This is a genomic window from Haladaptatus ordinarius (assembly GCF_054177595.1).
In genome coordinates this window covers 1-56,093 of the sequence record NZ_JBPEHH010000007.1, presented here as the reverse complement: position 1 = coordinate 56,093, position 56,093 = coordinate 1, and the positions used below count along the sequence as shown (strand labels likewise).

Below are 56,093 nucleotides of genomic sequence, written 5' to 3'. Positions count from 1 at the left end.
GACGGTCGTAGAGATGCTCGATTCGGTGCTGCCGGGCTACGAGGACGACCTCGCACGGCCGGTCAAGAACAAGGCCGACGAACTCGGCATCGACTTCCACTTCGGGCAGGCCGCAAAGGAGTGGGAGGAGGCAGGCAGGGGCATCACCGTCATGACCGAAGACGAGGACGGCGATGTCTCCGAGTTCGGTGCCGAGAAGGTGTTGGTGGCGGTCGGTCGCCAACCCGTCACCGACACGCTCGAACTCGAGAACGCAGGCATCGAGACGGACGGGAAGGGCTTCATCCCGACGGACGACCGCGCGCGCACCGAACAGGAACACATCTACGCCATCGGCGACGTGGCGGGTGAACCGATGCTCGCACACAAAGCGAGCACGGAAGGGCAGGTCGCCGCGGAAGTCATCGCCGGCGAACCGTCGGCCATCGACTATCAGGCCATGCCCGCCGCGGTCTTCACCGACCCCGAAATCGGCACCGTCGGGCTGACGGAGGAAGAAGCGAAAGAACAGGGCTTCGAACCCGGCGTCGGCAAGTTCCCGTTCCAGGCCAGCGGCCGCGCACTCACCACGGGTCACGCCGACGGCTTCGTCCGCATCGTCGCCGACGAGCCGAGCGGCTTCGTCCTCGGCGCGCAAATCGTCGGCCCCGAGGCCTCCGAACTCATCGCCGAACTCGGACTGGCCATCGAGATGGGCGCGACGCTGGAAGACTTGGCCGCCACGGTTCACACCCACCCGACGCTCTCGGAGGCTGTGATGGAGTGTGCCGAGAACGCGCTGGGACACGCGATTCACACGCTGAATCGGTGAGTTCTGACCGGTCGCGTCACTTCGTCTCGACCGCCGTCGAGTCGTCGGACCGAAGACGAGGACGCCGACGGACCGTCGTTCGAAAGTCGTAGCGTCCCGGGGGGCTCTTCTCCGACTTTCAGCGAAAACCGACCCCTTCGTTTCAACTGGAGAATCGGATGACGGAGACGTGTTACTTCGAAGAGAATCAGGTGAACTTCCGGACCGTCACGTCGAGCGTGTCCAGGTCCACGATAGGCGCGAACCCGGCGTCCGGGTCGATGTTCACGCTCTTCTGGAAGTCGGTCTGGGACTGCCAACAGCCCGAGTTGATGGCGAGCACGTTGTGGTACTTGCCGAACCCGAGTTTGTGGACGTGGCCGGTGTGGAAGACGTCCGGCACCTCGTCGATGACGAGGTAGTCTTTCTCCTCGGGCGCGACGCGGGTGTGCCCACCGTACTGTGGCGCGACGTGGCGCTTTTTGAGGAGTTGGTACATCGCCTTGTGAGGTTCGTCGTAGCTCGCCTTCTCGGCGGGGAGTTCGGCGATGACCTCGTCCAGCGAGACGCCGTGGTACATCAACACCGAGACACCTTCGATGGTGACCGTGGAGGGGTTGCCCGTGATGCGGGCGTCGTGAACGTCCATGATTTCGCGGAGTTCCTCGTCGAAGCCGGGTTGTGGTTCGGCGAGACGCACCGCGTCGTGGTTGCCAGGAATCATGACGATCTCCATGTCGCCCGGCACCTCTTTTAAGTACTCCGAGAACTCCTCGTACTGCTCGAAGATGTCGATGATGTCGAGTTCGTCGTCCTGATTCGGGTAGATACCCACGCCTTCGACCATGTCGCCCGCGATGAGCAGGTACTCGACGTGCTGGGCCTCCTCGGTGTGGAGCCAACTCGTGAACCGCGACCACGCGTCGGCCATGAACTCCTGACTGCCGACGTGAACGTCGCTGATGAGCGCCGCCTGCACGTGGCGGTCGGCAGTGGACGGCTGGTAGGTTCGGGGGACGTCCGGGAAGTGAAGCGAGTCCACGAACAGGATGCCCGCGTCGTCTGCGAGGGTTCCCTCGACCGCGACGGTCTCGTCCAACAGGAGTTCGTCAACGAGGGTAGCGAGTTCCTTGTCTTTCATCACGAGACAGGGGAAGGTCCCGTTCGTATCTTCGAGTTCGACAAGCCAGTGACCGTTCGCCGTCGAGCGGATGTCGCTTATCATGCCGACGATGGCGGCGTCGCTCCCGCCCGGCATCTCTGCGATGGCGTTCGTCGGACGAGCGTTCACCCGCCCCCGGAGTTTGCCCGAGAGCCGCTGGAAGCGGTCGCGGAAGACGGTTACGAAGTCATCGTACTCGCCCGTTCCGGTGCTCTGGCCCGTGATGTCGCCAGCGATATCCGGTTGACGTGGTTTCCGACTCCGCGAGGTCGACCCCTTCGTTTCAACTGGAGCGGTACCGCCGTTCGCTCGCGGTTCTGCGACCGGAGTTCCAGTCGAAACGGAGGGGTTTCCGTTGTCGGCGGCCGGGGCGTCGAGAACCCCCTCGACGTGCTCGACGGAGAGTTTGAGGGCGTCCTCGGGCGCGTGTTCGACTGCGCGTTCGAGCGCGTCCGTGGGGTCGGACGCGCGTGCGAGAAGCGTCACCGCCTCCCGGTCGGCGTTGTACCCTCGGCTCGTCAGTTCCCTTACAATTAGAACCGGGGTTTCTAATGGCACGTATCTTCCAACACACGGACAGGCAAAAAACGTAGCGAACTAACCCAGAAGCTTAACAACTGGAGGCAGTCTACGGATAGCGTAATGAGTCCCCCAGACGAGTCGTCGCCTGACGGCGTTCGGGATACTGGTCCCGATGGGTCGGGACCAGTCGCGTGGTTGCGTTGGTTCTGGCACACTGACAACGGAACGGTCGTGTTCGTCCGCGAGATGTTAGAGAGCGTCGCCGTCGTGGTCGCAATCGGTCTCGTTCTCTTCGCCGTCAGCGGCGTATGGCCGCCCATGGTCGCCGTCGAGAGTGGGAGCATGGAGCCACACATGGAACGAGGTGACCTCATCTTCATCATGGACCAGAGTCGCTTCGTCCCGAACGCCGCCCAGGACGGAACGGGCGTCGTCACGTATCAGCGGGGAGCAGAGTCGGGATACAAGAGCTTCAACGACTACGGCGACGTGATAATCTATCGGCCCGACGGGAGCACGTACGAGACGCCCATCATCCATCGGGCACACTTCTGGGTCGACGAGGGGGAAAACTGGTACGACAGGGCCAATCCGTCGTACATCGCTGGCGCGGACAGCTGTCAGGAACTGCCGAACTGCCCCGCGCCACACGCTGGTTTCATCACGAAAGGGGACAACAACGGGGACTACGACCAGGTCGTCCGCATCAGCGAACCGGTCAGACCTGGCTGGATTCGCGGCACCGCCGAGGTGAAGATTCCGTGGCTGGGACACATTCGCCTGTTCTTCTCCAGTACGGGTGTCCCGTCGGGTGTCCAGTATCAGCCACACCAGCCAGCACCGAACGGGACGCAGTACGCGCCGCCAGCGTAGCGTCGAAGCGACCGCCGCCCCCGGCGATTCTCCCTGACGAGATTTATATAGCCTGCGTCACATTGACCGCGCATGAGCGACGACAACGAACCAGACCCGTGTGACAACTGCGGAGAACCCCTGACCGACGCACTGGCCCGTACCATCCGCCTGACCGTCGACCGTTCTCAAATCGACATTCAACGACTCTGTCCCGAGTGTTTTGCGGAGTGGATAGACCGCTACGAGAACGAGATGCAACCCGGCTCTGACAACTCGCAGGACGAGAGCAGCGAAATCATCGTCGATTGAACCCCCCTCCTTCGAGTCGAAATCGCAGGAGAGCGACGGGGGTGTGCCGTGGTAGCCTGCTGGCGAAACCGACCTCCAAACTGCTATAGAGCGGTCAGTAGCTCGAATTTTCGTGCGTAGCCATGAACCCCTTCGTTTCCAGTGAAAAATCACTATCAAGCGGTGAGAATTCCCCGCTCAGTAGGCCGAACGAAACGAACCCCCCATGTGAACAGTTGTCGTTGTACGTCACTATCGAGATTCGTCGCCGTTCTCGCTTTCGGCGTCCCCGGCACCCTCGCTCTCCTCGTCCTCGTCGTCCTCGTCCGCCGCCGATAGCCCGTCGTCGCCGCGTTCTAGCGCCGCCGGCACGTCGTGGTACTCCGAGTAGCCGTCGAACCAGCGGACGATGCGCTCCAGTCGGTCGACGACGTGGGCCGGTTCACCGCTCCGGGAGAGTTCGTGCCCCTCGCGCGGATAGCGCACGAGACGGGTATCCACGTCGTTTTTATTGAGGAGCAGGTAGAGCATCTCGGCGTTGTTCACCGGAACGCGGAAGTCGTTGTCGCTGTGGACGACGAGCGTGGGTGTTGTCACCTCGTGTGCGTAGGCTATGGGCGAGCGGTCCCAAAGGAATTCGGGTTCTTCCCACGGCGTCGTCCCGAAGTCCCACTCGATCAGTTTGAAGGCGTCCGTCGAACCGTAGAAACTGTTGAGTTCGTAGACGCCGCGCTGGGTCACCGCGCCCGCGAACCGGTCGGTGTGGCCGACGATCCACGTAGTGAGATAGCCGCCGTAGCTTCCGCCCGTGACGAACATGTTGTCCTCGTCTACGTACTCCCGCGTCGCGACGACGTCGGTCCCGGCCATCACGTCCTCGTAGTCGACGGTTCCCCAGCCGCGTTCGATGGCAGCCATGTGTTCTTCCCCGTACCCGGTCGAACCGCGCGGGTTACACCAGAAAACGACGTAGCCCCGCGCGGCGAGCGTCTGGAACTCGTGCCACATCGTCCCGGTCGTCGTCCACATGGCGTGTGGGCCGCCGTGAATCTCGACCACGAGGGGATACGTCCCGTCGGGGTCGAAGTCGGGGGGCGTCAGCACCCAGCCCTGGACTTCGGTTCCGTCGTCCGATTCGAACCAGAACTCTTCTGGCTGGGAGACCGCCCGGTCGTTCAGGTAGTCTGCGTTGACACGCGTGAGTCGTCGGGTTTCGGCCCCGCCGGGCGTCGAGACGAACACGTCACCCCGGTGGTCCCACTCGGCTTTCGCGTAGGCGATGGCGTCGGCTCCGACCGAAAAGTCGAAGACGTGTCCCTCACCGACGACCGGTTCGGGGTCGTCGCTTCCGTCCCCGGGGACGCGCCAGACGACGTAGTCGCCCTCGTCCGGCGTGCCGAAGTACACTCGCTCCTCGTCGTCGTCCCACTGTGGCCCGATCGAGAGCATCCTGTCGAGCGATTCGGTGAGGGTGACCGTCTCCCCTGTCTCGCGGTCGAACACCTCGACCTCGGTCTGGCGGAGCGTCGCCCGCTCTTCCGGTGAGTAGGTGTACGCGATTCGTCCGTCCTCGGTCGCCGCGAGGGCCGCACTCCAGCCCGTCGTCTGGAAGAGCGTCTCCTCCTCGTCGGATTCTACGTCGTAGGCGACGACATCCACGACGATGTTGTCGTCCGGGTCACCCTCGCGCCGAGCGCCGTAGTAGAGCGTCGTCGCGTCGCCCCACTCCGGCCCCAGGAAATCGAAGTCGCCGTCGGTGATGCGTTCGACGGAGTCGTCTGTGAGGTCGACGACGTAGACGTGGCTTCGCCTGCCGTCGAAGTACTTTGTGCCCGCGCGGTAGATTTTCCGGTCGATGACCCGCGGGTCGGGCGTCTCGGGTTCATACTCCTCGTCGTCGAGTTCGACGTCCCGCTCTGCCTCCCGGTCGTCTTCGGTGCTCTGCTGGACGAACGCGAGTTTCGTTCCGTCGGGCGACCACGTGATCTGTGAGACGCCACCTGCGACGTCGGTGACCTGTCGCCCTTCCCCGCCCGCCGTCGGGAGCACCCATAACTGCGGGCGGTCGTCGTCCGCGCCACGCGTGCTTACGAACGCCAGACGGTCGCCGCTGGGGCTCCACCGGGGCGTGCTGTCTACGCCCTCGCTGATGGTGAACTGCGTCGGTTCGCCACCACCGAGCGGGACGACGTACACGCTCGCTTCGTACTGTTCGTCGTCGTCGGGAACGGAACGAACGAACGCCACTCGCTCGCCGTCCGGCGAGAGTCGTGAGTCGCTCACAGTAGCAATATCGTGATACTCGTTGGCACGAATCGTCTCCATATTCCCGTACTCGAAACGCGACCCAAATACACTTTCGATTCGAAACTCTGTCAAGAAACGATCCGTTGCTCGCACGTATTCGACGTTACCGGACGGAATCGAAGGGTTTCACGGTCGAAGCGTCGATTGGCTATATGAACTCTCAGGGAGAGATCAGAGGCATGGTGGGGGACATCAATAGACGCACGTTCGTAAAGACAGCAGGAGCAGTAGGCCTCCTCGGGCTCTCCGGGGACGTGCTGGCACAGCAACAACGATTGACGTGGTTCGCAGGCGGCACCGGGGGGACGTACTTTCCGCTGTCGAACCAGTTCAAGACCATCATCGAGAACAACTCCGATTTCACCGTGCAGGTACAGTCGACCGGCGCGAGCGTCGAGAACGTCGGTGGCCTCGCTCAGGGGAACGCTGACTTCGCGCTCATCCAGAACGACGTCGCCTTCTTCGCGTTCAACGGGTCCGGCATCGAGGAGTTCCAGGGCAACGCGATTCAGAGTCTTCGAGGGGTGGCGACGCTATATCCCGAGACGATTCACATCGTCACGCTCCAGGGAAGCAACATCGAGACGTTAGAAGACCTCGAAGGCGCGACCATCAACACAGGCGACCTGGGAAGCGGAACGCAGGTGAACGCCCTGCAGATTCTTGAATCGGTCGGCATCCAGCAAAACGACTTCACCGAACAGAACACCGGGTTCTCGCAGGCGGCAGACCAGCTCCGTAACGGCGACATCGACGCTGCGTTCGTCGTGGGTGGGTGGCCCGTCGGTGCGATAGAGGAACTGGCGACGACGAACAACATCGCTTTCGTGGAGGTCTCCGACCAGGCGCGAGAGAACATCAAACAGCAGGCGAGATGGTTCGCGGACGACAGGATTCCGTCGGGAACCTACAGCGGGCAGAACGAACCCGTCCAGACCATCGCGGTGCAGGCGATGATCGCGACGACACAGGACCAGTCGAACGAGTCCGTTCGAGCGGTGACCCAGTCCATCTTCGACAACGTCGGGCAGTTGACGCTGAAACAGCAGTTCATCGGCCGAGACAGCGCGCTGGACGGGATGTCCATCCCGCTTCACCCCGCGGCGAGGGAGATATTTGGCCCGGCGACGACGCAGGGCGGCGGGAACCAGACAGGAGGGAACCAAACCGGTGGGAACAACAGTTCGTAAGCGAGGGAGTTCCGAAGACGGGCGTCGGGGACCGGTGTCGTCCCGTGGGCGGTGTGGACTGACACTGGTCGCTGTCGTCCTGCTCACGATGTCGGTCGTCGCAGCCCCAGCGGTCGCACAGACGGGCGAACGGACGCAGGTCGGTGTAGACACTCGAAACGCAGAACGACACGCCCACTCGGGGGTAGACGAGCAGACGCGAGCGACCGAGCGCGTGCTCGTCGTCGCGGACGGTGACACGGGCGAACCGATTCTCGTCCTGCCGGTAGAGAATGGAACGCGAGTGACGCTCGCGTACACCCACAGCGTCGAGAAGACGCCCGTCCGAGACGTGTACGCCGTCGACGGCGACGAGTTGGAGATGGTCGAGATGCGCTTCCAGTCGTACGGCGCAGGACTCCCGGCCCGTGCGAACGTCAGCCGTGAGAACGGCTGGTTCGTCTTCGACCCCGAGGGAAGCTACACGACCATCTCGGTCACACCCGGCGACGTCGCGGGACACGAACTCGTTGTCGGTGACCGGCGGTACGACCTTGTAGCGCTCTCAGGTGGCGAGTCGGTCGAACTGTTCGTCACCCGGCGGTGTCCATCATGAGCGACACACTCAGCGAGGAAGAACAGGAAGAGCTCGTTCAGGAACTGGAGCATCGGCGCAGACTGCGAGGGACGGCGGCCATCGTCGTCTCGGCCATCGGTATCGCTTTCTCGGCGTACCAGATGTGGCTCGCCGCCCGTGGATTCATCTTCGCGGCGACGCTCCCCGTCGTCGGTGAGGTGCGACTCGCGGCCCTTCAGTTGTTGCAGGTGAACGCCATCCACGTCACGTTTGCCCTTCTGCTGACGTTTCTATTGTTCCCGACGACGACCGGACGAGGATTCTTCACACGACGGTTTGGACAAATCGTCCCGTACGTCAGCGAGCGGTTCGGGCCGGAAAATCCCCTCACGCGGGGGCTCGACGGCGTCCGCCGAGGCGTTCGCTGGGCGGTGCTCGACCCGGACAGGACGCGGATAACGCCCGTCGATTTCGTGATGATGGGGATAGCGATACTGTCTGCCGCCTACATGCTCACCGATTTCGACGAGATTCGTCGGATGCGGGCGCTCGGTCTGGGATTCGGACGCACAGTCGGGGAAGCGTACCCCGTCCTCTCGCCGGTCGTGGACGCCGTATCGGCCGTCGGCATTCCACTGAACGAGGTGTCGTACGCCTTCGTCCTCGGTGCACTCGGTGTCCTTCTCGTGCTGGATGCGACCCGGCGTGCGCTGGGCGTGTACCTGATGACCATCGTCGCGCTGTTCATCGTCTACGCGCGATGGGGGTATCTCATCCCCATCGACGCCCCTGTTGTCGGGGTGCTCTCGATTCCGCCGCTCGACTGGAGTTCTATCGTTCAGAACCTCTGGTACAACACCGAAAACGGCGTGTTCGGCATCCCCGTCACGGTGAGCGTTCGCTTTATCTACATCTTCATCCTCTTCGGCGCGTTCCTGGAGATGAGTGGCGCGGGCCAGTGGTTCATCGAACTGGCGTACGCCGCCACGGGTCGACGAAAGGGCGGTCCCGCCAAAGCGTCCATCCTCGCGTCGGGATTCATGGGTACCATCAGCGGGTCGTCCATCGCGAACACGGTGACGACGGGTGCGTTCACCATTCCGCTGATGAAGCGGTCGGGCTACCGGCCGGAGTTCGCTGGCGCGGTCGAAGCCTCCGCATCCTCCGGCGGGCAGATTCTCCCGCCGGTGATGGGTGCGGCGGCGTTCCTCATCGTGGAGTACACGTTGACGCCCTTCCGCGACGTCATCATGGCGGCGGCGATTCCGGCGGTTGTCTTCTTCTTCGGCGTCTGGGTGATGGTCCACCTCGAAGCGTCGAAAGAGAACATCGGCGGTCTGGCTGACACCGAAATCGTGACGCTCCGGCCGCACCTGCTGCGTGGCTGGTTCTATCTCGTTCCGCTGATACTGCTTCTTTACTACCTCATCGTCGAACGCCTCTCCATCGAGCGTGCGGCGTGGTTCACGCTGGTCGCTATCGGAGCGCTCATCGCACTCGTCGCCGCGTACGACCGGCGTTCGAGGGTTCCACTACTCGGGACGATAGTCGGGGTGGTCGTCGTCCAGTTCGCCGCGTTTACGACCGCGGGCGTCGGCATCGTCTCGTTGCTCACCGGCGGTGGTGGCGCGGGCATGACCCCTGGGTCCGCACTGAACGTGGTGGCCGGACAGTTGGGGTGGATAATCCTCGCCGTGAGTCTGGTCACGCTGGTCGCACGCCCACACTGGGACGCACCGCTCCTCGATTTCGACGGACAGGTCGACAACGCGGTGGCGAACGGAGCGAACGCACTGCGTCGACCGCGACTCGCCGACAACAAGGCGTTCCAGTACGGCGGGTTCGTCCTGAAATCGATGGACTCGGGCGCACGTACGGCGACGACCGTGGTCATCGCGGTCGCGGCGGCGGGCATCATCCCCGGCGTCATCAGCGTCAGCGGCCTCGGACCGAATCTGACCGCACTTATCCGCACGGTCAGTGGCGGTTCGATCGTCGCCCTGCTGGTGCTCACCGCCATCTCCTCTATCATCCTCGGTATGGGGATGCCGACGACGGTGACCTACATCATCCTCGTCTCGATGCTCGGCAACGCCATCGCCGGATTCGGCATTCCGATTCTATCCGCACACCTCTTCATCCTCTATTTCGGCGTCATCGCCGACATCACGCCGCCGGTCGCGGTCGCGGCCTACGCCGCCTCGGGAATCGCCAAATCCGACCAGTTCCAGACGGGGGTAGAGGCGTTCTCGCTCTCACTGAACAAGGCCATCGTCCCCTTCGCGTTCGTGCTCACGCCCGGTATCCTCCTCCTCCGTGGCGTCGGCACGGGACAGGAGGTTCATGTCATCGGTCTCAGCGACGTGACCGACCTCGCGTACTTCGTTCCCGACGTGCTGATACCGGTCGTGGGAGTGTTCGTCGGCGTCATCGCGCTCGGCGCGACCGTCATCGGCTATCTCTACACCGACGTGAACAGGACGGACCGGACGTTGTTCGCACTCTCGGCGCTCTTGCTCATGGCACCGCTCCTGTTGTTCAACGCCGTGACCGGACTGCTCGGACTGTTCGGGTTACCGACCGTCGAACCGGGGTCGTTCGACCTCGTGCTCCGGGCAATCGGTGCCGTCGCGTTCGGCGCGCTGGTGCTGAAAAACCGGCGACGGGCCGACCGACTGGCCGCCGAAGAGCGGGGGACGACGGAAGCCGTCTGAGCGGGTCGCGTCACTCTCCGCCCCGACCGAGGCCCGTGAGGACGAAGACGATGCCGAGCAGTACGGAGACGAGGATAGCGATGCCGAGACGCTGACGGGCGAACGCCGAATCGATGCCGGTCACACGAAGTGTGAGGTAGACCCCGACGACGAGAAATCCCACTCCGAACGACAGCAGAAGAGCCCGCTCGGTAACTAGTCGCCGAGCCATGGATAGAAGATGGACGGTCGGTGATAAATAGCTCGTCACTACCGGTGACCTCCTCCTCGCCGTAAACGGCGAGGCTTCCCACGGCACCGCACCGCTGGTTTGGGATATTTGCTGGTTGACGACCTGTCGGTATGATAGGCCGATGGCGGGACCACACCGCCGTTACTCCTATCCCGGCATGGGACTCGGAGTTATCTTGTTGACCGAGACACCACAGCGGTTCGAGAGGGTGTCTCGAACGTTCTGGGCCTCGGAGTCCCGATATTGTGCAATTGAGTGGACGGTGTGACCGCCTCGGTGTCCATCATATTATGAACCGATACTACTTAAATATCCGTAGTGTCGATGCGTGGTTTGTGAAAGAATTGTCGGATTCACTCCCGCCGTAAACGGCGGGATTCTCTCCTCGCAGAAAGATAGCCGGGGACGAGCGCGTCTCGATGGAACGTGCGTTCGTCACTCGTCGGTGACGCTCGCGGGTTTTCGAAAGAGCGCGCCCGCGCGACGTTCATGGCATGGCACGCGACAAACGGCACACGGGCGCACGTGAAAATACGCTTGCCTCGCTGTTAGGTCTATCGCTATGGTAGAACGGCGACCGTTCCGAAGCCAGCACGGTTCCGTCAAAAGGTTCTCGGACGGGGATGGGGTGTCAGTGAACCGTGATATCTGTCAGAACGGGAGCGATTCGAAGAGGCCGAATTTGAACGAGTAGATGTAGAACGCGGCGAGCCACGACTGGAAGACGAGCGTCCCGATAGCCGAGAGGACGACGAACTCCCAGTCACGCATCTCAGCGAACCCGGCGGGGACGGTGAGCATGCCGCGAGTGAACAAGAGAGCGTTGCTCACCGGGACGACGACGCGACCCCACCGCTGGAACCAGCCGTCGAATCGGTCGAGGGAGGATTCGCTGATACGGAACCAGGGTTTCTCCAGCAGGTACTCTCGTCCGCCGCGTTTCGCCAACGAGAACAGCGCGTACTGCCCGACAGTCGCGCCGACGACGGCGACGAGAATGATGATGCCGACGCTCTGATAGTCGTCCGGCGACGCCATGACGTGAACGGAGACGGGAACGAGGGTCTCGCTGGGGGCGAAGTACAGCAGCATCGCACCCTCCAGGATGAGGATGAGAAAGAGCGCCATGAGACCGTACTGGTCTAACCACTGCTTTGCGAGTTCTTCGTCGCCGACCACGAAGAGCGCGATGCCGACGAGGGCGGCGAGTGCGACACTGGCGACGAGTAAAATCACGCCGTAATCGGCGACGAACGTCCGAAGCGACCGCGACCCCGAGGCGAACGAGAGGAGTGCCAGCCCGAACACCGCACTGGCCAACAGGCCAATGGGCAGGGTCGTCTCGGCTGCGACGAGCGAGGCGATATTCATCTGATACGAGTATTGCTGTGATAGAGTAAATGCGTTGTGACCCGTGGCTGGAACGATGCGGTTTCGAACGTACGTAGACTACTGCGAGTTCGCGCGTTCGACGAGTAACACCTTTTTGAGCGTTCCGCGGGTAGCACCTGTATGAACCCAATCGAGCGTCCACGCCGTCTCCGTCGGGACGGTCTCCGAGAGATGGTCAGCGAGACGACCCTCGACGCGAGCGACCTCATCGCCCCCGTGTTCGTCGACGCGACGACGGACGAACGAGTCGCCATCGAATCGATGCCGGGACACGAACGAGTCCCGGTCGACGAGAGCGTCGCCCGCGTCGAAGAAGTGATCGAAACAGGCGTCGAGGCGGTGATGCTGTTTGGCATCCCCGAATCGAAAGACGACCGCGGCACTCGAGCGTGGGTGGAAGACGGCGTCGTGCAGGAAGCGACGCGCCACGTCACGAGCGAAACCGACGCCACGGTCATCACCGACGTCTGTCTCTGTGAGTACACCGACCACGGTCACTGCGGCGTACTGGAAGAACACGCGGCCGACGACCCGCGACTCACCGTGAAAAACGACGAGACGCTCGACCTCCTCCAGAAAATCGCCGTCTCACACGCCGAGGCCGGGGCCGAGATGGTCGCACCCAGCGGGATGATGGACGGGATGGTCGGTGCGATTCGCACCGCGCTCGACGACGCTCGCTACTCGGACGTTCCCATCATGAGCTACGCCGCGAAGTACGAATCGGCGTTCTACGGTCCCTTCCGCGACGCGGCGGACGGTGCCCCCGCTTTCGGGAACCGCCGTCACTACCAGATGGACCCGGCCAACGCGCGTGAAGCGATACGCGAGGTCGAACTCGACGTCGAACAGGGTGCGGACGTGCTGATGGTCAAGCCCGCGCTCCCGTACCTCGACATCGTGCGCTCGATTCGACGGGCGTTCGACCACCCCGTCGCCGCGTACAACGTCTCCGGAGAGTACGCGATGCTCCACGCCGCCGCCGAGAAGGGGTGGTTGGACTTAGAGGAGACGGCACTGGAGTCGCTGCTGTCGATAAAACGCGCCGGGGCAGATCTGATTCTGACCTACTTCGCGGAGGACGTCGCGAACAGGCTGTGATGGCTGTGTAGGGGTCTAGCCGGGGATACCAGTCGGGGTAGCTACCACGGATGCGTTCTTCCAATCGACGGGTGTCGAGCCGTGGTGTCCCGTCGCCGCCGACACGCTTCGACGGTGAATCGCCCCGAGAGCGCACCCGAATCAGCGGAGAGACGTCGTACGCTCCTGCGCACCCCGGTCGCCGATCCCCGTCTCTCGCTACCGACCGTCACTGGACGAACGTTCGAAACGCGTGCTGACGAGCGTCCAACTTCTGGACAATATACAACCTAATATCGATAATATCCCATTGTAAACCGGACGCGCGTCTAATAGGACACACGATTATCGTGATTTATAAACGATTACGCTTATGTAGTGTTTTGACGTCACGATATACCGTGACGAAGAGCACAAACCCAGAAGATTTTGCGATAATCATGAACAGTTGTCCAGACGACCTGGTCGAACTACCCGAACCGGAGCGCAGAGGGGAGGTCGAAGCGCCGTGACTCCGAACGACCTTCGGGTTCTGGCCGAGGGCATCAACCTCCTCTGGGTGCTCGTCGCCACGTTCCTCATCTTCTTCATGCACGCGGGGTTCGCCATGCTGGAGGCCGGACAGGTGCGTTCGAAGAACGTCGCCAACCAGTTGACGAAGAACCTGCTCACCTGGAGCGTCGGCGTCCTGGCGTTCTTCCTGGTGGGCGCGGCGATTTCGAACGTCGTCGGATATCTCACCGGCGCGACCGGCGCGTGGTCTGTCGGCGGCGAGTTCGCCGCCGTCCTCGACCCCGGCGGCGTAAACGCCTGGGTGGACTGGTTGTTCGGCGCGGTGTTCGCCATGACCGCCGCGACCATCGTCAGCGGGGCCGTCGCGGGGCGGTGTAAACTCCGTACCTACGTGACCTACACCGTTCTGCTGGCGAGTCTCGTCTATCCGGTCGTCGTCGGCTTCACGTGGGCGGGCGGCATCCTCGCGACCATCGGGTTCCACGACTTCGCGGGCGGGATGGTCGTCCACGGGATGGGGGGCGTCGCCGGACTGACCGCGGCCTGGGTCGTCGGACCGCGCCTCGGTCGGTTCGACGACGACAGCAGTGTGAACGTCATCCCCGGTCACTCCGTGACGTTCGCCGTCCTCGGGACGCTCGTCCTCGCCTTCGGCTGGTACGGCTTCAACGTCGGTACCGCCGCCACGGTGTTCAGCGTCGAGGACGGTGCGCTCTCTCTGGCCGCGTTCGAGACGGTCGGTCGGGTCGCGCTCGTCACGACGCTCGGGATGGCCGCCGGTGCCATCGGTGCGGGTGGCGTCTCGCTGGTCCGCACCGACAAGGTGGACACGCTCTACGTGGCCAACGGTCTCCTCGCCGGTCTCGTCGGCGTCACCGGTATCGCCGACGACGTCGTCTGGCCTGGCGCTATCGCCGTCGGCCTGCTGGCCGGTGCACAGCTCCCCTTCGTCTTCGAGTTCGTCGAGAAACGCCTCCGCATCGACGACGTGTGTGCGGTCTTCCCGGTCCACGGCTCTGCCGGAATCCTCGGGACGCTGGCCTATCCGTTCGTCGCCGTCGGTACGTGGGAGAGTTTCAGCGTGGGCGGGGTGCTCTCGGGACTCGCAGTACAGGGTGCAGGCGTCGTCCTCATCGGCCTCTGGACCGTGCTCGCGACCAGTGCCGTCTTCGGCGGTGCACGTGCGCTCGGGCAGGCCCGCGTCACGCCCGAGCACGAACGCGAGGGACTCGACATCGCCGAACACGGCGTCGAAACCTACCCCGAATTCGGCGTCGGCGGGCCGGGTGAGGTGTCCGCCGACCAGCTGCGGGCCGACGGCGGCGGGATTCCGAACGACGGTGGAATCAAGCTCGTCACCGCCATCGTTCGCCCCGACAGGCTCACGAAGGTAAAGCGGGCGCTCGCCGACGTCGGAGCGCCGAGTCTGACGGTGACGAACGTCAGCGGGCGCGGGAGCCAACCCGCCAAACTCGGCCAGTGGCGCGGTGAAGAGTACGTCGTCGACCTCCACCAGAAGGTGAAAGTGGAGTGTGTCGTCGCGGACGTCCCCACAGAGGACGTCATCGACGCGATTCGTGACGCCGCGAACACGGGCGAACCCGGCGACGGGAAGATATTCGTCGTCCCCATCGAGGACGCCTGCCAGGTTCGGACCGGAAAGCGGGGGACCGAAGCAGTCTGAGGTGGCCACCGTCGGTGGTCCTGCAGACTGGAGCGGCCAGCACTAACCGATCGTCTTTTCCGTCCACTTGATCGCGTACTCGACGCCGTGGTCGCGGTACGCCTGCGTGTCGAGCGCGGCGAAGGGCGCGGGCGGTTCGATACCGTGTTTGATGGCGCTGCACGCGAACTCGGCGGCGTTCGGAAAATCCGTCCGACCGGTGGCGACCTCGCGAGCAATGTCGTCGAGTCGCGGTTCGATTCGTTCGCCGGCGTTCCGCCACGCGTCGAACAGGCGGGAGTGGATTCCCTCCCAGTCGGCGAACACCTCGCGGGTGTGCAGGCCCTTGTAGGCGTCGTACAACGCAGTCGCGAGCTGGTACGTTCCTCCCGTATCGAGTTGGGTGGCGTCGGCGAACTCCGGATAGTGTTCCTCGAAGAACCCCAGGAAGTGCTCTGGGAGGTCCAGACCGACCTCGACCAGCGCCTCCGCGAGCAGGAAGTCGACGAAATCCTCGGGCGACCCCTCGACGCGCGCTTTCACGAAGAGAACGGGCGGGTCGGTCTGGCGCGTCCACGCCACGCTTCCATCCCCAGGCATCCCGACGACGAGGTCGGTTCCGGCGAATCGCCGGAGGAGTTCGGGAGCGTCCGCTGGAAGCCACTCCTCGGGTGCGGTAAACGGCCGGATGTCGTCAGTCAGGAAAGCGAGGTCGTCCCGCACCGGGACCGGGAGCGTCTCGAAATCGCGGTTACAGTCGAGGACGAGCGCACCGGGTACACGTTCGTCTCGAACCGCCGCCACGTCCTCGGGGAGCGTTCGTTCGCTGAACATCAGGCGATGAGCCAGGCGTTGATGATGACAGCGATTACGGCCAGCGCTGTCAGTCCGACGGTCGTAACGACGACTTTCGTGGATGTGCTCATACCCCGTAGTTTCCACTCGAACGCTTAAAACCTGCCTACTCCGGGCGGAACCCCTTCATTTCCACTCGAAATCCCCTTCGACGTCGAAGATTCGCGTACGAATCGGTTCGTGGTTGTATCGACACCGAGTCGCGCGGTTGTATCGTCGTATCCACCGTGATTCGTGCAGTCGTCCACCTCAATCGGCGCGTGTACCCGCACCTGCGTCGGACTCGCGGGCGATTCGTTTCCACTCGCCCGTCCAGAACCGGAACGTGTTGACGCCCGCTCTGAAGTACATATCGCCGAGGATTGCGGCGTAGACACCGAGCAGACCGAGACCGATTCCTGGCGTGAACGACCAGCGACCGAGCGAGAAGAGGACGACACCCGGCGGAACTGAGAGAAACGCCACGGGCAGTTTGTAGAAGTAGGTTCCCACGAACGTTCCGTACAGCGGCCACCTCGTGTCGCCTGCACCGCGCAAGCTACCCCGCATCGTTCGGGAGATGCTAAACGCCGCGACGCCGAGTCCGAACACGCGAACGAACTCGACGGTCAAATCGAGGTTGGTCGTCCCGAAAGCGCGGGCGATGGGGCGTGCAGCGACGATGAGCGTGACCGCGAGGAGCAACTGGGTCGCCAGCGCGATGCGAAGGGTTTGCCAGCCGTACTCGGTCGCTTCCTCGTCGTTTCCTGCGCCGATGCTCTGGCCGACGAGCGTACTGGAGGCCGTCGAGTAGCCCCACGCGGGCATCAGTGCGAGGAGCATCACCCGCCGACCGATAGCGTAGGAGGCGACGACGCCAGTTCCGAGGGTGCCGAGCACGAAGAGAAACGGAAATCGACCGAGCGTCCGCGAGAGGCGAGTTCCGGCGAGTGGGAGTCCAACACGGACGATTTCGTGGGCGATGGCGGTGTCCCACTGCTTGCCGCCGAGACGGAGTTGAACCGAGTACCGCCCAGAGAGCAAGACGGCGGTGAACAACACCGCCGCGAGCGTGTTGGCGATGGCAGTACCCCACGCTGCCCCCCTGACGCCCATCGGGTCGAACGGACCGAGGCCGAAGATGAGAACCGCGTTCAGGACGATATTGGTCGGGAGCGTGAGCAGGCGGATGTACATCGGGGTTCGCGTGTCGCCGCTCCCTGCGAGCGCACGGGCGGCTATCATGCTCCAGAATCGAAACGAGACGGAGAGCATGATGATTTTTAGATAGAGTGCGCCGAGTTCGATGACGCGCGGGTCGTCGGTGAGCACAGCTATCATCGGTTCCGCGTAGAACCACGTGGCTGCCGTCATCGGAACCGAGACGACGAGCGAGAGCCACAGCGATTGTTTGATGGCGAGGTCCGCTTTCGCGTGCTCTCCAGCCCCTTTGAATCGGGAGACGATGCTTATCGTGCCGCTCGTGAGTGCCAGCGAGAGACCGAACGGAATGAAAAAGTACTGAAAGCCGAACTCGAGTGCCGCGACTGCGCTTTCGTCGAGGGCGACGCTGACCATGAAAAAGTCCGCGACGCGAAGCAGGGTTCGCATCCCGCCAGTGACCATCACCGGGACGGCGAGGTCGAACGCCTTCTCGCCTTTCTCTCGGTCGAGCAATCCGAGGCGAGCGAGGGCGGCGGGAAAGAGAAAGAGCACTCGCTGTACTCGTTGTCTCACGTCACCGAACATTCATTCGTGATTCGGAAGCCGTACTGAAGGCTCTTGGCAATGCGGCTATCGGTTCGACGTACCGGAACGTCGGTCCACGAGACGAAAGGCCATCGTTTCGGGTGGAACGTCACGTTTCGACGCGTACCGCATCGAACGCCGACGTGAGAAAGCGAGCGATCCAGATAGTCAGCGTATATTCGTCCACCTTCGTCCGCGAGTAAGTTTCGAGTTGCTCGGTCGGATTCGTACGGCGATATCCGTCCCCGGAAGGGAAAGATCATCCCTGCTATCGCGTCCGTTACGACGATGACAGGTGAGAGCTCGAAACGGTTAGCTATCGGCCGAACCCGCCCACGAATCAGAGACCTGAATCACGTACCGACCGTTCTCTTTGAGCGCGATGATGTACTCGTCGCGTTCGTACAGTTCCATCAGGTTGAGTTCGTACTGTCCCGGTTCGACGATTTTGATGCTCTCGAACTGGCTGTTGAGTTCCTCGCGGAGTTCTTCGAGACTGGGCTGGGCGTCATCCTCCGGTTCCACGACCGTCCCATCCTCGTCCGTCGCTGGTGGCTCGGGAAGTTCATCGTCGGTGACGACGTCCGAGCGTGCACTCGCCTGAGCCCGGTCTTCACCCGGTTCGCCAGCCGACGCCTCAGTTTCGTGCTCCGACTCTTGCTGTTCGGCCGTCGCTTCGGACGGTTGCTCTCGTGGAGAGCCCGCGGGGGAACCTTCAGAATCGGCTGTGCTCACCGCAGCCGAATCTTCGGCCTGCTGCTCGCGGTCGGCGTGTACTGGTTTCTGGTCTTCGCTCGAGCCAACCCAGTCTCGGACGGTGGACGCAGCACGCCCGACCGCCCCGGAACTCGATGCACTGGAACTCGTCGCGCTGGAGTTCGCCGTACTACCGGTGCTCGTGGCAGCAGGCTCGGAGGGCTCCGTTTCGTCTGGAGACACACCGGCAGGCTGGAACTGAAACTTGTTCCCACCGCAGTTCGGACAGCCCGAAAGCATCTCTTTCGACCCATCGGCGAACGTCCGCCCGCAGTTCGTACACTTGTGCGGCATTATTTCCGTGAGATGAGAGCGCTTATGAGATTCTCATCTTTGTGGAGCGTCTCGATCTGATTCGCGGGGCCGATGACAGTGAGTTTCGAACCGGACGATTCACGACCTATCAAGCGACCGAGCAACCCGCTGTCGGAGGTCTCCGAGCGCGGATACGTTTCGATTTCGATACCACTGAACTCGTCGGGACTGATTTCGGTCATCGTCACCTCGATGAGTTTGCTCTCCTCGTCGGGGGAGAGCCCTTCCTCCAGGATGACGATGTTACCCTCGCGGACGCCGTCCAGTATCATTCGAATCTTCTCCATACTGGTCTTTCCCGACATCCGCTCACCACCGATGAGGTCAATCTGGACGCCGTCGTCTGATTTTTTCACTTCTGGCATCGAAATCACCCGAAGTACTCCGCTATCTTCGTGTACACTTCGTCCATGTTGTCTCCTTCCAGTGCCGAGAGCGGAATCGTCTCGTGCTGTGGGTAGGCGTTCCGAATGCGCTGGACGCTCGAATCCTCGAGGTCGGTTTTGTTCGCGAGGATGAGCACCGGCAGGTCCTGACTCTCGATGATACCGATGAGCATCGTGTTCACCTGCGTGAACGGGTCAGTCGAACTGTCGAGTACGTAGATGACGCCGTCGACGTCCTCCCGAAGCCAGTGCATCGCCTCCGCGACACCTTCGGTTGCCTCGCGGGAACGACGAACTGCGTCCTCTTTGTTCATGTCGTGTTCGAGGAACTCCTCGTAATCGACTTTCGTCGTGACACCCGGCGTGTCCACGATGTCGATGGTGACGGTTCTGCCGTTTCGCTCGATTTCTACGTTCTCTTTCCTTCGCGCGCGTCGTGTTTCGTGTGGAACGTGACTCTCTGGGCCGACGGCGTCGCCAGTCCAATCCCGAGCGATTCGGTTGGCGAGCGTCGTCTTTCCGGCGTTCGGCGGTCCATAGATACCAATTCGTTTCGGCTCTTCTGAAGAGAAGAGCTTATCGGTCACACGTGTTATACTTTGCCTGAGACCTGTAAACAATCCCATCCTTTTCCTCCCAGACCCCTGCCGTCGGGCAATCTTACCGTAGAGGTCTTCTGTCGGTCGATTTGTACCGGACACGGGGCTGTTGCGCGTAGAACTTTACGCCATTCACTTAAACCTACGTCAGACAACTCTTGACACAAACAGTCTAAAAATGGTGGAAGAAATGAAACCTTAGATACATTTACGATTCGGAACGAGAAACGAGATCGTTCGGTAGCACGGTCGACGGAGGAGGGTAGCAGTGTGATTCGCGTCGGGGAATGTTCCACCTGAAACGGAGGGGTGCTAGGGTTAGAGAGGAGTGTCGAGCGGAGATTTCTGAGGCGAAATTCGTGGAGATACTGGTCGCGACGGCTGGTTTCGACGTGCGAATCGTGAAGTGCAACGCTAGAACACGGGCGTATTACCGAGTGCGATGGGGGTCGCCCTTCGGACCCGTCGATGGTCCCCGTCGGATAGGTCGGTGGAAGACGGGACACCCCCACCCCTTCGTTTCGAGTGGAACGGAGGGGGAGACAGGGTGTGGGTGTCAGGGACGGATAACTTACAGACACGACGCCCTTCTAGATAAATACTAGAATTGGTTTGCGGATATTGTTAGTTAGATGTTGTAATAAAGGTTCCTGTTCTAGAACCACGCCACCCCCCTCCCCTTCCTTTTCTCCACTCCACCCGAAACGAAGGGGTGGGGGGCGTGGATGTTACTTGTCAACACCTATCATTCATCCATCCATCCATCCATTATCCTCCGTCCGACATCCTTCATTCGACGTGGCGTGACGACCGCACTCACCCCATCAACCGCTACTCACACCATCGACAGTCTCTCCCCTCTCGTCTGCTCTCGACGAGTCCGGCAGGTTCAACGAGAACCCTTCGCGAACTCGTTAACGTCGGGGCCGGTGAAGACCTGCCGAGCTCTCGCACCGTCGAAAACCAGGACTTCGCTGGCTTCTTCGGAATTCGTCGCGTTCGACGTCGTTCGAATGGAAGTGTGTCATAGTCGAAAGTATTCGACGAGGATGGGCGAAGTCCCGGGCCATTCCACCCGAAACGATGGCCTGGACGACATTTCGAACGGGTTCTCTTCCAGTAACGTTCGGCTCTTCTCTCGACACGCTAACTTTCCTACCGCAAGTCAGGTTTTCACCCTGAATTTTCCTTTCTGCTCGCCACTCCACTCGAAACTCGGGGGGTAGTACCCCGACCAGATACGTCTTCGATAAGTCACATTCCATATATAGAAAAGGATAACGAGCAGAGAGAGAACGGACAGAGCACGAACAGACGGTGAACGAACGGTTCACGAAACGGTCGGCAAACAGTACAGACGATGGGACGAATCGGACTCGTCGTACATCGCCGTACACCGAGAGTCGCCCTCGAATCGGTCCGATTTCGGTGGGTCGATTCCGGATATCACCGATTCGACGTGAAGCAGAGGCCAGAACCCGTATTTTGTTCATCATTCCCCGAATGAGAAAGATTTTAATACTCTGGTACACCTTTTGTTCATCTGCATCAACTGGACGCGCTGTCGTTTCTATCGGGCGCGAATCGGGACGCTCTTCCCGACGTTACCCCGTCTCTCGCCGTACAGCGCGACACCTCCAGTGGAAACGAAGGGGTACGTAGCCGACACATGCCAAACGAGAATAGCAACCCACCGGACGAACGCACCGGCACGAGAAGCGGTTTCGAAGGTGTGGAGTTAGACGACGTCGTCCTTGACGACACGAGTGAGGGCAATCAGGGATTGTTCGACGATCTGCTCAGCGGAGAGCCGATCTTCGAGAACAAGGAGGTTCTCCGCCCATCCTACACACCACACGAACTCCCACATCGAAAAGACCAGATCAACCGCATGGCGACCATCCTCGTCGCCGCGCTTCGGGGTGAGACTCCCTCGAACATCCTCATCTACGGGAAGACGGGTACCGGGAAGACGGCGAGCGCGAAGTTCGTCAGTCAGGAACTCGAACGAACATCCCAGAAATACGAAGTTCCCTGCGAAGTCGAGTACATCAACTGCGAGGTAACCGACACGCAGTATCGCGTACTCGCACAACTCGCCAACAAGTTCATCGAGAACAATCAAGTAGACATCGACGAACGAATCGAAAATCTCGAAGACATCCGGGAGGGGACGGCGGCCGAACCGGTTCAAATCGAGAACACCGACTTCTCGTCGGTAGACGAAATCGAAGACCGCATCGACCAACTGGAGGACGACGCGGAGACGATGGAACCAGTTCCGATGACGGGGTGGCCGACCGACCGCGTGTACAACACGTTCTTCGAAGCCGTCGATTATCGAGAGCGCGTCGTCGTCATCATGCTGGACGAAATCGACAAACTCGTCGAGAAGTCGGGTGACGACACGCTGTACAACCTCTCGCGGATGAACTCGGAACTCGAAAACTCGCGAGTCTCCATCATGGGCATCAGCAACGACCTGAAGTTCACCGACTTCCTCGATCCCCGCGTCAAATCCAGTCTGGGCGAAGAGGAGATCGTTTTCCCGCCCTACGACGCGAACCAACTTCGCGACATTCTCCAGCATCGAGCCGACGTTGCCTTCAAACCCGACGCTCTCTCGGACGACGTGATTCCGCTGTGTGCAGCGTTCGCCGCACAAGAACACGGTGACGCCCGACGCGCACTCGACCTCCTCCGCACTGCGGGTGAACTCGCCGAACGCGACCAGGAGGAGTTCGTCGAGGAAGGCCACGTCAGAAAGGCACAGGACAAAATCGAACTCGACCGCGTGGTCGAAGTCGTCCGAACCCTCCCGACGCAGTCGAAACTCGTACTCTACTCCACCATCTCGCTCGAGAAGAACGGCGTCCACAACATCAACACGGGTGAGGTGTACAACGTCTACAAGCACCTCTGTGAGGAAATCGACGCCGACATCCTCACGCAACGCCGGGTTACCGACCTCATCAGCGAACTCGATATGCTCGGCATCGTCAATGCTGTCGTCGTCTCGAAGGGTCGCTACGGTCGCACGAAAGAGATCAGCCTCTCGGTTCCGATCGACGAAACCGAGGCCGTCCTCCGTTCCGACTCGCGACTCGGCGACATCGAGAACATGCAACCGTTCATGCAACAGGCGCGCTTCGACAACTGAGTCTCCGTACCAGTACCCGTTCGACACCACTCACAAACGAGAACAGACCCTACGAATTGGCAACCTATTTCTCGACCCGCACCGATTCTCTCCGGCGTTCTCCACTCGAAACGATGGCCTTCGAAAATCTCTTGGAAACTGACTTCCGAAAAAGACCCTTCAGACGATTTGCTCGCCGTCGTCGTCGTACACTCTGATGGCGTCGACGGGACAGACGCGGGCGGCCATCTCGGCGTCGAACTCCGCACCGTCGGGCACCTCGCGGACGAAGACGTCCTCACTTTCTTCTTCGCTCTCCAGCAGGTCGGCTTTCCCCTCGTCACGATTTTCCACGAACGCATCCCATTCGGCGGTGCACTGATACATTCCGGTACACGTGTCGCGGTCGAATTCTATCTTCATATCTGAACGTCTGATGGGAGGGGTGAAATGGTTGACGGAGCACCCGACAGTTTAAACCAGAGGACGCGCCAAACGGAGGTAATGACCGGATTCGCATCGCGCACGCAGGGTGAGCGTGCGTGAAAGTTGCCGATTTGACGGGATTACCCGATGGCGTCCCCGAACACTTCGAAGCGCAGGGCATCGAGGAACTGTACCCGCCGCAAGCCGAGGCGGTCGAGGCGGGCATCACCGACGGCGAGAGCGTCGTCGCCAGCATCCCGACCGCCAGCGGGAAGACGTTCATCGCCGAACTGGCGATGCTCTCCAGCGTCGCCCGCGGCGGGAAGGCACTCTACATCGTCCCACTCCGTGCTCTCGCCAGCGAGAAAAAGGCCGAGTTCGAGGAGTTCGAACAGTACGGCGTCTCTATCGGCGTCTCGACGGGGAACTACGACAGCGACGGCGATTGGCTCGCGACGAAAGACATCATCGTCGCCACGAGCGAGAAAGTGGACTCGCTCGTTCGTAACGGTGCGAAGTGGGTCGACGACCTCTCCTGTGTCGTCGCGGACGAAGTGCACCTTGTCAACGACGCCCACCGCGGCCCCACACTCGAAGTCACGCTCGCGAAACTCCGGCGTGTCAACCCGAATCTTCAGACTGTCGCGCTCTCCGCGACGGTCGGTAACGCGGACGAGATGGCCGACTGGCTGGACGCGACGCTGGTCGATTCGACGTGGCGGCCCATCGACCTTCGCAAGGGTGTTCTCTACGGACAGGCCCTCCACTTCGACGACGGTACCCAGCAGGAACTCCAGCGCGGAAACGAAAAAGAGACTGCTGCGCTCGTCCGCGACACGCTCGGCGACGAGGGGTCGTCGCTGGTCTTCGTCAACTCCCGGCGAAACGCGGAGGCCTCGGCGAAACGACTCGCCGACGTGACGAAATCTCACCTCTCCGACGAGGAACGACGGAAACTCGCCGAGGTCGCAGACGAGATTCGAGACGTGAGCGACACTGAGACGAGCGACGACCTCGCAGACGCCGTCGAGAAGGGGGCTGCGTTCCACCACGCCGGATTGGCGAGCGAACACCGTTCGATCGTCGAAGACACCTTCCGCGACCGCCTCGTGAAAGTCATCAGCGCGACTCCGACGCTCGCGGCGGGGGTGAACACGCCGAGTCGGCGCGTCATCGTCCGCGACTGGCGACGCTACGACGGCGACGTCGGCGGAATGCAACCGCTCGACGTGCTCGAAGTTCACCAGATGTTCGGACGTGCGGGCAGGCCGGGTCTCGACCCCTACGGCGAGGCGGTGCTCATCGCCAAGAGCCACGACGAACTACAGGAGTTGTTCGACCAGTACGTCTGGGCCGACCCGGAGCCCGTCCACTCGAAACTCGCGGCCGAACCGGCACTTCGAACACACATCCTCGCGACCGTGGCGTCCGGCTTCGCTGGGAGCGAAGAGGAACTGCTGGACTTCCTCGAACGAACGCTGTACGCGACCCAGACGGACGAAACGGGGCGTCTCGAAACGGTCACCCAGCGTGTGCTCGAATATCTCGAACGAAACGGCTTCCTCGAACGCGACGACCGCCTGCGGGCGACCGGTCTCGGCCATCGCGTCTCGCAACTCTACCTCGACCCGATGAGCGCCGCCGAAATCATCGACGGGTTGCGCGCGGCCACGGGGAAACCGACCGCGATGGCCCTGTACCACCTCGTCTCGCGCACCCCGGACATGTATCAGCTCTACCTGCGGTCGGGTGACCGGGAACGCTACACTGAAATCGCCTACGAGCGCGAACAGGAGTTCCTCGGGTCGATGCCCTCCGAGTTCGAGGACCACGCCTTCGAAGACTGGCTCTCGGCGCTGAAGACCGCCCGTCTGCTGGAGGACTGGGCGAGCGAACTGGACGAGAATCGAATCACGGAACGCTACGCCATCGGCCCCGGCGACATCCGAGGGAAGGTCGAGACGGCGGAGTGGTTGCTGAACGCTGCGGAGCGTCTCGCCGCCGAACTCCAGCGGGACGAAGCCGAAGGGATTCCGTCGGAGACGACCACCGCCGTCCGAGAAGCGCGAAAACGAGTCGAGTACGGCGTCGAAGAGGAACTCCTCGACCTCGCGGGGGTTCGAAACGTCGGTCGAAAGCGTGCCCGTCGGCTGTACGAGGCCGGAATCGAATCGCGGGCCGACCTCCGCGAGGCGGACAAGTCGGTCGTCCTCGGCGCGCTCCGTGGGCGGCGAAAGACGACCGAGACGATTCTCGAAAACGTCGGACGGCAGGACCCTTCGCTCGACGGCGTGAAAGCGGACGCGAAAGCGAGCGCAGCGGCGGCCGATTCGGCAGAAAGCGACGGGGGACAACAGAGCCTCGGTGATTTCGAGTGAGACTGGTCGAAGGACGGGTCGAAATCGACGACCTCGACGCCTTTCTCGAGCGACTGGGGGCTATCGGGGAGGAGTTCGACTGCGCGGTACAGGCGTTCGACGCACGCTACGTCGCGGGTCGGCCACACCTCGAATCGGCAGTCGAGCACGCGAATCGCGCGTTCGACCGCGAGGAGAACGTCGCCCGTGACCGAGCCGTCGAGGTTTTACTGTACGCCGCGGGCCGCCGTCAGATAAACCAGGCACTCGAGATGGGCGTCTCGGAGGGTGAACAGCCGGTCGTCGTTGCGGTCGATGCCGAACAGGGAGGCGATGACGAGCGAGAGACGCGTGCTGAGGATGCGGTCGAACATCTACTCGAACCCGCCACCACACTCGGTCAACCGGACCGCGAGCGACTGTTCGAGTTCTTCGACATCTCGGAGCGAGAGCTAACCGCGAGTGGTGCCTCGCTCACCGACCTCGTCTGCGAGCGAGTCGCTCTGCTCGAAGTCGAGAAGTAATCCGGGTGGGTTGGAGGTGGAGAGCCAGTACGAATTTCCGACGCCCGCCCATACGTCCGTCTATGCCCGAGGACGACCACGACCCCGAGAGCGTGCAAGAGAGCGCCCGCGAGCGACAGCACGAGCGCGCGGAGAGCGTCGAAGATATGCTCGGCAAGGCAGGTCGGATGCTCGGCGAACACAAGTATCCGACGACCAGCGAGGAACTCGCGGCGGAGTACGGCGACCAGCGACTCGACCTCCCGAACGAGACGGAGACGCTGGGGAGCGTCTTCGACCGCCTCGTCGACGAACGCTTCGAGTCGGCGGACGAGGCACGAGAAGCGGTCTACAACGAGATATCGGGTGAGGCGAGTGGGATGGAAGAGTACAACGACGAGCGAGCGCTCGGAGCGGTGGACGAGGCGGAAACCGACGAGGAATCGAACACGAACTGGCAGTAACTGTGGAGAAGTTCCAGTTGAAACGAAGGGGTTCGAGAGAACATCTGTTGGTCGTATAGAATCGAAGAATAGTCCCACACGGATTCGAACCGCGGTCGAAGCCCCCAGAAGGCTTCAGGATTGGCCACTACCCCATGGGACTGTTTACTGCAGAATAGCGTACTGGCCGCTTGCTTGTAAGCGTTGCGCGTTCCGCGTCCGTATGTTACTGTGGCACACTCCGTAACCATGCACAAACCAGCACCTATTTCCCCACAGATTACGCACGGTCGTGTATGTACGTCGGACGCTTCATCGTCGTCGGCCCGGAGGGAGGCGCGTACCGCGTCTCCTCGCGTTCGTTCCCGAACCGCAAGGCAGTCGCCCGTGAGGAGTCTGTGACCATCACTCCCACCGAAGACGCTCCCGAGACGGATAACCCCTACATCGCCTACAACTGCGTCCGCATCGCTGGCGACACCGCCGTCGTCGGCAACGGTTCGCAGGTCGACCCCATCGCCGAGAAACTCGAACTCGGCTATCCTGCACGGGACGCCCTCGCCGAGAGCTTGCTCGCGCTCGATTACGAGAAGGACGACTACGACACGCCCCGAATCGCGGGCACGATAGGCGAGGAGTCGTACGTCGGCATCGTCCGTCGGGACGCTCTGCTAGTCGAGCAGGTCACGGAACCGACGCTCGTGGCGACCTACGAGAAAGACACGCCCGAACCGTTCGCGTTCGAGCGGTCGAGCGCGGACGAGGCGGCGAGTGCGGCCTACGACCTCGACTTCGAACACCCCGTCTGCGCCGTCGGCGTCGCACGAACCGACGGAGACGGGGGCGTCGATTTCGACCTCGCCGTCGAAAACGGGAATTAAGTCGGCGGCGGTCGTACCGCCGACCATGAAAGTCGGCGTCATCTCTGACGTTCACGCGAATCGCGTCGCACTCGACGCCGTGCTCGACGATATGCCGACGGTCGATGCACTACTCTGTGCGGGCGACGTGGTCGGCTACAACCCGTGGCCCGCCGAGTGTGTCGACGTCCTCCGGGACCGAGTGGCTGCGAGCGTGATGGGAAACCACGACCGCGCGGTAGTCACGGGGACCGCGTTCCGCTTCAACAGCATGGCCAGCGCGGGCGTCGAGTACGCGCGCGACCAACTGAACGACCTCCAGCGCGAGTGGTTGGCGAACCGCCCCGACAGCACTACCGCCTGCGACGGGCGAGTGCAGATCGTCCATGGCCACCCGGACGACCCCGACCACTACACTTATCCGAAGGAGTTCGAACCGGGGTTGCTCGGCGACGCGGACGTACTCGTCATGGGTCACACCCACGTCCAGCATCACGAGGTGTACGACGAAGGAATCGTCGTGAATCCGGGCAGCGTCGGCCAGCCCCGCGACAGCGACCCCCGCGCCGCGTATGCCATCCTCGACCTCGCTGAAATGACCGTGGCGGAACACCGTGTGGAGTATGACGTCGAAACTGTGCAGGAGGCGGTTCGGGAGGCGGGACTGCCCGAACGAATCGGAACGCGATTGGCGGACGGACGGTAGATATCTTCGACCGCCTGTCGCACGCGATACACTGCCAAGTGTCGGCAAAACAGAAAGCACATACCATCACCGGTCGAACCCATCGAGCGTGCCCTCGGTCGACTCCCCCTCAACACCGTCTACTCCTCAACAGTCCGGCTCGTCACGATTCGGTTCGTCTCGGCATCGGTCGTCGCGTCGAGCGTTCCTCACGGGTGCGGGAACCGCGACGGCGAGCGTGCTCGCCGGCTGTAGCGTCCTTGGCGGCGGCGAAGACGCCACGACGTTCCACGACGGTGACTGGCATCAATACGGCAACGACCCGACGAATGCGAACCGCGTAACTGGCGGGGTGCCAGAGCCCGGCGAGCACGAAACCCTCACCTCGGCCAGCTGGCCGTACGCGCCGCCCGTCACCTACGACGGTGTCGTGTACTTCGCCACCGAGCGGCGAGTCGTTGCAATCGCACCCGATGGCAGCGAGCGGTGGTCGCGAAACCTCGACGTAGAAGTTTCCGGAGCACCGGCCTTCGACCCGGACCGTGGTCGCCTCTACGTTCCGACGCGGGTCGTTTCGACGACGACCGGGCCGGACCCTGCACCGGCGTCCGTGACCGTGCTCTCGCTCGCAGACGGCGATGTAATCGGCGCACCCCGCATCGGTGACGACCGTACGTACGGCGTCACCATCTTCGACGACGACGTGTACGTCCGCAGCGCCACCACGTGCGTTAGGCTCGCACCGGACGGCACCGAACGCTGGCGACGCCCGCTCGACCCACTCGTTTACGACGAGTACAATCTCGGCGACGGAACCGCGACGCAGGTCCCACCCGCTGTCGTTGAAGACGGCGTCTACGTCCCTGGCCGGAACGCGCTCGTGATGCTCGACCGCGAGACCGGAACGGAACGCTGGCGCGTCCCCGTCGATACACCGTACGCCGCCTCGGTCGTCGACGACGGCGGCGTCGTCCAGACGGGCTGGCAGGAGACCGTCGCGGTCGACCACTCGGGCGACGTCCGCTGGCGGCGAGACCTTCACAGTATTGCCGCCGCCGCGGTATCCGACGGCGACGTCCACGTCTCCGCAGGTGACCTCTACGAACTCGACGCAGAAACCGGCGAGACGAACTGGAAGGCCCACCTCGGGGAACATGGCACGGCCGCCCCTGTAGTGACCGACGACGCCGTTCTCGCCGTGACGAGTTCCCTTCTCGCGTTCCGCCGGGACGCTGGCGGTGTTTTCGGGCCGAACCGCGACCTGTGGCACGCGTCGGTCCACACGTCCAGATATTCGTCGCCAGTGGTCGCGGCCGGTCACGTATTTGCCGTCGGGCCTCGCGGCCTGCTGGCACTCCGACCCTGAGCGGACGGCTGAGGACGGCGATTCCCACGATAGTTTCGGTAGAGCGGTCGTGCCGCCGGCTACGGATTGAACGACCGATCCGCACCCTCCATTCAGCACAGTCACCGAAATATATCATACGCCGATACTGTCGCGATGCCGTTTCGTTCGGAGTCAGTAGTCGTTCGAACGCCGGAGAGAACTACTGAAACAACTAGCTCGTCATGTTTTGACCGAACCGGCGAGGATTCTCTGTACGCACGCTGTTACCACGCTGGAAAAGAACGGACTCGAAACCACCCGAAGACTCGTTTACTCGATCTTGCCGTACTGCTCTGCGAGTTTGTCGGCGGCCTCGCCGAGCTGTTCGCGCTCGAACTCGGTCAGGTCCCACTCAACGATTTCCTCGACGCCGTTCTTCCCGAGTTTGACTGGAACGCCGAGCGCCACGTCGTCGTGGCCGTACTCGCCTTCGAGTTTGACCGAACCGGGGACGACCTCGCCCGTATCGCGCAGGACGGCCTCGACCATGTGACCGACGCCCGTCGCCGGACCCCACTCGGTCGCGCCTTTCTTCTCGATGACGTTCATCGCGCTGGTCTTGAGTTCGCCGAGAATCTCCTCTTTCTCGTCGTCCGTGAACTCGGGGTCGGTGCCGTTCACGCGGACCTTCGAGAAGACGGGCACCTGTGTGTCGCCGTGCTCGCCGAGGATGGTCGCCTCGACGTTCTGGACCGGCGCGTCGAAGCGCTGGCTGAGGACGTAGCGGAACCGGGCGCTGTCGAGTCGGCCGCCGAAGCCGATAACTTTCTCCCGTGCGCGGTCGCCCGTCTCGTAGAGGTGGCGGTTGAGCAGGTCGACCGGGTTCGAGGTGGTGATGGTGACGAAGTCGTCGTTGTGTTCCGCGATGGACGAGCCGATGTCCTCCATGATGGGCGCGTTGTCGCCCGCGAGGTCGATGCGCGTCTGCCCTGGCTGGCGTGGGATTCCTGCGGTGATGACGACGACGTCTGACCCGGCGGTGTCCTCGTAGGTGCCCTGCCGGACGACCGTGTTCGAGTCGTAGGCGGCCCCGTGGTTCACGTCGGCGGCCTGGCCGATGGTGTCGTCTTCTTTGTCCGGGATGTCCACGAAAACGAGTTCGTCCGCGATGCCACGCAGCGCGATGTTGTAGCCTGCGGCGGCCCCGACGGTGCCCGCCGCGCCGACTACGCTAACTTTCACCATATCACTCGAAAATCCCCCTGCGATTTGGTTAAATCCTCCGGAACCGCGTTTCATCTCGACAGCAAACAGTCCCGGTCGATTATTATCTAGTTCCACCTGAAACGAAGGGGTTCTGGATGCAGAAACTCCGAAATTTTCACGGCGCGACGCCGACCGTCAGCAGCGTTCCCAACTCGCGGTACCGTTCGACCATCGCCTCACGGCCGTCCCAGTCGTCGGTCGGGAACGCCGATTCGTCGGGTATTTCGGTTTCGTGGTCGGGAATGTTGTCCTGTTCTGCGACGTACAGTCCGGCGTCGCGGAAGGCGGCCCGGTACTCCTCGGCGCTCCAGCGCGTCATCTCCACCGAGATGTTTTCCTGCCACTCGTGGGAGTAGACGTTCTCCTCGTAGTAGTTCACGGCACAGAAGACGGTGCCACCGGGACGGAGGACGCGCCGGAGTTCGCGGAGCGTCTCGTGTGGGTCGGTCGCGTAGTAGAACGCCTCCATCGTGAACGCGTGGTCGATGCTGTCGTCGGCGAACGGGAGGTGGTCGAAGTCGCCGACGAGGAACGCGACCTGCGAATCGTCGGTGTACCCTCGCGCGTTGTGCGCCATCTCGGGTGAGCCATCCAGGCCGTACACTCGCCCCGCACCTTTCGTCTCGCGGAGTGCCCGCCCGGCGTAGCCGCTTCCACAGCCCAAATCGAGGACGGTGTCACCCGCCTCGACCGGCATCCGGGCGAGGACGTCTTTCGCAGTGTACCAGTGGCGCTCTTCCATCCCTCTGTCTCTCCCGTCTGTCGCCCAGTCGTCGAACTCCTCGCGCACGCTCATGTTCGAGCGGACGGGCGCCCCAGACAAAATGCTCTCGAAACGCACGAGTGCTTTACATCCCTGCGGTTCTTCGTCGTAGACATGGTCGGTACGAAAAAGCGATTCGCACTCGCCGACACTGCCCAGCAGATCGTCGGCGGCTTTCTCCTCGCCGGCCCGTTCGTGGTCACCGAGGAAGTCTGGCGACTGGCGACGAACATGAGCGGCGTCCACGCACTGCTGACCGTCTGTATCGTCTTCGCCATCGGCTACGGCGCACTCTACAAGGCAGACCACCAGCGCGACCCCGACCGAGAGGTAGAAGTCGCGGGCATCCCCGCGCGATTCATCTCCCTGATGGGCGTCTCGTTCGGGTCGGTCGCAATCCTCGCCGTCGTCTTCGCCGCACCGGAGACGTTTCTCGGTGACGGCTTCGTCGACGGATCTGTCTCCGAAGCGGTGGTCGTGACGACGCTGAAAGCTATCAGCGTCGGTGCTATCTTCAGCGTCGTCGGTGCGGCAACTGCGGATAGTGTCTTCTGACCCCGAATCCCGCATATTTTAAGTCGATTCCCATGGTTACCGGACGATATGGATTATCGTCTCGCCATCGAGAACACGCCGGATTCCGTACCGGGCGGAACCGGCATCCTTCTTTTGCACCCGAGCACGGGAGAAACCGACCGAATCGACACCGATTTCCTGAAAACCGACACCGACCGATTTCTCGTCATCTCGACCCGGACGACGGCCCGCGAGGTGAAACAGAAACTCGACCACTACGACGTAGACGAGCGCAAAGCCGACATCCTGGACACGCTCTCCATCGAACGTGGCTACTCCCGACGCACGACCGACGACGTTCACTACGTCTCCGCGCCCGACGACCTCGAAGGCATCGTCTCGGTGACCGAACAGTTCCTCTCGGAGACCGACGGCAAACGCCGTATCAGTTTCGACTCCATCACCGAGATGGCCTACTACGCCGACGAACAGCGCGTCTACGAGGCGATACTGCGAGTGCTCGACCTGCTCGATAAACACGACGCGGTCGGCCTGTTCCACCTCTCGAAGGGCGTCCACGACGAAGAGCAGATAGAGCGATTCCTCGGCCTGTTCGACGCGGTCGTCGACCTGGACCGGGACGGGAACGTCGAAAGCGATTTCTCCAAAGTGGCGTAGCTACCCTCGTTCTGCCGCCGGGCTCTCTCCACCCGAAACGATGCCCTTCTCGACGGCCATCGCCACGCCGACCTGCATCCCGGTGAACCCGACGCCGGGGACGAGCAGACCGAGCGCGAGACGCAGTACGGCGGAGACGCTGACCTCGATGAGACCGAAGTAGGCGGGAAAAACGAGACCAGCGCGCCGAGTCCCGACCACCGGCCCACCTCGTAGCGGTTCGGTTCTGCCGTGTACTGGTGGAGCCGAATCGCGAGTGCAACTCCGACCCCCAGACGAACGTCTGCGACGTGGCGAGAACGGTGTCACTGACGAGAAACATAAACGACCCAACACCGAGTGCGCCGCCGCCGAGTGTGCCGACCCCCCACCGAGTCGATCGATTCACGACTCGAGATCGAATGCCAGAACGAAAATTCTAGGGTATCAACCCTTTTACTGACCCCGGTCGTAGGTACCAGAGATGGGCAAAACGAGTGAGTATCGCGTCGCGGTCGCGGTGGCGCACCCGGACAACGCCCCGCAGTTGACTCGCACGGCGGTCGACATCGCACGGGAACGAGACGGCGAGGTCCTCGTGTTCAGCGTCCTCGTCAAGGAGCGAGAGTCACCGTTCGCCCTCTTCACGGACGAGGTCATCGTCCGGGAGTTCGGCGACGAGAAACGGAAGGTTCTCGACCGAGTGATCGAAACGGCACAGGGAACCGTCCCCGTCCGCGGCCAGTTGCTCGTCTCACACGACATCGCCCGGGCGCTCACGGACGCCGTGGTCGAGTTCGACTGTGATACGCTCGTCGTCGGGTGGCACGAGCGCAAGCGCCCGAGCGAAATCGTCCTCGGAAGCAACGTCGACCGTCTCGTCGCCCGTGCCCCGTGTGACTTGCTCGTGGAGAAAATCGGTCCGGCGGACGGCGTCGATTCGATTCTGGTCCCGGTCGCCGAGGGACCACACGCGGAACTCGCAGTCGACGTCGCGCGTGCCATCGCGCTGACGAACGACGCCCGCGTCCACCTGCTTCGGGTCGCAAACGACCGCAGCACGGATGCAGGGGTTATACTTACGACCCTCGAACGTCGAATTCGACCCGTGACAGCCGAGACCGAAGTTCGTACCGGGGGTGTGACCGAGACCGTCGTCGAGGAGGCATCGAAACACGACGTGACCGTTCTCGGTTCGACACGTCAGGGAATGCTCCGCCGGCAACTCGTCGGCACCGTCCCACAGGCCGTCGGCAGACGGGCGGACACGACCGTCATCATCGCGCGACGACCGGTCGGTATCCGCCCTCGACTGAACCGACTGCTTCGGGAAACATTGTGACGGTCGGAACCATCGCCGTCGTCTTCGTAGCGGTACTCGCGAGCCTGTTCATGGCGTGGGCGCTCGGCGCGTCGAGCAACTCCCCGCCGTTCGCGCCAGCGGTCGGGGCGAACGCGATTCCGACGATGCGGGCGGCCTTCTTCATCGGCGTGTTCGCCGCACTCGGCGCGATTGCACAGGGTGGAAGCATCTCCGAGACCGTCGGCACTGGGCTGATAGACGGCGTCTCGATAACGCCGCTCGGCGCTGCCGCAGGGCTGTTCACGTCGGCGCTGTTCATCGCGGTCGGCGTCTCGACGGGCTATCCGATTCCGGCGGCGTTCGCCACGACCGGTGCGATGGTCGGCGTCGGACTCGCGCTCGGCGGCGACCCGGCGTGGGATACCTACCGACGAATCACTACGTTCTGGGTGGCAGTTCCGTTCGTCTCGGCGAGTATCGCGTACACGACCGCCTCGCTCCTCCGACACGACGACATCCCCGAAACCGTCGGTGTGCCGCTTCTCGGGGGCCTCGTCGGGTTCGTCCTGGCGAACGTCGATATCGCCGTCGTCCCCGGCCCGGATGGACAACAGACGGTCGCCCACTTCGTCTCGGGCCGCGTCGGGGCGACACCTACGCTGTTCGGGACGTACGACGTGGTGATGGTGGCGACGAGTCTCGTCGCGGGAGCGGTCGTCTTCGCCGTACTGTATCGGTCGATGGAGCGGTCGATGCAGACGGGAATCAAACAGTTCCTCGTCGGCCTCGGTGCCGTCGTCGCGTTCTCCAGCGGCGGGAGTCAGGTCGGTCTCGCGACCGGCCCGCTCGAACCGCTGTTCGGCACCTTCGACGTCCCCGACGTGACGTTGCTCCTCCTTGGTGGCACCGGCATCCTGCTCGGCGCGTGGATGGGTTCGCCGCGTCTGTTGCAAGCGGTCTCACGCGAGTATTCGCAACTCGGAATGCGACGCTCCATCGCCGCACTCGTCCCCGGATTCCTCATCGCACAGGCGGCTATCGCGCTGGGAATCCCCATCTCGTTCAACAACATCATCATCTCCAGCGTCATCGGGAGCGGCCTCGTCGTCGGGTCGGGGGGCGTCTCCGGACGAAAGATAGCGTTCACGCTGAGTGCGTGGGTCATCTCGCTCGTCGGTGCTGGAACCATCGGTTTCGGTATGTACACCGTACTGACGATGGTGACCGGCATCAGATGACCACCGGCGTCGGCCTCGAACTCAGAAACTCGTGAATCCCAGCACGCCGAGTAGCCCCGAGAGCAGGTCGCCGTAGCCGAACGCGACGACCAGGCCGACGAACATCGGGACGATGAACGGGATGCCTGGCGACACCCACACTTCCTCTTCGGCGACCAGCACTTCCAACCCGCCCCGCAACTTGGCGGGCGTCGTCCCGTACGCGTCGTGATCGATGTCGGCTAAAAAGCGGGCGGCACCCCACGGATCTTCGTAACCCGACGATTCCCGTGTCGCGTATTCCGTGACGACCGTTCCACCGTCGGTCACTGCGCCTTCTGTCACCGCGCCATCGGTCGGCGGATTCGGCGTCTCGGGCAGGGTCGCAGGGTCGCGCAGGTCGTGGGCTCGCTCTCGCAGGTCGGCCAGCGTGACACCCCGCCACCGGAGGTACATCCGAACCGCGTCCAGGTCCACCCCGTTACGCGTGATTCCGTCAGGAGTTTCGAGCAATCGGCCGTGGGCTTCCGGAATCTCGTTCCATCGCACGACGTGCCCGACGAACATCGCGGACGAGAACCGTCCTGCGAACAGGTTTCGGACGAACAACGCGACGGGATAGAGCGCCCCGATCAGGACCGTGTTCGTCAGTATCGTGAGCGAGAACACGCCGAGTACGCTGCCCTGAATGGGAACCAGCCACTCTCCGACGTGGTAGGCCGGATAGGTCGGAAACAGTGCGGCGACCACGAGAAACGCCTTCGCGTCCGCGCCGCCGAACGCCCGGAACCACCAGAACGCCAGGACCAGCGGCGCGACGAAACCCAGACTCACGGCGACGCGAAAGAGGAACCACCGCTGTTCGAGCGGCCTGGCTTGCATCGCCGTGAGTCCGTCCCACGCCAGCAGCACGACCGCGAGCACGGCGAGCGGATACCACGTCTCGTTGGGAACTCGGCGCGTCTCGACGTCGCGCCACGAGGCCCACCCGAAGACGGGGATGGCGAGCAATCGCAGGAGGTCGGGAATCGAAGTGTGCACCACACGGGAGGCCTCAGTCAGAGATGTTAGGTGTTGCGGTCTGTCAAAAATGAAATGATATCGACCCACGAATTATTTCGGGAGTGCGTGGCACCTAAACCCACAACTAGCCGACGAAACGAAACCCCCTGAAAACTGTTCGGGGTTTAGATGACGCGGTTCTGCAGGTAGTCGAGGTGCTTCGCGTTGTAGACGATTTTGACCTCGTCTTCGGCCGCACTACCGATGCAGGTCAGGCGAACGTTCTTGTCTTCGACTTCCTCGTCGCTGAGAATCTGCTGCATGTCCATGTCGATTTCGCCTTCCTTGAGGATGGCGGCGCAGTTCGCACAGGCACCGGCACGGCACGAGAAGGGCCAATCGTAGCCCTGTGCCTCGGCGGCTTCGAGGATGTACTCGCCCTCGTTGACTTCGAGCGAGCCGAAGTCCTCCTCGCCGAAGTCGGCGTCGGCGGCCTTGTCGAACAGGTCGTCGTCGTCGATGTCCCAGCCCTGGTCGTCCAGCGCTTCGTAATTGAGGTATTCTACGGTAGGCATCACACGAGGCTTCGTCCGGGGGATGGTTAGTAGTTGTTGTTTCGCTCGCCATGCATGATGAATCGGGAACGATTCAGGCAGAGATGAGCGGGACGAACGAGAACAGGAGGTACGACGCGATGGCGGAAATAGACGGCGTGATGATCCAGAGGCCGACGACGCGTGCGGTCGTGGAGGGGTCGAACAGGTCGCTCGCCTGGAGCGTGTTGGGGTCTTCTTCACCGATTTTCGTCACCTCGTCCTGTTCGGCGGTCAGCACGCTGACCGACATCCCCGGCCGGTCTTCTTCGTCGTCGGCCCGCCCGCGGACCGCGGCGGCGGCGGCGTCGGAGATGCGCACGGTTCGCGTCGCGCGCCCCCACCCGAGACCGACGATGCACATCGTCGCACTCACGGCGAGACTGGCGGGGATGCCGATAGACGAGAGGAACGTGATGAGACTCGCGCTGACTATCTCGACGATGAGTGCTGCGAGCAGGGGCAAGTCCGTCAGGTCGTTCCCGACCGTGTCGAGCGTTCGACGAGCAATGGTGAACGCACCCAGGGTAATCGCGAGACCCGCGAGCAAGACGCCCTGGCTCTCGCCGACAGAACCGCTTCCAACGAGCGGCGCGACCGCGTTGGCGACGTTAGACGCACCCGCCGAGAACGCCATGTAACAGCCGATACCGACCACGAGGAAACTGACGAAGATCTCCTTCGGTGTGGCGTTCGAGGAGATGGCCGGGTACGGCACCGACCCGACGCGGTTGACCTCTAGCAGGGGGCCGTCGGACTGTTCGAGTTCGAACCAGACGTCGAGATAGGGGTAGAGGTAGCGGCCGATGACGGCACACACCCAGAACGCGAGCACCGGGGCGACGAGCCACCACGAGACGATTTCGAACATCACGTCGGTCTGCAGCGTGTCGGTCGCGATGCCCAGTCCGGCGATTGCACCGACCGCCGTCATCGAGGTGGACGCTGGTACACCGAAGAGATTCGAAATGAGAAGCGCCATGCCGACAAAAAAGAGGACGCCGACGCTGGCACCGAGCGTGAAATTCATGCTGACGATTTCGCCCCCCATCGTCTCGATGACCTTCCGTCCGACCGTCCACCCGCCGAGGAGAGCGAACCCCGACATCAGTCCTGCTGCGGCGAGTTTCGACACTGTTCCACTTCCGACTGCGGGACCGAACGCGACGCCGGTCGAGGAGCCACCGATGTTGAATCCGACGAACACGGCGACACCGAGACCGACTACCAGCAAAACTTCGACCATACTCGTACATTCGTCTCGTCATCTTAAACGGTAACGACTCGCTGGATTTACGCGCCCGCCGATTCAACCCGATGTATGTTCCCGACGTTCGAAGTCGTCCCGGCGGTCGATATGCAGGACGGCGAAGTCGTCCAGTTGGTGCAGGGAGAGAAAGGCACGGAGAAGAGCTACGGTGACCCCGTCGAGGCGGCCGAAAAGTGGGTCGACCAGGGTGCGGAGACGCTCCACCTCGTCGACCTGGACGGCGCGTTCGAAGGCGAGCGAAAGAACGCCTCCGCGGTCGAAGCTATCCTGGACGCCGTCGACGTCGACGTGCAACTCGGTGGCGGCATCCGAACCGTAGCGGACGCAATCGACCTCGTCGAACGCGGCGTCGACCGCGTCATCCTCGGCACCGCCGCGATAGAAAACCCGGACATCGTCGCAGAAATCAGCGAGAACCACCCCGGTTCGGTGATGGTGAGCCTGGACGCGAGAGACGGCGAGGTTCTCGTCTCCGGGTGGACGGAGTCGACCGGTCTCGACCCGGCAGAAGCCGCGACTCGCTACGAAGCACTCGGTGCTGGCGCGATTCTGTTCACGGACGTCGACGTCGAAGGACAGATGGAGGGCGTGCAGACCGACCCGGTTCGGCGAGTCGCTGAGGCCGTCGACATCCCCGTCGTGGCGAGTGGCGGTGTGGCGACTGTCGACGACGTTCGTACACTCAGAGAAACGGGGGCCGCCGCAGTCGTCGTCGGGAGTGCCCTCTATCGAGGAGCGTTCAGCCTGACGGACGCGTGGGAAGCACTCGACTAGCAGGTCCGCCCTGTTCACCGCGCCGGTGAGGGCTCACCGCGTCTGTTTGGCGAGTCGCCGAATCACGTTCTGCTGCGAACCCAGTCGTGGCTCCGCGAACCAGTAGGCTCCGGCCGCCGTCATCGGCGCACCCATCACTGCACCGGGAATCGTTCCGCACAGTAATAGCCCGATGACGACCATCAGTCCGCTCAACACGTCTCGCTTCATTTCGATTGAGTCTTCGAGTTCAAAACAAATATAGTTTCGTCAGACGCACGTCTGGCAATCCGAGTGACATAGGCCTACGGCGACGGTCACCGCGAACAGAACCACCTTGTACTTGCGGACGAATAGCCGACTATGAGCGACCGAACCGCCGCCGTGACGCGCGAGACGGCGGAGACCACCATCGAAGTGACCCTCGACGTGGACGGCGACGGCGACTCCACCGTCGAGACGGGTATCGGCTTTTTTGACCACATGCTCGATAGCTTCGCCCGCCACGGCCTGTTCGACCTGACGGTGCGGGCCGACGGCGACCTGCACATCGACGACCACCACACGGTCGAGGACGTGGCGATAACGCTCGGGCAGGCGTTCGACGAGGCTCTCGGCGACCGCCGGGCCATCCAGCGGTTCGCCGACCGAAAAGTCCCGCTGGACGAGGCAGTCGCCGACGTAGTCGTGGACGTGAGCGGCCGTCCGCTCTTCGAGTTCGACGGCGAGTTCTCGCAGGGCAGGGTCGGCGACCTGACCAGCCACATGGCGAAACACTTCCTCCGCTCGCTGGCGATGAATGCCGGGTTGACGCTTCATGCGGGCGTGACGGGAGAAAACGCACACCACGAGATAGAGGCCCTGTTCAAAGGCCTGGCGCGCGCGCTGGACGACGCGACCCAGATCGACGAGCGGCGAAGCGACGTGGCGAGCACGAAAGAGAGTCTGTGACCACTCTCCCGTTCGGTCGTTGACGACGTTCGATAAATATCCCACATCACTAAGCCAGTCGCCGCGTAGGGGCCACTAATCGATGTTCGACAGAATCATGCAGAAGTTCGAGGGCAGTCCGAGCCAACAGCAGGTCATCCGACTGCTCCTCGAACGCGGGTTCTCGGTGAGCGACGAGGGGCGCGTCGTCTCGGGCGGCATCGAGATTCCGAACACGCAGATTGCCCGCGAGATTGGCGTCGACCGACGCGTGGTCGATTCGACGACGGACGCGATTTTGAAAGACGACGAGCTCCGGCGCATCTTCCAGAACATCTCCTCGATTCCGAGTCTGATGGACCTGGCTCCCGTCCTCGACCTGTCGGTGCTGACCGTCGACGTGACCGACGCCGACCAACCGGGAATCGTCGCCACCGTAACGACGCTGTTAGCGGACAACGACATCTCCATCCGCCAGACCGTGAGCGAGGACCCGGAGTTCACCGACGAACCGCGACTCTATCTCGTCACCGACGAGGACGTCCCCGGCGACGTGCTGAACGACCTGAAGAACCTCGATTTCGTGCGGAAAATCGAGTTGAGCTGACGCGGACTCGAACTGCGTTCGGGCCAATCGGCTTCTGGAGTGGGACGCAGTTTACCCTTCTATGATTGCCGTCACGTCGTGGGGACTATTTGACAGTTTTGGTCCGAACGTACCCGAACACCGGATTCGACCGCAGCGACGCGGCGAAAAGCCACGCCTTTTCGGTGTTCGTTCCGTACCGACGAGCGATGGGCGAGACGACCTACCGGACCGTCGCAGGACGCGGTGAGGCGGCGTTCGAAGTTCGCGGCTCGGAGTTCATCGGCTACGCAGCACCCGCAGAGAGCGTCGAAGACGCTGAGTCGTTCGTCGCCGACATCGACGACCTGCACCCGGACGCGACCCACAACGTGCCCGCCTACCGGGTCCGGGCAGGCGGCGGGAACGCCGGGGATTCTGTGGCATCGGGGGGATTCCTTCGGGAGTATTCGAGCGACGAGGGCGAACCCTCCGGAAGCGCGGGGAAACCGGCGTTGAACGTCCTCCAGCAGCGCGACGTGGAGAACGTGGTCGTCGTCGTCACGCGCTACTACGGCGGAACGAACCTCGGCGTCGGCGGACTGGTGCGCTCGTACTCCCGCGCCGTCAAGGAGGCAGTGGACGACGCCGAAATCGTCGAGGAGCGTCCCCACGAACGGTTCGCCGTCGTCGTCGGCTACGACGACTCGGGGACGGTCCGGGGTGTTCTGGAGAGCGAGGGCGTCGAGTTCGACGGCGAGTACGGTGAGAACGTCGAATTTTCCGTTCGAGTCCCGGTCGAGGAGTCCAACGCGCTCTGTGACCGCCTCCGGAGTGCGACGAGCGGTCGCGCCAAGATTCGAGCGACTGCGTGACGGGCGCGAACCCACAGCGAGAGTCGAATCCGAATCAGGAGACCGCCCGGACCGCCGAGAAGACGCCGTATCCGACGCCTAGCGCCAGCGCGAGCGAGAGTACCCACGCGAGGACGGTGTAGCCCATCTTCTTCCCACTCACGCCGCCACCGCTCGCGGCGTAGCCGCTTCCGATGATGGTGCTGACGATGATTTCGTTGAACGAGACGGGGATGCCGAAGAAGACGGCGGCTTGCGCGATGGCGAACGCGGGGATGAGCGCGGAAATCGACCGGCGCGGCCCGAGCGCCGAGTAGTCCTGTGCGAGCGCCTTTATCATCCGTGGGGCACCGGTCCACGACCCGGCGAGCAGGCCGAGACCGCCGCCGACGAGCACCGCGACGAGCGGAATCGTGAAGTCGTCCAAGAGCGGGAGCAGTGGACCGATTGCCAGACCGACCTGACTCCCCCCCGCCGAGAACGCGACGAGACCACCGAGCGCGAGCAGAAATCGACGCTGTCCACGCGTGACGTTCGTCGAGAGTTCTCGGCGGAGGCCGAGCGCGACCGTACTCGCGATGACGAGCGATGCGAGGACGACACCGGTATCGACGCCGGTGACCCGGGGAAGCGAGAGTTCGTTCGCGATGGCTTCCGAAATCGACGCACTCGCCCCCGCCGGGCCGAGGAAGACGAACCCGATGTTGGCGACGATGAGCCCCACGATACCACCGAGAAGGGGGATGGCGACGGTTTCGGGCACGTCCTCGTGTCGGAGCGTGCGCGCGGTCGCGTAGGCGACACCGCCGCCGACGAAGGGAGTCAGTACCCAGAGCGCGACCATCTGCTGGTACTTCGCCCAGGCCGGGTCGCCGCCCAGCGCCAACCCAACGCCGACGATAGCGCCCGTGACGGTGAACGCAGTTGCGATGGGATACCCCGTGAAGACGCCGATAGCGACCAGTACCGCCGCCGTGAGTAATCCGGTCGTCGCCGCGAGCGGTGACAGTTGGACACCGAGAATCAACTCGCGGCCCACCGCTTCTGAGACGTTCGCACCCTGTAAGGCGGCCCCCAGAAATCCGAGGATGCCGACGAGGAACCCGGCGCGCATCACCGAGAGGGCGTTCGCGCCGACCGCCGGAGCGAAGGGGGTCGACCCACTCGACCCTGCGCCGATAGCCCACGCCATGAAGAGACTCGCCATTCCGGCGATAGCCACCGTCGCCAACCCTGCCATTGCTGTTTGTTTTCTCCTCTCGTGACAATAGTGTACCGACTAGGTACCGAAAATTCAGTTCGTGTTCGCGTGGGGTTCGTCGCCCTCTTTCGGCGGTTCGACGCCCTCCGCGGCCTCCACGATTTCGGTCTGTTTTTCCGTGTCGATATGCCAACGGTCGAACTCGTCTTCGTACGACGCGAGCAACTCGGAGACCCGGTCTTTGAGTTCGTCGTCGTTGACGTTCACCTCGAAGATGAACCCCTCCTCGCCGTCTTCCATCCGACTCGTCTGCTGGATGTTCGCACTGACGAGGTCGTTGTCGAAGTAGTACGGCGCGAGCTGGGTCATCACCTTCTGGTAGACGGTGTCTTCGACCTTTCGGATGGCCTTTCGGCTGGCCGAGTCGGCGGCGCGGGCGACGTAGTTCACCGAGTCCTGCCACCTGTCCATCGCACCTTCGGTGTCGTCTTTTTCGAGCTTTTCGTAGGACTCCGTTAGCTTCTCGCCCGCCGTCTTGAGGTCGTCGTCCGGGGACTCTCCTGCCTGTTCGCCCTTTCCTTCGCCGACGTGTGCCTGTTCTGCGGTCTTCTCGGCGACGTCCTCACCGAGTCGTTCGTGGGATTTCGGACGCCACTCGTTCCACTCGTCGAACGCCTCGCCGGATGCGTCTGCGTCTCGGAGGGCTCGTGTGATTCGCTCGCCGTGCTCGACGATATCTCCCCAGCTACCGCGGAGCTTGAAGCCAGAGATGCTCTCTTCCATTTACTCGAAAGGTCGTATGTCGCGCAAGGTTTTACCTCTTACTGCCCGTCGATTTTCGGGCGTTTCGGGGTGTATTCTCCAGTTCTCATTCCGTGACGAACGATTATTATTCTCGTAACTTTCCGTACGTGATCCGCTCGGCGAAGGCGTCGAGTCGACGCTTCGCTCGGCCGAGGAGTTCGGCGTGTCCGTTGACGGCACGCATCTCGGACTCGGACACCTCAATTCGGTCGTCCCCGTACACGTCGCGCGGTTCGCCGTCCGAGGTAGCGTCGACGACCGACGACAGGCCACACCGACCACACGCTTCCGTCCGCTTTCCAGTCATACACCTCGTTACGGACGCCTCCGTGTTATGCGTTGTCCCCGGACACCCTCGGGACACCGACCGGGGATATATGGCGTCGTGGCAGTGAGTATCTATACCTTTCGTGATATAGGAACGTTTTCGTCGGTCGGGGGTGACATATATTCACATGGGCGAGCTCGAATCCGTCGCCATCGATTCTGTCGCCGTCGCTCCCGACCACTGCCATCGATGTGGGGCCGAGGTAGGAACCTGCGAGTTCGAGGGACGCGAGTATCCCTGGTGTTCGGAGTGTGAACTCGTGCTCTCGCGCAACCCGGTTCCGGGCGTCCACGTCGTGGTCCACGACGACGAATACGTCCTCGTCCTTGACGAACCGATACCCCAGCACGAGGGTGTCTTGAGCCTCCCCGGTGGTCACGCCAGGTACGACGAGGGGCCGAAGGAGGCGGTCGTGCGAGAACTCGAAGAGGAGACCGGCCTCCGAGCTGACCCTTCCGACCTCCGATTTCTCACCATCCTCCACGCCGAGTTTCCGGGTCTCGCCTACTACCTGATTACCTACGCGCTGGAACGGTCGAACGTCTCGGGCGAGCTTACACCGGAGGCCGAGGGGTTCGAGGCCGCGTTCCGGCCGCTCCAGGAAATCGAGGCGTCGCCCGACCGGATACGAGACTCTGATCTAGAACGCATCGAGATGGCGTTCGAGACGTAGGCGCTCGATATCTGTGCGTTCTACGACGAAGGGAGAGCAGTGACTAGTCGTCGTCTCCCCACGCAGACTCGTCTTTCGCCAGCACCGCCTTGTAGAATCCATCCCTCGGGCGCACGTCGGTGACGTGCCACGGCGTTCCGACGGTCACGTCGCGCAGACGGTCGGGCGAAAAGAGGACGAAGTGGAGGCTTCGCCCGACTTCGCGTTCTTCGTCCCTCTCGTACTCGAAGTGGAACGTTCGGTGTGCGATACCCGGACGCGGGTCGGGACGATAGCCGAACAGTTCCTCCCCGCCTATGGTGGTGGGATCGTAGTTGTCCACGACGGCCACGCCCGATTCGTCGGTGATCCGGGCGAGGTCACAGAGGAAGTCACGCGCACCCACGAGCGACTGGGTGAGACCTATCTGCGTGCCGCTGACGAGTGCGGACCGAAACCTGTCCCGTGAGAAATTCAACTCGAACATGTCCATCATGCGAGCGTCGCGAACGCCGCGCTCGCTCGCCGCCTCGACGGCGGCGGGACTCACGTCGATGGCGACGACTTCACCGCCCTCTTGTAGAAATTCGGCGTGCTGACCGACGCCACAACCGACGTCCACGATGGGATAGTCGAGCGATTCGAGCAGGTCACGCCAGTCGTCGCGCCACTCCTCGAGCGGCGTGAAATAGTTCTCGCGGATGTGCCCGTCCCGTACGTCCTCCCCGTCGCGGTACAGACACTCACCGTCCAGTTCGCCTCGCTGGTAGTCGAGCATCGCTCGCCCGAGCGGGTCTGCGTCTATCACAGTGTGTGACACACTACCATTTGTAATAAAAGTATGATGAGTCTCGGTACCGACTCACAATCGGCAACGGATATATATCGGTCCCACTCGACCGAATCAGTATGGATAGCGGTATCGAGCCACGGGACTCGGCTCGGACGCCCGAAAGCGTCCCCGACTGGGAGGACGAGTACGTCGATAGAGTGAGCGACCGACTGTTTCTCAACTTCGACCTGGAGAAATCCTACTCGGTCCACGGCCGACAGTTCACGCTCTACGGCCGGATGTTGATGGAGAATCAAAAGCAGTTTTTCCACCAGTCGCTCAACTACGCCAACCACACTATCGAAGAACACCTGTTCGTCCGCCGGGCCGACTCGGTTCGCGTCTCTGACGTCGAGTCGTTCGTCGACCTCGGCCACGACCTCGCCGACGAGTGGATTGAGGCCGACGAAGAGCACTTCGGCACCGAGTTCACCTTCGTGGTGGTCGTCCCCGAGATTCCAGACGACGTGCGCGAGTTCGTCTCGGGCTTCCGCGACCGGACGCTCCTCAAATTCGGCTACTACGGACGCTACGAAATCAATCTCGTCGTCGTCGCGCCGGAGCGAGAGGAAATCGTCGCCAGCAAGAATGCCGACGTGGGTGCGGCGTTCGCGCTCTGGCGACCACTCGATTCGAAAGAACGGGGACTACTCGGGCGTGTCGTGCGTCGTCTGCGGCCCTAGTCGTCTGCTTTTTCTCCGCCGTCGGTGACCGGCGCTCCGGTGCGTTCACGACGAGCAGACATGATGTTCCGATAGCCGATTCTGGCCAGTGACAACGCCAGTCCCACGAGGATGAGCGAGATGATGGCCTGCGCACCGAGCGAGACGGCTTCGACCGTCGTCGTATCGGCCGCCATCATCCCCTGCGGCGCGCGGATGAGCGCGATCCACAGCAGGGCGACGATGGTCACCGCGAACATCAACACGAGCGGCCCGCCCGTGCTGAGCAACTGTTTGCTGTCGTCCCAGTTGACCAGCCAGATGGTCGCGGTCAGCAGGGCGAGTGCCGCGAGCAGCTGGTTCGCGCTGCCGAACAGGGGCCAGAGGCTCTCCCACGTCCCGCTGGAGACGAGAACGTAAGCGAGCACACTCTGGATGCCTGCGTTGACGTAGCGGTTCGTCAGCGTCTTTTCCGTGCTCGTCTCGGGCGTGCCGACGATTTCCTCGAACATGTACCGACCGAGGCGAATCGCCGTGTCGGTGCTCGTCAGCAGGAAACTCACGAACACCAGACCGATGAACGGGATGCCGTACGAGACTGGGACTCCGAGGCTTGACAGCATGACGCCGCCACCCGTCGGGAAGTTCGCCAGTGCACCTGCGAGTCCACTGCTGAACTCCGTGGTTGCGACGATGGCGAGCGCGGCGACCGCGGTGGTCGCCAACAGTCCCTCGCCGAGCATGCCGCCGTAGCCGATGACCCGAGCGTCGCTTTCCGTGTTCAGTTGCTTGGCCGTGGTCCCCGACGAGACGAGTGAGTGGAACCCGCTTATCGTCCCGCAGGCGATGGTGACGAACAGGAACGGGAAGATTGGCCCGAGCGCGTCACTGTAGAATCCGGTGAACGCCGGAAGCTGCGTCGACAACGACGAGTAGGTCGTCCCGTCGACGGTGACGGGGTCGAACAGTCCCAGCGAGCCGAGGATGATTGCGAGCAACATCCCGCCGACGCCCGCGTACAGCAGGAACGACGAGAGGTAGTCACGTGGTTGCAGGAGCGTCCACACTGGAAGGACGCTGGCGATGAACGCGTAGACGACGACGACTGGCACCCAGCCAGCCACGTTCGGGCCGTAGGTTCCCGCGAGCGGGAGCCACGATCCACCCGATAGGAGGACGATGGTTCCCGCCGGATAGGCCGCGTCACCGACCGCGGGAAACAGCGCGATTGGGTACTGGATGCCGACCCACACGCTGGCGAACACGCCCGCGACGAAGATGGCCGTCCCGACTCCGAACGGGAGGTCGAGTTGGTACAGCCACACGCCGAAGATGAGCGCGAGCACGATGTACAACATGCTCGCGGTCGCCGCGCTCGGGAAGGCGTCGAAGACGACGGCCACCACCAGCGCGAACACCGCGATGACGAGGATGATGGTCAGGAACGCGAACCAAAGGAGCATGTTCTTGCCGCGTTCGCCGACGTACTCGCCCATGATGTACCCGATGGACTTCCCTTCGTGTCGGAGACTCCCCGACAGTGACATGAAGTCGTGAACCGCGCCGAGAATCGGATTCCCGATTGCGATCCACAGGATGGCTGGAAGCCACCCGAACGCCGCGCCCGCCGTAATCGGGCCGACGATGGGCGCGCCGCCCGCGATGCTCGAATAGTGATGCCCGAGGAGGACGGTCTTTTTGGCAGGAACGTACTCCTGCCCGTCCTCGTACTTGTGTGCTGGTGTATCTCGACTGTCGTCGAGTTCGACGAACTGTGCGAGGTAGCGCGAGTAACCGAGATACCCGACGCTGAAAAGTACCAGCACGCCCAGTACTAGCCAAATGATTGCTGTCGCCATGGTATTTAGCCCCAAGGCATAGAGATTGACGAAACACAATAAGTGTTCCTCTAGCTCTTGATAGTATGATGGGTATGAAAACCTCTTTCCTACGCCAATGTGTCCTTGATTTTGATAGTTATCCGGCAGATTTTGGTGGTGGTTCGACCGCAACTTCTAATTTGTCTGTCACGTCCGAGAGGAGCGTTCCTTTCACCTCTTCGACACGAGATTCGATGATGGCGACCACCGGTTCGTCGAACGACGACTGAATCTCCTCGATTCGCTCGCGTTCGGTTTCACAGCGCTCTCGAAGGTAGGTCGCACCACGACCCGACTCGTCTTCGTCCGGTTCCGGGGTGACTTTGTTGACGACGAGTCCAGAGACTGCCAGCCCGGACTTCGCCAACTCTTCGACGGCCCGTCCCGTCTCGCGAATCGACAACTCGTCTGGATTGAGCACGAGGAAGAACGCGGCGTCGTTGCGAAGTACCTCGCCAGCGAACTCGAACGTCTCCTTTCGTCGCTGGAGGTGGGCGATGATAGGGTCGCCGTCGACCATCCGACGGGGTTCTCGGTCGCCGATAGCGGCTTTCTCGAACAGGTCGATGCTCTGTTGACGCTTGTGAAGCAAGCGGTCGATCCAGCCTTCGAGGAACTCGGGGAGCGAGAGCAGTCTGAGCGTGCCGCCGGTCGGCGAGGTGTCGAAGACGACGCGGTCGAACTCTTCGGAGTTCTGCATCACGTCCACGAATCGGTCGAACAACGCCGCCTCGTGTGCGCCGGGCGTCTGATGTGCCATCTCTACCTGGCGGTCGATGGCGTTTACCATCCCCGGACTCACCTGGTCGCCCATCGACCGTTTTATCTCCATCAGATGGTTCTCGACCTCTTTTTCGGGGTCTATCTCCATCGCCCACAGATTCTCGTGGCCGTCAACCGGTTCGGGGTCGTCCCCGAACTGCTGGTCGAACACGTCAGAGGTACTGTGGGCGGGGTCGGTCGAGACGACGAGCGTCTTCAGCCCTGCGTGGGCACACTTCAGCCCGTACGCGCTCGAAACCGTCGTTTTGCCGACGCCGCCTTTGCCGCCGAAGAAGACGAACTTGTTCATATCAGAAGTGGAACTGCTGTCCTTTGCGTTCGATGAGCGATTCGCGGTCCCACATGCGGCGTTCCCACGCCTCGAACTCGTCGGTCAGGTAGGGAAGCAACTCGGCGGTGTAGTAGGAAACCGGACTCGGAACGCCGAACACGTCGGGAAAACAGGCGAGCATGAATTCGTCTTCGACGTCTTCGGCTTCCTTCTCTATCAACTCGTACGCCGGATGAGATATCATCCCGTGATAGAGACCACGAAGCCACTCCGAGACGTGGCGACGATACGTCTCGATGGTGTCCGCTAGTGACATACTACCATAGTGTCGCCCTCGCTATTTAAGCGGCCGGGTCGCTCCTCTCGCCCTGCTGATTCTCGTCGCCCGGTTCCGGTCAGGCTTAAGACGGTGGGGTGCGTGCGACGGGATACCAGATGAGTCAGGGTCGAATCCCGGTCACGATTTTGAGCGGTAATCTCGGTGCCGGCAAGACGACGATGCTCAACCACCTGTTGACGGAGAGCGAGGAGAAGATAGCGGTGCTCGTCAACGACATGGGGACGATAAACGTTGACGCCGAACTGATAGAGGACGGAACCGAACTCACCGCGGAGGACGGTGTCGCGGAACTCTCGAACGGGTGTATCTGCTGTGAGCTACAGGACGACCTCCGAACCGAGGTCAGCCGGCTCGCCCGCGAGTGGGAGTTCGACACCCTCGTCGTCGAGTCGTCGGGCATCAGCGAACCCGCCCCGGTCGCACGACTGTTCACGACCGAGTCGCGCGCGGCGGCACGCTACGACGTGGACACTCTGGTGACGGTCGTGAGCGCACGTCAGTTTCGGGATTTCTTCGGCGGCGGCCAACCCGTCGAACGAACCGAGACCGAGGACGGCGAGACGCGCCCGCTGTCCGACCTCGTCATCGAACAGATCGAGTTCTGTGACGTGCTCGTGCTCAACAAGTGTGACCTCGTGACCGACGACGAACTGGACGAAATCGAGGCGACGCTTCGTGCACTCCAGCCCCGTGCCGAACTGATTCGTACCGAACACGGCCAGGTTCCGCCGGAGAAGGTCCTCCGACGGGAACTCTTCGACCTCGACGCGGTCGGTGACTCCGCCGGGTGGAAGCGGGCGATGGCTCACACCGACGACCACTCGCACGACCACGACAGCCACGGCGACCACGAGGAAGACCACCCACACCACCATCGCCATCCGGAGGAGACCTACGGGGTCACGTCGGTCGCCTACCGACGGACGCGCCCTTTCCACCCGAAACGTCTGGCCACGTTCTTCGAGACGCTTCCCGATGGCGTCGTCCGTGCGAAAGGAACGTTTTGGGTGGCCGGACGGGACGACCTGATACTCCAGTACAGCCAGGCCGGTTCGCTCGCCCGCGTCGAGACGGCGGGACGGTGGATAGCCAGTCTCCCCGAAATCGACCAGAAGCTCTACCGCGACAACCGCTCCGAGATGTACTGGGACGAGGAGTGGGGCGACCGCGAGACGAAACTCGTCTTCATCGGCACCGACGTCGAAGAGGAATCGCTGGTCGCGTCGCTCGACGACTGCCTGTTGACCGACGCGAAGATGGACGCCGACTGGGCCACGTTCGAGAACCCGTTCCCCGAGTCGGACGACGGACTGCTGACGTTCGGCGAGTGAGTCCATCGTTTCACGATTCGAATCGCCCGTCGGCGAATGCGCCGTGTTGCCGTATCAGCGTCTGCCACGGCCTCGCTCGTATCGTTAGCTTATAGCCCCCTGCCACGCACGAATCGCATATGACCATTGAAAAACGAGGTGACGCCCACCTCATCACGCACGCCATGGCGAAAGACACCCTCTCGAAGATTCGAGACGAGAACACGGAACAGGTCGGCTTCCGCAAGGGTCTCGTGAAACTCGGTCGCATCTGTGGCTACGAGATAATCGACGGCGCGATGGATACCGAGTACGTGTCCATCACCACGCCGCTAACCGAGACGACCGGCGAGCGCGTCAAGGGACTGGACGACGTGGTCATCATCAACGTTCTCCGTGCTGCGACACCGTTCGTCGAGGGGCTACTGAAGGCGTTCCCACGCGCGAAACAGGGCGTCATCAGCGCCGGGCGCGACGAGGAGGCGGGCATGGACGAGGACGGCGAGTTTCCCATCACCATCGACTACGTGAAACTCCCCGAAATAACCGAGAAGGACACGGTCATCGTCGCCGACCCGATGCTCGCCACCGGGAGTACGATGTGCGCCGTCCTCGAAGAGGTGCTCCGCGAACAGCCCAACCCGGAGAACTTCTTCGTCCTCTCCGCCGTCAGCGCCCCCGACGGCCTCCTCAACGTCCACGAGAAGTTCCCCGAAGCCGACCTCCTAACGGTGAGCATCGACGACCACCTGAACGAGGACGGATTCATCGTCCCCGGCCTGGGCGACGCGGGCGACCGCGCGTTCCGGACGACGTAGGGTTCGAGTGCGGCGCTCGGGAGCGACGGCAATTTTCGCGGGACGTGGCGGCTCTTTTGACACACTGGTGAAAACAGTCTTTTGTGCAAGCACTGACCACAGCATACTATGGCAAAGTACGTCGCACTCGTCGACATCCGCGGACAGATACAGAACGCCCAGGAGCTAACGTCGGTCTGGGGTGATGTCCGTCTCGAATTCGAAGAGTATGGCGTCGACCTCGAAGGGAGTTTCGCCGTGCTCGGGGAGTACGATTTCCTGCTCATCTTCGATGCGCCAGACAGAGATACCGCCTTCAAGGCAGGTATCGCGGTCGAAAGTCACGGGATGGACATGCAAACGATGGAGATAATCCCGATCGACGAATTCGCAAACCTCGTCGACGGCTAACCGTCCGTCGGCGTTCGTCTCCTACCGGACGTCGGTCCGAACGCCCCCCACGAATCGCGAGCGAAAAAGCCTATTCCGCCCGGCCACACACGTTCCAACCATGACCGAGTCGTCCGAAGTCGCGCTCGCGTTCGACGAAAACGAGTTACTACCCGCCATCGCGCAGGATACGGAGAGCGGTGACGTGCTCATGTTGGCCTACGTCTCGCCCGAGGCGGTCGATAAGACCGTCGAAACCGGACTCGCACACTACTACTCCCGAAGCAGGGACGAACTCTGGCAGAAAGGGGCCACGAGCGGGCACGTCCAGCGAGTCGACGAGGTTCGCGTCGATTGCGACGGCGACGCGCTCCTCTACCGCGTCGAACAGGAGGGCGGAGCCTGTCACACAGGCTACGAATCCTGTTTCTACCGCCGTCTCGACTCGATGACCGACGGTTCCACCGCCGAAACCGACGTCGTCGGCGAGAAAGTGTTCGACCCGGACGAAGCGTACGAGTGACATGAGCGACCCACTCACCGACCTCCGGAACGCGGACGAAGCGTGCCGAGAGGCCGAGGCTATCATCTCGGAGTACGGCGAACCGCAGGTCGAGGCGGTCGCGGACGCCCACTCGCGCGCGACGGGGCTCCTCGACCGGTACGAGAGCAAAGCGACGGGAACCGGGGACTTTCAGGCGTTCGTGGAGTTCCAGGGGACGTTCGCCGACCTCGTAGAGAACCTCCCGGACGACCTGCCCGAACGCGAGGCGTTCGAGCGTGCCGAGGACGCGATCGACAAGCGCCGACTGAGCGAGGACGACTTCGAGACGGCGCGTGCCGCACTCGAACCCGCTGGCGAGGTCGCGGCCTTGCTGGACGAACGCCGAGCCACGTTCGAACGATACCGCGACGCTCGTCACACCGTCTCCCGACGCATCACCGAACTGGACGAAGAAATCGCGCACCTCGAACGACTCAAGAAGCTCGGTTCCGCGGACCTGGATGCGCCCACAGAAGAACTCCGAGAACCCATCCAGGCCGCCGACGAAGCGGTCGCCGACGCGTTCCGCACGTTCAAACGCGAGGCCAGCGCCCGCGAGGTCGTCGAGTTTCTCACCGCGACCGAACAGTATCCGCTCGTCGACTTCGAATCGCCGCCCGACGACCTCCGCGACTATCTGTGCGAGAACGAAGTCGGAGCGAAGTCGATTCCAGACCTCCTCGAATTCGCCCGCTACTCGCGGTCGAAACTCGACCACTACGTCGACGACCCGGCCGCCCTGAAGCGAGCCGTCGCCACGAACGAGACCTACCTCGACCGCCTCGACGCCACCCCACTCGCTATCGGCTGGCCGCCAGCGCCCGCCGACGAACTCCGATGGTGGTGCGAGGAAGCGATTCGGGTCGCAGACCGCTTCGCACCACCAGCGGCGGTCGCAAACCTCCGCGAGGTGCAGCGACTCACGTACGACGAAACTCGGTTCGACCGCCTGCGGACCGCCGCGCAAGCGCGTGCAGAACTGACCGACGACGAGCGCGACCGACTCGCTCGCGGGGCCGTCACGGACGAACTGCAACGGGCGCGCGACCGAAAAGAGAGCCTGACCGACGCACTCGCCGACGTTCCGGAGCGTTAGACGCTGGCTTTCGCCAGTCTGAGCGCGTCTTCCATCTCCGTTGCCAGTTCTTCGGCACGCTGGCGTTCATGCGCCTCGGCGTAGATTCGAACCATCGGCTCGGTTCCACTGGGTCGTGCGAGCACCCACGCGTCGCCGAAATCCAGTCGATACCCGTCACGATCGTTCAGCCTCGCGTTCGACTCGTCTGCTTTCTGCTCGGCGGCCGCGAGCAGTGCGTCGTGTTCGGCGTCCGTCGCGTACGAGATGTTCGTTCGGACGTTGTGGTACCCGTTGTAGGGCGTAACCACCTCGCTGGCAGGGCCGTCTCCCAGCAGTTCGAGGAACTTCGCGGCGGTGTACGCACCGTCGCGTGTCAGTCGGTAGTTCGGGAAGAAGATACCGCCGTTGCCCTCGCCAGCCACCGGAACCTGTACGCCCTGGTCTCTGAGCTCTCGAATGCGCGTGATGATGTTCGTGCTTCCGATGGGGGTCAGTTCCAGCCTCGCGCCCGTCTCGGTGGCGACGTCGACGAGGCGCTGGGAGACGTTGACCGCGGAGACGACGGCGTCGTCCGGTTCGAGTTGTGCGGCAGCGAGTGCGGCGAGCGTCGCGTCGCCCTCGATGTACTCACCGTTCTCGTCGTAGAAGATGGCGCGGTCGGCGTCCCCGTCGTGGGCGATTCCCACGTCCGCGTCGCTCGCCTCGACCAGTCGGCCGAGGTCGTCTAAGTTCTCCGGAATCGGTTCCGGGTCACGGCCGGGGAAGTGGCCGTCGGGTTGGCTGTTGGCAGTGACGACGGTACAGCCGAGTTTGCGGAAGAATTTGGGCGAGGTGAGCGACCCTGCACCGTGTCCCGGGTCGAGCGCGACGGTGGGGTTCGTGTCGGCAATCTTCTCTCTGTCCACCGAGTCGAGCAACTGCGAGACGTACCAGTCGCGGGCGCCTTCGATGCGTTCGCTGTGTCCCGTTTCGCTCCAGCGAACTTCGTCGAACGCTTCGGTCAGAAACTTCTCTTCGACGCGTTCTAAGCTTCCGACGGCGAGTTCGATACCGTCGTCACCGATGAGTTTCACGCCGTTGTACTTCGGCGGGTTGTGACTCGCAGTTATCATCAGCGCCGGTATCCCCTCGCGCTCGGTGTAGGCCTGCGCGCCGGGTGTCGGCACGATGCCGAGGCGGTCTACGTCCGCCCCGACGCTCGCCAGCCCGCTGGCGGCGGCGTCCGCGAGCATGCTCCCCGTGGCCCGCGTGTCCCGCGCGAGAGCGACGCGGTCGGAACGCCAGACCGTCCCCGCCGCTTTCGCAATCTTGAGCACGAACTCCGGGGTCAACTCGTCGTTTGCGACCCCTCGAGTTCCGCTCGACCCGAACACTTTCATATGCGGGCGTGGGGTTTCTGTCTTCAAAGAGATTCCGAATACTGGTGCTACTCTCGCTCGGTCGGTCGCCCCGCGGCCGATTTCACCGGCGACTCCCACCCGAGGACGGCGAGCGACCCGAGGACGAGCACGCCGCCAGCGACTGCGAGCGCCGTGAGCGGCGAAGTCACGTCCGAGAGGAGGCCGCTTCCGAGTTGGAACGGGATGACCGTCACGGAACTCACCATCGCGAGTGCGGAGAGCACGGTCGCTCGGCCGAGCGTATCGATTCGGTCGTTGACGTACTGTGAGGCGAGAGAGCGCGTCGTCTCCGCGATGCCGCGAGCGAACAGGAACGCCGGAATCGCCAGTACCGGAATCGCCAGGAGCGCGATGAGACCGATTCCGACGACGAACGGGACGACGAGGAACCACTGTCGAATCCCGATGCGGTCTCGAATCGTTCCGGTGTGGTAGCTCAACCCTGCCGAGAGGAGACTGACGGCCGCGTAGAACCACCCGAGCAGCGGTTCGACCTCTCCCGGTGAGATGCCGACCCGCGGAAACACCGTTTCGAGCACCGGCTGAACGTACATGAAGACCAGGTAGGAGACCGCCGAGAAGAGCACGAAGTAGTAGACGACGAACGCCCGGAGACTGGTGTGCGAGAGCGTCTCGCCGATGACGCCGAACGCCTCTCGAACTCCGAGTTCGTCCGCGTCGCTCTCCTCGTAACTCGTCGGTTCGCGCATGCTGAGCAGGATGGGGACGCCCACGCCAGTCACCACCGCAGCCACCAGAAACGGGTAGGCGAGGTCGCGCTGTCCGAGGTATCCACCGACGACGCTTCCGACGACGCCGACCAGCAGGGCCACCGCCTGTCCACGACCCCGAACGTGTGCGAACTGGTCGGTGGAGAGTTCGTCGGTGAGCGTATCGTAGAGCCACGCGTCGTCGCTCCCGGACCGGAAGTTGTACCCCATCGACCAGCAGGCATAGAGCACCGCGAGTTCGAGAAACGACCCCGCGAAACCGATGCCAACGAGCGTCAGGGTGATGATGCTCGTGCCGACGAGCAGACTGTTTCTGCGTCCGATGCGGTCCCCGACGTAGCCGGTCGGAATCTCGCCGAGGACCGTCGTCAGGTTGTAGATTCCTTCGAGAATTGCGATGGCCGTGAAATCGAGACCGATGGAGAGAAAGTAGAGGTACATGATGGGGCGGTAGAACTCCCCCGCCTTCGTCGACTTGTACCCGTAGTATTTCAGGACCGCTCCCGGTGGTCTCGCCAATTGCATCACTCTCCCCGTCACGGATGACAGATAAAAATGGTCGTATGAACGACGGGTGGGTATCGTAGTGACATCCTCGCCCGCTCTAAAGGGCGGGGCTTCCTACAAGGGAAGTCTTATAGAGGTTTCAGGACTGAAACGTCGCAAGCGTCGTCTGTCCGGGTTGCGGACTCGGCATGCGGTGTCCTGTGGCACTGTCACAAGTGCTCCCCTCCTGTGGGGTGTCATCGCCCGTCGGT

General features: G+C 62.6%; 56 protein-coding genes and 1 tRNA gene (1 of these 57 running past the window's edge). 30 read left to right on the top strand and 27 right to left on the bottom strand.

What is annotated here, in order from left to right:
* Nucleotides 1–811, top strand: partial view of a dihydrolipoyl dehydrogenase gene (gene lpdA, locus ACR3FF_RS04605; protein WP_458186456.1) — the 3' portion only. Its footprint begins 614 nt before the window's first position; the window shows 811 of its 1,425 coding nt (coding positions 615–1,425); its start codon lies off the left edge, out of view; its stop codon occupies nt 809–811.
* A 187-nt stretch (nt 812–998) separates the two neighbouring features.
* Here lpdA and ACR3FF_RS04600 read toward each other — a convergent pair whose 3' ends face one another.
* The gene (locus tag ACR3FF_RS04600; protein ID WP_458186454.1) at nt 999–2,510 is read right to left on the bottom strand and encodes a DNA-directed DNA polymerase II small subunit; all 1,512 of its coding nucleotides are present in this window, start codon (nt 2,508–2,510) and stop codon (nt 999–1,001) included.
* Between the two features lie 84 nt (nt 2,511–2,594).
* Here ACR3FF_RS04600 and ACR3FF_RS04595 point away from each other — a divergent pair, with 84 nt between their 5' ends.
* Both ACR3FF_RS04595 and ACR3FF_RS04590 read left to right on the top strand, forming a co-directional pair.
* A complete protein-coding gene (locus ACR3FF_RS04595; protein WP_458186452.1) occupies nt 2,595–3,347 on the top strand; it encodes a S24/S26 family peptidase in 753 nt (250 codons plus the stop codon).
* A gap of 72 nt (nt 3,348–3,419) precedes the next feature.
* On the top strand, nt 3,420–3,638 hold the full coding sequence (locus ACR3FF_RS04590; protein WP_458186450.1) for a DUF7569 family protein: 219 nt from the start codon (nt 3,420–3,422) through the stop codon (nt 3,636–3,638).
* A 231-nt stretch (nt 3,639–3,869) separates the two neighbouring features.
* On the opposite strand, the gene ACR3FF_RS04585 is transcribed toward ACR3FF_RS04590, so the two are convergent.
* Nucleotides 3,870–5,942 (bottom strand): S9 family peptidase, encoded by a 2,073-nt coding sequence (locus ACR3FF_RS04585; RefSeq protein ID WP_458186448.1) that lies wholly within the window; start codon nt 5,940–5,942, stop codon nt 3,870–3,872.
* Between the two features lie 161 nt (nt 5,943–6,103).
* On the opposite strand from ACR3FF_RS04585, the gene ACR3FF_RS04580 reads away from it, so the two are divergent.
* The 3 genes from ACR3FF_RS04580 (at nt 6,104) to ACR3FF_RS04570 (ending at nt 10,384) form a co-directional block, all read left to right on the top strand.
* Nucleotides 6,104–7,114, top strand: coding sequence for a TAXI family TRAP transporter solute-binding subunit (locus ACR3FF_RS04580; protein WP_458186522.1), 1,011 nt, complete (start codon nt 6,104–6,106; stop codon nt 7,112–7,114).
* A gap of 214 nt (nt 7,115–7,328) precedes the next feature.
* Nucleotides 7,329–7,709 carry a DUF1850 domain-containing protein gene (locus ACR3FF_RS04575; protein WP_458186520.1) on the top strand — a complete coding sequence of 127 codons (381 nt, stop codon included), beginning with the start codon at nt 7,329–7,331 and terminating at the stop codon, nt 7,707–7,709.
* Complete coding sequence (locus ACR3FF_RS04570; protein ID WP_458186446.1) at nt 7,706–10,384, top strand: TRAP transporter permease; 2,679 nt, start codon at nt 7,706–7,708, stop codon at nt 10,382–10,384. The genes ACR3FF_RS04575 and ACR3FF_RS04570 overlap by 4 nt, the downstream gene beginning before the upstream one ends.
* Nucleotides 10,385–10,394: 10 nt before the next feature.
* Here the strand turns inward: ACR3FF_RS04570 and ACR3FF_RS04565 are convergent, their stop codons facing one another.
* Together ACR3FF_RS04565 and ACR3FF_RS04560 are read right to left on the bottom strand one after the other, a co-directional pair.
* Complete coding sequence (locus tag ACR3FF_RS04565; protein ID WP_458186444.1) at nt 10,395–10,595, bottom strand: hypothetical protein; 201 nt, start codon at nt 10,593–10,595, stop codon at nt 10,395–10,397.
* A gap of 672 nt (nt 10,596–11,267) precedes the next feature.
* The gene (locus ACR3FF_RS04560) at nt 11,268–11,807 is read right to left on the bottom strand and encodes a DedA family protein (protein ID WP_458186518.1); all 540 of its coding nucleotides are present in this window, start codon (nt 11,805–11,807) and stop codon (nt 11,268–11,270) included.
* A 321-nt stretch (nt 11,808–12,128) separates the two neighbouring features.
* On the opposite strand from ACR3FF_RS04560, the gene hemB reads away from it, so the two are divergent.
* Together hemB and ACR3FF_RS04550 are read left to right on the top strand one after the other, a co-directional pair.
* Nucleotides 12,129–13,109, top strand: a complete 981-nt coding sequence (gene hemB / locus ACR3FF_RS04555) for a porphobilinogen synthase (RefSeq protein WP_458186443.1) — start codon at nt 12,129–12,131, stop codon at nt 13,107–13,109.
* 487 nt (nt 13,110–13,596) lie between these two features.
* Complete coding sequence (locus ACR3FF_RS04550; RefSeq protein ID WP_458186441.1) at nt 13,597–15,285, top strand: ammonium transporter; 1,689 nt, start codon at nt 13,597–13,599, stop codon at nt 15,283–15,285.
* 42 nt (nt 15,286–15,327) lie between these two features.
* Here ACR3FF_RS04550 and ACR3FF_RS04545 read toward each other — a convergent pair whose 3' ends face one another.
* The 5 genes from ACR3FF_RS04545 to ACR3FF_RS04525 all read right to left on the bottom strand — a co-directional run bounded on the left by ACR3FF_RS04545 (nt 15,328) and on the right by ACR3FF_RS04525 (nt 19,930).
* Nucleotides 15,328–16,098 carry a DUF7089 family protein gene (locus ACR3FF_RS04545; RefSeq protein ID WP_458186439.1) on the bottom strand — a complete coding sequence of 257 codons (771 nt, stop codon included), beginning with the start codon at nt 16,096–16,098 and terminating at the stop codon, nt 15,328–15,330.
* Nucleotides 16,099–16,368: 270 nt separating this feature from the next.
* Entirely contained in the window at nt 16,369–17,847 is a 1,479-nt protein-coding gene (locus tag ACR3FF_RS04540) for an MATE family efflux transporter (RefSeq protein WP_458186437.1), read from the bottom strand.
* A gap of 312 nt (nt 17,848–18,159) precedes the next feature.
* A complete protein-coding gene (locus tag ACR3FF_RS04535) occupies nt 18,160–18,897 on the bottom strand; it encodes an OapC/ArvC family zinc-ribbon domain-containing protein (RefSeq protein ID WP_458186435.1) in 738 nt (245 codons plus the stop codon).
* On the bottom strand, nt 18,897–19,283 hold the full coding sequence (locus ACR3FF_RS04530) for a DUF2073 domain-containing protein (protein ID WP_458186433.1): 387 nt from the start codon (nt 19,281–19,283) through the stop codon (nt 18,897–18,899). Before ACR3FF_RS04530 ends, ACR3FF_RS04535 begins: the two co-directional genes overlap by 1 nt.
* 5 nt (nt 19,284–19,288) lie before the next feature.
* Complete coding sequence (locus ACR3FF_RS04525) at nt 19,289–19,930, bottom strand: Era-like GTP-binding protein (RefSeq protein WP_458186431.1); 642 nt, start codon at nt 19,928–19,930, stop codon at nt 19,289–19,291.
* A 1,642-nt stretch (nt 19,931–21,572) separates the two neighbouring features.
* Between ACR3FF_RS04525 and ACR3FF_RS04520 the strand changes: the two genes are divergently transcribed.
* Nucleotides 21,573–23,063 carry a Cdc6/Cdc18 family protein gene (locus ACR3FF_RS04520; RefSeq protein ID WP_458186430.1) on the top strand — a complete coding sequence of 497 codons (1,491 nt, stop codon included), beginning with the start codon at nt 21,573–21,575 and terminating at the stop codon, nt 23,061–23,063.
* 159 nt (nt 23,064–23,222) lie between these two features.
* Here the strand turns inward: ACR3FF_RS04520 and ACR3FF_RS04515 are convergent, their stop codons facing one another.
* Nucleotides 23,223–23,465 carry a ferredoxin gene (locus ACR3FF_RS04515; protein WP_458186428.1) on the bottom strand — a complete coding sequence of 81 codons (243 nt, stop codon included), beginning with the start codon at nt 23,463–23,465 and terminating at the stop codon, nt 23,223–23,225.
* Nucleotides 23,466–23,584: 119 nt separating this feature from the next.
* On the opposite strand from ACR3FF_RS04515, the gene ACR3FF_RS04510 reads away from it, so the two are divergent.
* From ACR3FF_RS04510 to ACR3FF_RS04500, 3 genes are all read left to right on the top strand, one after another.
* Nucleotides 23,585–25,846, top strand: a complete 2,262-nt coding sequence (locus tag ACR3FF_RS04510; RefSeq protein ID WP_458186426.1) for an ATP-dependent DNA helicase — start codon at nt 23,585–23,587, stop codon at nt 25,844–25,846.
* Nucleotides 25,843–26,349 (top strand): KEOPS complex subunit Cgi121, encoded by a 507-nt coding sequence (gene cgi121, locus ACR3FF_RS04505; RefSeq protein WP_458186424.1) that lies wholly within the window; start codon nt 25,843–25,845, stop codon nt 26,347–26,349. The genes ACR3FF_RS04510 and cgi121 overlap by 4 nt, the downstream gene beginning before the upstream one ends.
* Before the next feature lie 62 nt (nt 26,350–26,411).
* Complete coding sequence (locus tag ACR3FF_RS04500) at nt 26,412–26,792, top strand: DUF5789 family protein (RefSeq protein ID WP_458186422.1); 381 nt, start codon at nt 26,412–26,414, stop codon at nt 26,790–26,792.
* A 69-nt stretch (nt 26,793–26,861) separates the two neighbouring features.
* On the opposite strand, the gene ACR3FF_RS04495 is transcribed toward ACR3FF_RS04500, so the two are convergent.
* A tRNA-Gln gene (locus ACR3FF_RS04495) sits at nt 26,862–26,934 on the bottom strand.
* Between the two features lie 133 nt (nt 26,935–27,067).
* Between ACR3FF_RS04495 and ACR3FF_RS04490 the strand changes: the two genes are divergently transcribed.
* The 3 genes from ACR3FF_RS04490 to ACR3FF_RS04480 all read left to right on the top strand — a co-directional run bounded on the left by ACR3FF_RS04490 (nt 27,068) and on the right by ACR3FF_RS04480 (nt 29,682).
* Entirely contained in the window at nt 27,068–27,652 is a 585-nt protein-coding gene (locus ACR3FF_RS04490; protein WP_458186421.1) for an IMP cyclohydrolase, read from the top strand.
* 25 nt (nt 27,653–27,677) lie between these two features.
* Complete coding sequence (locus ACR3FF_RS04485; RefSeq protein ID WP_458186419.1) at nt 27,678–28,337, top strand: metallophosphoesterase family protein; 660 nt, start codon at nt 27,678–27,680, stop codon at nt 28,335–28,337.
* An 88-nt stretch (nt 28,338–28,425) separates the two neighbouring features.
* A complete protein-coding gene (locus tag ACR3FF_RS04480) occupies nt 28,426–29,682 on the top strand; it encodes an outer membrane protein assembly factor BamB family protein (RefSeq protein WP_458186417.1) in 1,257 nt (418 codons plus the stop codon).
* A 291-nt stretch (nt 29,683–29,973) separates the two neighbouring features.
* Here the strand turns inward: ACR3FF_RS04480 and mdh are convergent, their stop codons facing one another.
* Complete coding sequence (gene mdh / locus ACR3FF_RS04475; protein WP_458186416.1) at nt 29,974–30,888, bottom strand: malate dehydrogenase; 915 nt, start codon at nt 30,886–30,888, stop codon at nt 29,974–29,976.
* Nucleotides 30,889–31,024: 136 nt separating this feature from the next.
* A complete protein-coding gene (locus tag ACR3FF_RS04470) occupies nt 31,025–31,705 on the bottom strand; it encodes a class I SAM-dependent methyltransferase (protein ID WP_458186414.1) in 681 nt (226 codons plus the stop codon).
* Nucleotides 31,706–31,786: 81 nt separating this feature from the next.
* Here ACR3FF_RS04470 and ACR3FF_RS04465 point away from each other — a divergent pair, with 81 nt between their 5' ends.
* Nucleotides 31,787–32,227 (top strand): DUF2391 family protein, encoded by a 441-nt coding sequence (locus ACR3FF_RS04465; RefSeq protein WP_458186412.1) that lies wholly within the window; start codon nt 31,787–31,789, stop codon nt 32,225–32,227.
* A 48-nt stretch (nt 32,228–32,275) separates the two neighbouring features.
* Complete coding sequence (locus ACR3FF_RS04460) at nt 32,276–32,866, top strand: DUF7090 family protein (RefSeq protein ID WP_458186410.1); 591 nt, start codon at nt 32,276–32,278, stop codon at nt 32,864–32,866.
* Here the strand turns inward: ACR3FF_RS04460 and ACR3FF_RS04455 are convergent, their stop codons facing one another.
* Nucleotides 32,867–33,067 (bottom strand): hypothetical protein, encoded by a 201-nt coding sequence (locus ACR3FF_RS04455; protein WP_458186408.1) that lies wholly within the window; start codon nt 33,065–33,067, stop codon nt 32,867–32,869.
* Nucleotides 33,068–33,329: 262 nt separating this feature from the next.
* On the opposite strand from ACR3FF_RS04455, the gene ACR3FF_RS04450 reads away from it, so the two are divergent.
* Both ACR3FF_RS04450 and ACR3FF_RS04445 read left to right on the top strand, forming a co-directional pair.
* Entirely contained in the window at nt 33,330–34,187 is an 858-nt protein-coding gene (locus tag ACR3FF_RS04450) for a universal stress protein (RefSeq protein ID WP_458186406.1), read from the top strand.
* 50 nt (nt 34,188–34,237) lie between these two features.
* On the top strand, nt 34,238–35,386 hold the full coding sequence (locus ACR3FF_RS04445) for an inorganic phosphate transporter (protein WP_458186516.1): 1,149 nt from the start codon (nt 34,238–34,240) through the stop codon (nt 35,384–35,386).
* Nucleotides 35,387–35,407: 21 nt separating this feature from the next.
* Here the strand turns inward: ACR3FF_RS04445 and ACR3FF_RS04440 are convergent, their stop codons facing one another.
* The 3 genes from ACR3FF_RS04440 to ACR3FF_RS04430 form a co-directional block, all read right to left on the bottom strand.
* Nucleotides 35,408–36,406, bottom strand: a complete 999-nt coding sequence (locus tag ACR3FF_RS04440; RefSeq protein WP_458186404.1) for a prepilin peptidase — start codon at nt 36,404–36,406, stop codon at nt 35,408–35,410.
* 146 nt (nt 36,407–36,552) lie between these two features.
* A complete protein-coding gene (gene fer / locus ACR3FF_RS04435; protein WP_458186402.1) occupies nt 36,553–36,942 on the bottom strand; it encodes a ferredoxin Fer in 390 nt (129 codons plus the stop codon).
* Between the two features lie 73 nt (nt 36,943–37,015).
* Nucleotides 37,016–38,206, bottom strand: a complete 1,191-nt coding sequence (locus ACR3FF_RS04430; protein WP_458186400.1) for an inorganic phosphate transporter — start codon at nt 38,204–38,206, stop codon at nt 37,016–37,018.
* Nucleotides 38,207–38,281: 75 nt separating this feature from the next.
* On the opposite strand from ACR3FF_RS04430, the gene hisA reads away from it, so the two are divergent.
* On the top strand, nt 38,282–39,004 hold the full coding sequence (hisA, locus tag ACR3FF_RS04425; protein WP_458186398.1) for a 1-(5-phosphoribosyl)-5-[(5-phosphoribosylamino)methylideneamino]imidazole-4-carboxamide isomerase: 723 nt from the start codon (nt 38,282–38,284) through the stop codon (nt 39,002–39,004).
* A 33-nt stretch (nt 39,005–39,037) separates the two neighbouring features.
* Here hisA and ACR3FF_RS04420 read toward each other — a convergent pair whose 3' ends face one another.
* On the bottom strand, nt 39,038–39,214 hold the full coding sequence (locus ACR3FF_RS04420) for a hypothetical protein (protein WP_458186396.1): 177 nt from the start codon (nt 39,212–39,214) through the stop codon (nt 39,038–39,040).
* 132 nt (nt 39,215–39,346) lie between these two features.
* Here ACR3FF_RS04420 and hisB point away from each other — a divergent pair, with 132 nt between their 5' ends.
* The 3 genes from hisB (at nt 39,347) to ACR3FF_RS04405 (ending at nt 41,353) form a co-directional block, all read left to right on the top strand.
* Nucleotides 39,347–39,934: an imidazoleglycerol-phosphate dehydratase HisB gene (hisB, locus tag ACR3FF_RS04415; RefSeq protein ID WP_458186394.1), complete on the top strand. Its 588-nt coding sequence runs from the start codon at nt 39,347–39,349 to the stop codon at nt 39,932–39,934.
* A gap of 82 nt (nt 39,935–40,016) precedes the next feature.
* Nucleotides 40,017–40,520 (top strand): ACT domain-containing protein, encoded by a 504-nt coding sequence (locus ACR3FF_RS04410; protein WP_458186392.1) that lies wholly within the window; start codon nt 40,017–40,019, stop codon nt 40,518–40,520.
* A 188-nt stretch (nt 40,521–40,708) separates the two neighbouring features.
* Nucleotides 40,709–41,353 (top strand): IMPACT family protein, encoded by a 645-nt coding sequence (locus ACR3FF_RS04405; RefSeq protein WP_458186515.1) that lies wholly within the window; start codon nt 40,709–40,711, stop codon nt 41,351–41,353.
* A gap of 34 nt (nt 41,354–41,387) precedes the next feature.
* Here the strand turns inward: ACR3FF_RS04405 and ACR3FF_RS04400 are convergent, their stop codons facing one another.
* The 3 genes from ACR3FF_RS04400 to ACR3FF_RS04390 form a co-directional block, all read right to left on the bottom strand.
* Nucleotides 41,388–42,572, bottom strand: coding sequence for an inorganic phosphate transporter (locus tag ACR3FF_RS04400; RefSeq protein ID WP_458186391.1), 1,185 nt, complete (start codon nt 42,570–42,572; stop codon nt 41,388–41,390).
* A 54-nt stretch (nt 42,573–42,626) separates the two neighbouring features.
* A complete protein-coding gene (locus ACR3FF_RS04395; RefSeq protein WP_458186389.1) occupies nt 42,627–43,316 on the bottom strand; it encodes a DUF5828 family protein in 690 nt (229 codons plus the stop codon).
* Between the two features lie 106 nt (nt 43,317–43,422).
* Nucleotides 43,423–43,644 (bottom strand): DUF8007 family protein, encoded by a 222-nt coding sequence (locus ACR3FF_RS04390; protein WP_458186387.1) that lies wholly within the window; start codon nt 43,642–43,644, stop codon nt 43,423–43,425.
* Between the two features lie 148 nt (nt 43,645–43,792).
* Here ACR3FF_RS04390 and ACR3FF_RS04385 point away from each other — a divergent pair, with 148 nt between their 5' ends.
* Entirely contained in the window at nt 43,793–44,338 is a 546-nt protein-coding gene (locus ACR3FF_RS04385) for an NUDIX hydrolase (RefSeq protein WP_458186385.1), read from the top strand.
* 43 nt (nt 44,339–44,381) lie between these two features.
* Here ACR3FF_RS04385 and ACR3FF_RS04380 read toward each other — a convergent pair whose 3' ends face one another.
* On the bottom strand, nt 44,382–45,125 hold the full coding sequence (locus ACR3FF_RS04380; protein ID WP_458186383.1) for a class I SAM-dependent methyltransferase: 744 nt from the start codon (nt 45,123–45,125) through the stop codon (nt 44,382–44,384).
* A gap of 101 nt (nt 45,126–45,226) precedes the next feature.
* Between ACR3FF_RS04380 and ACR3FF_RS04375 the strand changes: the two genes are divergently transcribed.
* Nucleotides 45,227–45,832 carry a DUF8052 family protein gene (locus ACR3FF_RS04375; protein WP_458186381.1) on the top strand — a complete coding sequence of 202 codons (606 nt, stop codon included), beginning with the start codon at nt 45,227–45,229 and terminating at the stop codon, nt 45,830–45,832.
* Here the strand turns inward: ACR3FF_RS04375 and ACR3FF_RS04370 are convergent.
* From ACR3FF_RS04370 to ACR3FF_RS04360, 3 genes are all read right to left on the bottom strand, one after another.
* A complete protein-coding gene (locus tag ACR3FF_RS04370) occupies nt 45,829–47,670 on the bottom strand; it encodes a carbon starvation CstA family protein (RefSeq protein ID WP_458186379.1) in 1,842 nt (613 codons plus the stop codon). The two genes, ACR3FF_RS04375 and ACR3FF_RS04370, sit on opposite strands and share 4 nt — an antisense overlap.
* 118 nt (nt 47,671–47,788) lie before the next feature.
* Nucleotides 47,789–48,763 carry an ArsA family ATPase gene (locus ACR3FF_RS04365; protein WP_458186377.1) on the bottom strand — a complete coding sequence of 325 codons (975 nt, stop codon included), beginning with the start codon at nt 48,761–48,763 and terminating at the stop codon, nt 47,789–47,791.
* 1 nt (nt 48,764) lies between these two features.
* Complete coding sequence (locus ACR3FF_RS04360) at nt 48,765–49,061, bottom strand: DUF7990 family protein (RefSeq protein WP_458186375.1); 297 nt, start codon at nt 49,059–49,061, stop codon at nt 48,765–48,767.
* 119 nt (nt 49,062–49,180) lie between these two features.
* Between ACR3FF_RS04360 and ACR3FF_RS04355 the strand changes: the two genes are divergently transcribed.
* The 5 genes from ACR3FF_RS04355 to ACR3FF_RS04335 all read left to right on the top strand — a co-directional run bounded on the left by ACR3FF_RS04355 (nt 49,181) and on the right by ACR3FF_RS04335 (nt 53,222).
* On the top strand, nt 49,181–50,416 hold the full coding sequence (locus ACR3FF_RS04355) for a GTP-binding protein (RefSeq protein WP_458186373.1): 1,236 nt from the start codon (nt 49,181–49,183) through the stop codon (nt 50,414–50,416).
* Nucleotides 50,417–50,535: 119 nt separating this feature from the next.
* Complete coding sequence (gene upp, locus ACR3FF_RS04350) at nt 50,536–51,213, top strand: uracil phosphoribosyltransferase (protein ID WP_458186371.1); 678 nt, start codon at nt 50,536–50,538, stop codon at nt 51,211–51,213.
* Between the two features lie 108 nt (nt 51,214–51,321).
* On the top strand, nt 51,322–51,603 hold the full coding sequence (locus ACR3FF_RS04345) for a GYD domain-containing protein (RefSeq protein WP_458186369.1): 282 nt from the start codon (nt 51,322–51,324) through the stop codon (nt 51,601–51,603).
* A gap of 100 nt (nt 51,604–51,703) precedes the next feature.
* Entirely contained in the window at nt 51,704–52,105 is a 402-nt protein-coding gene (gene hisI / locus ACR3FF_RS04340) for a phosphoribosyl-AMP cyclohydrolase (protein ID WP_458186367.1), read from the top strand.
* A gap of 1 nt (nt 52,106) precedes the next feature.
* Nucleotides 52,107–53,222, top strand: a complete 1,116-nt coding sequence (locus ACR3FF_RS04335) for a DUF7118 family protein (protein ID WP_458186366.1) — start codon at nt 52,107–52,109, stop codon at nt 53,220–53,222.
* On the opposite strand, the gene glmM is transcribed toward ACR3FF_RS04335, so the two are convergent.
* Both glmM and ACR3FF_RS04325 read right to left on the bottom strand, forming a co-directional pair.
* Complete coding sequence (gene glmM / locus ACR3FF_RS04330) at nt 53,219–54,583, bottom strand: phosphoglucosamine mutase (RefSeq protein WP_458186364.1); 1,365 nt, start codon at nt 54,581–54,583, stop codon at nt 53,219–53,221. The genes ACR3FF_RS04335 and glmM overlap by 4 nt on opposite strands.
* Before the next feature lie 47 nt (nt 54,584–54,630).
* Nucleotides 54,631–55,860, bottom strand: a complete 1,230-nt coding sequence (locus ACR3FF_RS04325; protein WP_458186362.1) for an MFS transporter — start codon at nt 55,858–55,860, stop codon at nt 54,631–54,633.
* Between the last annotated feature and the right edge of the window lie 233 nt (nt 55,861–56,093).

Bases quoted from the DNA above. Each gene is read 5' to 3' on its own strand.
- ACR3FF_RS04410 (WP_458186392.1), top strand. From the start codon at position 40,017: ATGTTCGACAGAATCATGCAGAAGTTCGAGGGCAGTCCGAGCCAACAG.
- ACR3FF_RS04450 (WP_458186406.1), top strand. From the start codon at position 33,330: ATGGGCAAAACGAGTGAGTATCGCGTCGCGGTCGCGGTGGCGCACCCG.
- ACR3FF_RS04460 (WP_458186410.1), top strand. From the start codon at position 32,276: ATGGATTATCGTCTCGCCATCGAGAACACGCCGGATTCCGTACCGGGC.
- ACR3FF_RS04585 (WP_458186448.1), bottom strand. From the start codon at position 5,942: ATGGAGACGATTCGTGCCAACGAGTATCACGATATTGCTACTGTGAGC.
- ACR3FF_RS04485 (WP_458186419.1), top strand. From the start codon at position 27,678: ATGAAAGTCGGCGTCATCTCTGACGTTCACGCGAATCGCGTCGCACTC.
- ACR3FF_RS04335 (WP_458186366.1), top strand. From the start codon at position 52,107: ATGAGCGACCCACTCACCGACCTCCGGAACGCGGACGAAGCGTGCCGA.
- ACR3FF_RS04515 (WP_458186428.1), bottom strand. From the start codon at position 23,465: ATGAAGATAGAATTCGACCGCGACACGTGTACCGGAATGTATCAGTGC.
- hemB (WP_458186443.1), top strand. From the start codon at position 12,129: ATGAACCCAATCGAGCGTCCACGCCGTCTCCGTCGGGACGGTCTCCGA.
- ACR3FF_RS04420 (WP_458186396.1), bottom strand. From the start codon at position 39,214: ATGAAGCGAGACGTGTTGAGCGGACTGATGGTCGTCATCGGGCTATTA.
- ACR3FF_RS04535 (WP_458186435.1), bottom strand. From the start codon at position 18,897: ATGCCGCACAAGTGTACGAACTGCGGGCGGACGTTCGCCGATGGGTCG.
- ACR3FF_RS04525 (WP_458186431.1), bottom strand. From the start codon at position 19,930: ATGGGATTGTTTACAGGTCTCAGGCAAAGTATAACACGTGTGACCGAT.
- ACR3FF_RS04490 (WP_458186421.1), top strand. From the start codon at position 27,068: ATGTACGTCGGACGCTTCATCGTCGTCGGCCCGGAGGGAGGCGCGTAC.
- ACR3FF_RS04520 (WP_458186430.1), top strand. From the start codon at position 21,573: ATGCCAAACGAGAATAGCAACCCACCGGACGAACGCACCGGCACGAGA.
- ACR3FF_RS04580 (WP_458186522.1), top strand. From the start codon at position 6,104: ATGGTGGGGGACATCAATAGACGCACGTTCGTAAAGACAGCAGGAGCA.
- ACR3FF_RS04570 (WP_458186446.1), top strand. From the start codon at position 7,706: ATGAGCGACACACTCAGCGAGGAAGAACAGGAAGAGCTCGTTCAGGAA.
- ACR3FF_RS04545 (WP_458186439.1), bottom strand. From the start codon at position 16,098: ATGTTCAGCGAACGAACGCTCCCCGAGGACGTGGCGGCGGTTCGAGAC.
- ACR3FF_RS04375 (WP_458186381.1), top strand. From the start codon at position 45,227: ATGGATAGCGGTATCGAGCCACGGGACTCGGCTCGGACGCCCGAAAGC.
- fer (WP_458186402.1), bottom strand. From the start codon at position 36,942: ATGCCTACCGTAGAATACCTCAATTACGAAGCGCTGGACGACCAGGGC.
- ACR3FF_RS04370 (WP_458186379.1), bottom strand. From the start codon at position 47,670: ATGGCGACAGCAATCATTTGGCTAGTACTGGGCGTGCTGGTACTTTTC.
- ACR3FF_RS04325 (WP_458186362.1), bottom strand. From the start codon at position 55,860: ATGCAATTGGCGAGACCACCGGGAGCGGTCCTGAAATACTACGGGTAC.
- ACR3FF_RS04345 (WP_458186369.1), top strand. From the start codon at position 51,322: ATGGCAAAGTACGTCGCACTCGTCGACATCCGCGGACAGATACAGAAC.
- ACR3FF_RS04355 (WP_458186373.1), top strand. From the start codon at position 49,181: ATGAGTCAGGGTCGAATCCCGGTCACGATTTTGAGCGGTAATCTCGGT.
- mdh (WP_458186416.1), bottom strand. From the start codon at position 30,888: ATGGTGAAAGTTAGCGTAGTCGGCGCGGCGGGCACCGTCGGGGCCGCC.
- hisI (WP_458186367.1), top strand. From the start codon at position 51,704: ATGACCGAGTCGTCCGAAGTCGCGCTCGCGTTCGACGAAAACGAGTTA.
- ACR3FF_RS04540 (WP_458186437.1), bottom strand. From the start codon at position 17,847: ATGTTCGGTGACGTGAGACAACGAGTACAGCGAGTGCTCTTTCTCTTT.
- upp (WP_458186371.1), top strand. From the start codon at position 50,536: ATGACCATTGAAAAACGAGGTGACGCCCACCTCATCACGCACGCCATG.
- ACR3FF_RS04445 (WP_458186516.1), top strand. From the start codon at position 34,238: ATGGCGTGGGCGCTCGGCGCGTCGAGCAACTCCCCGCCGTTCGCGCCA.
- ACR3FF_RS04360 (WP_458186375.1), bottom strand. From the start codon at position 49,061: ATGTCACTAGCGGACACCATCGAGACGTATCGTCGCCACGTCTCGGAG.
- glmM (WP_458186364.1), bottom strand. From the start codon at position 54,583: ATGAAAGTGTTCGGGTCGAGCGGAACTCGAGGGGTCGCAAACGACGAG.
- ACR3FF_RS04565 (WP_458186444.1), bottom strand. From the start codon at position 10,595: ATGGCTCGGCGACTAGTTACCGAGCGGGCTCTTCTGCTGTCGTTCGGA.
- ACR3FF_RS04405 (WP_458186515.1), top strand. From the start codon at position 40,709: ATGGGCGAGACGACCTACCGGACCGTCGCAGGACGCGGTGAGGCGGCG.
- ACR3FF_RS04530 (WP_458186433.1), bottom strand. From the start codon at position 19,283: ATGCCAGAAGTGAAAAAATCAGACGACGGCGTCCAGATTGACCTCATC.
- ACR3FF_RS04400 (WP_458186391.1), bottom strand. From the start codon at position 42,572: ATGGCAGGGTTGGCGACGGTGGCTATCGCCGGAATGGCGAGTCTCTTC.
- ACR3FF_RS04500 (WP_458186422.1), top strand. From the start codon at position 26,412: ATGCCCGAGGACGACCACGACCCCGAGAGCGTGCAAGAGAGCGCCCGC.
- ACR3FF_RS04470 (WP_458186414.1), bottom strand. From the start codon at position 31,705: ATGAGCGTGCGCGAGGAGTTCGACGACTGGGCGACAGACGGGAGAGAC.
- ACR3FF_RS04595 (WP_458186452.1), top strand. From the start codon at position 2,595: ATGAGTCCCCCAGACGAGTCGTCGCCTGACGGCGTTCGGGATACTGGT.
- ACR3FF_RS04385 (WP_458186385.1), top strand. From the start codon at position 43,793: ATGGGCGAGCTCGAATCCGTCGCCATCGATTCTGTCGCCGTCGCTCCC.
- ACR3FF_RS04430 (WP_458186400.1), bottom strand. From the start codon at position 38,206: ATGGTCGAAGTTTTGCTGGTAGTCGGTCTCGGTGTCGCCGTGTTCGTC.
- ACR3FF_RS04390 (WP_458186387.1), bottom strand. From the start codon at position 43,644: ATGACTGGAAAGCGGACGGAAGCGTGTGGTCGGTGTGGCCTGTCGTCG.
- ACR3FF_RS04590 (WP_458186450.1), top strand. From the start codon at position 3,420: ATGAGCGACGACAACGAACCAGACCCGTGTGACAACTGCGGAGAACCC.
- ACR3FF_RS04395 (WP_458186389.1), bottom strand. From the start codon at position 43,316: ATGGAAGAGAGCATCTCTGGCTTCAAGCTCCGCGGTAGCTGGGGAGAT.
- hisB (WP_458186394.1), top strand. From the start codon at position 39,347: ATGAGCGACCGAACCGCCGCCGTGACGCGCGAGACGGCGGAGACCACC.
- hisA (WP_458186398.1), top strand. From the start codon at position 38,282: ATGTTCCCGACGTTCGAAGTCGTCCCGGCGGTCGATATGCAGGACGGC.
- ACR3FF_RS04465 (WP_458186412.1), top strand. From the start codon at position 31,787: ATGGTCGGTACGAAAAAGCGATTCGCACTCGCCGACACTGCCCAGCAG.
- ACR3FF_RS04365 (WP_458186377.1), bottom strand. From the start codon at position 48,763: ATGAACAAGTTCGTCTTCTTCGGCGGCAAAGGCGGCGTCGGCAAAACG.